Below are 57671 nucleotides of genomic sequence, written 5' to 3'. Positions count from 1 at the left end.
ATGGAAGAACTCCTCCGTAAACGATATAACGTGAAGGTTCGGATGCCTTTGATGAAAGGACTGAATAACGATCCGGATACGATTCATCGAACAATCGAGTTCTTGATGCCTCACAAAGAAAAGCGGAATTTTCAAGGAATAGACCTGCTCCCATACCACAAGTTGGGTGTAAACAAATACGATCAGCTTGACCGTATCTATCCAATTACTGAGGATTTGAGCATGTCTGAAGAGGATCTTGATTTGATAGAAGAACAAATCTCCAACTATGATTTTCCAGTTAAGGTTATTCGACATTAGGAGGGAGCATGAATGCAGCGAATTATACAAGAATCTGTTCCGGGAAAACAAGTCACTCTTGCCCATGTTCTAGCTTCTCCAATGGTAGATATCTGTGAACGATTAGGGGTCGAAGCAGGAGATGCTGTTGGCTTGATGACATTTACACCATCAGAAACTGCAATTATTGCTGCAGATGTTGCTACAAAAGCTTCAGCTGTTGATATAGGGTTTCTCGATCGATTCACTGGTTCATTAGTCATAACTGGAGATGTAGCCAGTGTTGAAGCAGCGATTAGAGAAGTAAACAGTGTACTAAGTGACATGTTGAACTTCACTGTCGTGCCGGTTACAAAAACATGAAGAGAAGAATCATGATTGTTGGTGCGCAAAGTAGTGGAAAATCCTCAATTGCCAACTGGCTGAATGGAACAACTGAACCGCTAAAAAAAAGGCAGGATGCGATTTATGGAAGCTGCACAATTGATGTACCTGCTCAATATTTAGAAAATGTATCAATGTACCGCTACATTTTAACACTTGCTCAAACCGCTGGGTGTGTACTTTTCTTAGTGCATAGTCAAGCACAGGAAAGTCTGTACCCGCCCAATTTTGCCGCCTCCTTCAATTGTCCTGTAATTGGACTGGTTATTGGAAGACAAGAGCACGGAACGATGTCAAAAGCTTTAAGCTTTTTGGAAAAAGCCGGTGTAGAAGAAACAGTGGTTCTTGATAATTTATCTTCAGAAGACTTTGCAGCTTTTAGAAAAACGTTATTGAAGTATTTAAAGTAGAAAGGAGTGGAGTCGATCATGTACTTTATCACTGAATCAGAGCTGCGCATGAGTTATCGACGCACTCATTTCACTGAATATGAAGTAGCACAGAAAACAAGGCTGACTCCTGAAGCCAGGCAATTTCTGCTTGATAGAAATATCCGAATTTCCGACGCTCAAAAAGAACAGCTAGAAGCAAGAAAAACGGAAAAAGCTTGTTTTAAAGGCAATAATATCTCTTCTTTTTTGAAACCAAGGCTTGAAAAAGTTTTGGCATCATTCCTCCTTATTGTTAGTTTTCTTACAGATGAGGATATATATATTGCGGAGCAGGTTATGCTATTGGAAAGCTATTTGGCGGATATAGAAAAGGAAGGCTCTCAATCTGAGTTGCCTGAGCTTCTGTCAGATTGCTCTCTGAGTGCAGATGAGAAGCACAATATATCTGCTTTTCATGTTCAATTACCGAAGGGTAGGACGATAGCTTTGTTGCAATTTCTAATTGCTGAGTTAAATCTGCTTAAAGCAGAACTAACAACAAAGAATGATGAGAAAGAAACAGCAGAAACGGAACAGCGGGCTTTCGCTGTAGAGCGAATTGATATTGGATGTCGTATTTTAGAAGGATTGATTCATAGAGCGATAGGTGGGGAAAAATGACAGTACAGGAAAAGCAAAAGGTATTTAGTTATTGCGATAAATTGATTGCAGCATTTGAGGAAGTAATTGAGCATCCTCAAAAAAGTAAATCAAAATGTTACTACACCGGTGTTGATTTGGGTACATCCTGTATCGTGATTTCGGTACTTGATGAGCAGAAAAAACCTGTTGCAGGCGCTTATCAATATGCAGATGTAGTGAAAGACGGCATGATTGTTGATTACCTAGGAGCGATTCGTATTGTTTCCGAGCTGAAGCAGGAGTTAGAGCAACAGCTTCAAACAGAACTGACTTATTGTGCTGCAGCTCTGCCGCCAGGTACACAGTCGTTGGATCATGGTGTTATCCGACATGTAGTTGAGGCAGCTGGTTTTGAAATCACAGCGTTGCTGGATGAACCGACAGCGGCGAATGAAGTGCTGAACATTCAAAACGGGGCAATTGTTGATATAGGTGGAGGTACTACCGGTATCACGATACTGAAAGATGGACATGTTCTTGAAGTGTTAGACGAACCAACAGGAGGAACACATTTTTCACTGGTTGTTGCAGGAGCCTATCAGCTGCCGTTTGAAGAAGCTGATGTTTTCAAGAGAAACAAAGCCAATCACATTGAGCTGCTGCCAATTTTGAAGCCGGTAATTGAGAAAGTGTCAACAATTGTCATTGATTCAATCCGGCAACATGATGTTGATGAAATTTATCTGGTCGGTGGTACTTGCTGCTTGACGGGCATTGAGGAAATTATTGAAGCTAAAACAGGAATTTCAACATACAAGCCTGAAAATCCTATGTTTGTAACACCTTTGGGGATTGCACTAAGCTGCAAACAGCAGACATTAGTCTAAGAAAGCAGGGAACGGCAATGGATTTTAGAATAATTCAATCACCTTCATCAGGTGCTTTAGAGATAATCAGCAGAAGAATGGGCATGAGCAGCGCTGCCGGAAAAGATATTTTGGCAGGCTGTGACGCCATTGGTTTGATACAAGGCAAGCTGATTGACATGGTGTATGTGGCAGACTTAGCTGAAAAAGCAGCTGGAATCACAGCTGTGGATATTAGAGGGAGCTGCCCACAGAATATGGTTTTATTAGCATTGATTGGCGATACCGCATCAGTAGAAACAGCGGTCAATGATATTAAATTGAAAATGAAAAAAAGCAGAGGCAGTGATTAAGATGTTGGCAGCGAAATTAGTAGATAATGTTTGGGCAACAAGGAAAATTGAATCACTAAATGGCTTAAAATTCATGCTGGCTGAAGTAATCGATGCGGAAGCCCAAGGGCAGAGACTGATTGTTGTTGATTTGATTGGAGCAGGTATTGGAGATAGAGTAATCATTTGTCAAGGATCTTCTGCCGGCAGAATTTTTGAAGATAATGTACTGCCAATCGATGCAGCTGTTATCGGTATCATTGATGAAGATTGCCGATTTTAATTGTAAAGAGGTGATATTTTTTGAAAAAGCTTATTTCCATGGCTGATATGGAGCAGTTGTTAGCAGAACAAGAAGAGGAATGTGTGGTAGCTCCGGATACAATTATTACACCTGCAGCTATTGATTTTGCTGAGGAAAAGGGCATTCGTTTAATTGAACAGCCTGAAAAGTCCAATCAGACAATCGCTCAGTTGGATTCGGATGAAGCGGTTAACAGTATTCTGCAACTACTAGGGAATAAAGATATTTTACAGGCATTAATTACTTCTCTGAAGGATGATCCTTATGAGGCTCATCAAGACGAATCCGGAGTAAAAATTATTTATGGAAAAACAGTTAGAATGTCTTCCTCCCAAAAAGACAATAAGCAACTATGCGGGCAGGTTTTAGTTAAAAAGGATACCTTGGAAGCAGGACTGCTGGCGATACAAGATACTGATTTTTGCATCAAAACAAAATCTGAGGAAGTAAACCTTGTCTTAGAAGGAGAATTGATTGTGAAAATCAATGAAAGAGCTTATAAAGCAGAGAAAGGCGATATCGTCTCTATTCCTGCCGGCATACAACTGGAACGTTCAGCAATAGGAACAGCAAAAATATTCTATGTTCGTTCTTAAGGCTTATCAAAATATCGAGGGCTTAAGCTTGCGATATAGAATGAAGCAGAGGAACTAAAAGAAAGGGGGCTCACTTAGTGCAGGCAATTGGATTAATTGAAACAAAGGGCTTGATTCCCGCTATAGAATCTGCGGATGTCATGTTAAAAACATCGCAGGTTGAGTTGATTGAAAAAGCACTTGTTGGCGGAGGTTTGGTAACCATTATTGTATCCGGTGATGTTGGGGCAGTCAAAGCGGCTGTCGATGCCGGTGAAGCAGCTGTGTTGGCATTCGGGCAAGAAGCGCTAATCTCAAGGCACGTAATTGCACGACCACATACAGAAGTCAGTTCAGTACTTTTTCCTGAAAAATCAGTTCAAGAAAAATATAGGGCTGAAAACGAAAACGAAGCTTTGCAAATTGTAACACATGAGATAGAGGATGTAGCAACCCCTGATAGAGTAAGTGTGGAAGATGAGGTTATTCAAGAAGCTTATTCTGATGATGGGTTGGTCAAACTCTCTATAGAGGAGCTGCGGAACTTGGCAGAAAAGGATACTAGTGTAAATATGTCTGCTAAATCCATCAAGAAAGCGAATCGAGCAACCTTGATTAAACGTCTGAAAGAAGGACGTAAGAATCAAATGAACAAAGAGCAATAGGTTTGATAGGAACCACTGGCATCAAGGAAGGAGGAATAAAGTACTTGGAAAATTATGATTATGATTTAGAATCGATTCAAGAAGCTAGAACGTTGGCTAGGAAAGGTAAGAAGGCTCAAACGGAGCTGGCACATTTCACTGCCAATCAAATTGATACAATCATCCGTAAGATGGTTGAGACTGCCCAAGAGAACGCAGTACTACTAGCAAAAATGGCAGTTGAGGAGACTGGATTCGGAAAGGTCGAAGACAAGATATTCAAAAATCATCATGCCTCTACTGAGCTTTATCAGTTCATCAAAGATATGAAAACTGTCGGGGTCATCAAGGATGATCCGGAAAGAAAAATTATTGAAATAGCAGAGCCTATGGGATTGCTGATGGGAATTATTCCTTCAACTAATCCAACCTCAACAGTTATTTATAAGGCAATTATTTCAATTAAAGCAAGAAATGGGATTGTGATTTCGCCACATCCGTCTGCGTTGAAAGCAACAATGAAAGCTGCTCAACTAATGAATGATGCAGCAGTTTCTGCTGGGGCACCGGATAATATTGTAACGTGCATTTCAAAACCTTCAATGCAGGCAACAAATGAGCTGATGCGCAGCGAAGAGGTAGCGTTGATTATTGCTACAGGAGGCGCCGCAATGGTTAAGGCTGCATATAGTGTCGGAAAGCCGGCGCTAGGTGTTGGGCCGGGGAATGTACCTAGCTATATTGAAAAAACGGCGGATATTAAACAAGCAGTAGCAGATATTATCGCAAGTAAGACCTTTGATAATGGTACCATTTGTGCTTCCGAACAAGCAGTAATTGTCGAAGAAGAGCTGGAATCACAAGTTGTTTCAGAGTTTCAACGGCAAGGTGGCTACTTCATGACAGAGGAAGAAACAGCAAAAGTTTCTCAAAAGTTGTTTGTGAAGGGACATGCGATGAATGCTCGGCTTGTCGGGCGTTCCCCTAAGGTTATTGCTGAGGCAGCAGGTATATCAATTCCTGATGGCACGAAAGTGCTTTTGGGTAGACAAAACGGAGTCGGAGAAGGCTATCCGCTTTCTTATGAAAAGCTAACAACTGTACTTGGCTTTTACACAGTCAAGGATTGGGAAGAAGCTTGTGAAACAAGTATTGCACTTTTGAATAATGGCGGTGTCGGACATAGCTTTGCCATTCATACACAGGATAGAGAATTATTAATGAAGTTTGCTGAAAAACCAGTTTTCCGAATCCTCGTTAATACCGGCTCCACACAAGGAGGAGTTGGTGCAAGCACAGCAATTTCTCCGGCATTTACATTAGGCTGCGGTACATGGGGTGGCAGTGCGACATCTGACAATGTTACGCCTGAGCATTTGATAAATATTAAGCGAATGGCATGTGGCATTAAACCTATAAATAATCCTTATGCAGAAAATCAGTATTCTACAGTGCAAACGACTCAACGTACAAATGCTCAGAGTGCTGATATGGAGTCTCTTATTAAGGAGCTCGTGTCATTCTTTAAGGAAAGCGGTGAATAACCAAGTTGAAAAATCAGAAAGAACTATTACAGTTATTCATTAATATCCTGCAAACAGAGAAGACATCAGAAGATATTGGTGTTCCACTAGGTATTTCTAATCGTCATATTCATTTAGCACAAAATGAGATTGACCAATTGTTTGGTACAGGATATCAGCTGACTAAGCTAAAAGAGCTTTCTCAGCCAGGTCAATATGCTTGCAAGGAAACCGTAATGATTTGCGGTCCTAAAGGTGTTATTGAAAAAGTTCGTGTATTGGGACCTGCTCGCTCAGCTTCTCAGGTGGAGGTAATGACAGGAGATTGTTTCAAGCTGGGGCTAAAGGTTCCGGTCAGGCAATCCGGAGAAATCATTGGTACACCGGGAATTACAATTGTTGGCTCAGCCGGCAGTGCAACATTGAAAGAAGGCGTGATTGTCGCACAGCGGCATATCCATATGTCACCGGAAGATGCACACTTTTATCAAGTGGCAGATGGTGAACGTGTCATGATTAAATTGACTGGCGAACGCGGCGGAGTCTTTGACAACGTAGTGATTCGAGTCAGTAAGGATTTTCGTCTGGAGTGTCATCTAGACGTTGAAGAAGCGAATGCTATGGGATTAAATTCTAAATCCAAAGTATATATTATTAAAAACAATCAGGAGGAAATGTAATGAAATCAGAAGCTTTAGGACTTATCGAGACAAAAGGTTTAGTAGGATCAATTGAGGCAGCAGATGCAATGGTTAAAGCAGCAAATGTTGTGTTGATTGGAAAAGAATTTGTAGGCGGCGGGCTCGTAACTGTAATGGTTCGTGGTGATGTAGGTGCCGTTAAAGCAGCAACAGATGCCGGAGCTGCAGCTGCTCAAAGAATTGGGGAGTTGGTATCAGTACACGTTATTCCACGTCCACATGGTGAAGTGGAAAACATCTTACCGACACCTAAGGGCTAGGCAAACAGAATAAAAAATCAAAAGACTGGAACAAAGCATCTTCCAGTCTTTTGAGCTATTCGAAAAAAGAACTGTAGTGAGAAGCGGTTGTAGAAATGTGTTTGAATTTCAAATAATTATATAGTATGTTATATGTATGCGGAAACGTTTACAAAATGAACATTCTTAAAATGAAAAATAACTACAAAGGCAGAGCTTCTGTTCAATCTATTTATTTTCGATGAAAAGATAGATTTCTTCGTATATTACTATATGAGTGCGTTGTTGCGAAGCGAAAAGATGCTTGCTGATGTATTTCGTACGTTGATAGCTGGAATTTTACTCTATGTTTTGCTGATACTTTTTATTCCAAACATATCTGGGTGTATCTATCGAGGTATGTCGAAATCTTTGAACTATCTAATGCGTTCAAAAGTTATAGTTGTAAAAATAAATTTTCAAGATAAATAATTAATCAAGAATTACTTAAGGTGGTGTCACCTATGAATACGAAAGAAAATCCACTGCAAAAATTGGTTGATACTCGTTTATTTAGCCGTTATAGCAGTGTTGTTCCCATTTCCAGTATCTCCTTGATTCTTATTGATACACAAGGACAGATTCTTATGGAGTTCAACCCGGTTCCAGATTTCTGCAAGATTGTTTGTCATAAATTACCAAATAGAGTTTGTGATCATTGTTTAGATTGCTTGCAGAATAAAAAACAGCATCGCTACGTATGCGAATATGGACTGGAAAATGTCTATATGCCAGTAGTTATAGATAAAGAGATTCTTGGCTATATTGTTGGTATACAGGCTTTTTCGACTGAAACAGAGTATAAAAAATATTTGTTCGATATGTCAAAGTTGAATAAGGAAACAGGGGCTTCTTCAGAAGTGATTGCTAAAGCATTGGCAGCATTGGCCACAGTCGATGAAAAAGAAATCCGAATATATGAACAAATTTGCGGCCATGTGGCAAATAGCATTGCTTTGGATGTAAAGGAAAAGGTGTTGAACGAAAATCCGGATGTTGAACGGCTTTCCATTGAAAAAGAGCTGCTGGAAAGAAAAATTGTCGATTTGGAGACTAAAAATAATTCTCTAGTCATTAATCCGCATTTTTTATTTAATACGTTGAATTCTATTGCCCGAACGGCCTATTTTGAACACTCACACACAACTGAAGAATTAATCTATTGCTTGTCTGATCTTTTGAGGTATACGCTGAAGCAGGAGAACCAGCTGCATACAATCGAAGCAGAGATTGATTATATAGAAAAGTATCTTTATATTCAGCAGGTAAGATTTAAGGATCGTTTGAAATACGAGCTGACGATTCCGGAAGAACTTCGATTCGAAAGAATTTTAAACATGACACTTCAACCAATTGTAGAGAATGCACTAATCCATGGAATTACGCCAAAAAGAGATGGGGGAACCATTCGTATTTGTGCCGAGGTCATTGAAGGAGACATCTTAATCAAGGTAGAAGACGATGGGAATGGCTTTCCTCAGGAAGTGTTGAGGGCAATCAGAGAAGGAGAAGAAGATAAAATGAGCCTTGGTTTCAGAAGCACCGATAGTCGCTTAAAGCAGCATTTTGGTGAATCCTATGGCTTGGAAATTCCTAAATCAGATTATGGCGGTAGTATCGTTACCATCAGAATACCAAAAAGTAATTAAGGAGTGAAAATATGGGCGCAATCTTAATTGTAGAGGATGAGATGCTGGAAAGGGATTTTCTTAAAGCGATTGTGATGGAGGAAGTCAGTGCGAATCATGTTGTTTTGTCTTGCTCAACTGGAGGCGAAGCGGTGGCCCTGGCGAAGCAGCATTGTCCGGAGATTCTTTTTCTCGATATTTTGATTCCTGAAAAGGATGGATTGAGTGTATTGGAAGAAATACGTACATTTCTTCCGGATTCAAAAGCTGTGATCTTATCTGCATTTTCAGATTTTTCTTATGCTCAGAAAGCAATTGATTTGAACGTGTCAAAATATATGCTGAAGCCTGTGAAGCCAAGAGAAATTACAGCTATCTTGCATCGTTTAATGGGAGAGATTGCTGACAGTAAAAAACAGGCAGTGCCGGAAGCGGAACGTGAAATTGTTGCAATCACTGAAATTCAGGGATTCATCAAGGAAGCTCTTCATTTTATTCAGGAGAATTATAAGGAAAAGATTACTTTACAAAAGGTTTCAGCTCATGTATATATGAATCCCCAATATTTCAGTAGAGTATTTAAACGGGAGGTCGGACTTTCTTATACAGATTATGTAAATAATCTGCGCATCGATTATGCGTGTAAGCTGTTAGAAACATCCGATTATCCGTCATACCGTATTTCAAGTGAATGCGGATTTAATGATCCATCCTATTTTAACCGTGTTTTTTATCGGCAGATGAGTACAACACCAAATAAATATCGAAAAAATGCTCATATCGGTACAGGAAGTTAATCCACAGACGAGAACATAGCTCAATAGAGAAGTGTTCTCGTCTTTATTTGTTTATCTGGCTTTTTCAAGGTGCCATTTCTTAGGAAGGTACTTGTTAATCGTATTTATTCCTTCTTCATTAATGTTGTATTCAATTTGCAACTGATTATTTTCGTCTAAATCATAAGATATTTCATCAATCAAACCATTTTCTTTTAGAGAAAGCATATGCTCTACAAAATTTGGTTGTGTAAACTGTCTTTCAGTACCATATTCTTCTTTAAGACCTTCCATCACTGAATCTACTGTTGAAACGCCGGTAACAGCGATGTAATGTAATACACGTGAACGAATGGGTAATAGCATTGTTTTAGCCCTCCTTTTTCTTGATGAAGTCCAACGGGTTAACCGATACAATAATGGCTCCGGAAGTAATAATGACAGCACCTAGAATCATCATCGGGCTTAGGCTGGTTTTCAAGAATATAGCTGAGAAAATCACTCCCCATAAAACATAAGTACTATTTAGTGACATACCTGTCGCCACACCAACCTTACTGTTTGCAACATACCATGCAAGAAATGAAGAAGCGGCAAATAGTGCCCCTGCTGCAATAATCAGCATAATAGAAGGAGAGGAAAGAACTTCCTTAAATAAATCCAATGCATTGAAGAGTGGCAGAACCACAATAATAAAGACAATACCGGAAACGGCCTGGCGAATATTGATGGCAATATTTGAATCAATCATTGACATACCAAATGCTGAGAAGACGCCTTCCATTCCCCAACCAATTGCTGCAATAAATGCACAGATAATTCCGAAAGTAAAGTCTGATCCTACAGAACCTCCGCCATCCATGGAGATTAGAATGGCACCTGCGATACAAATAAGCATACCGATTCCAACTCGCTTAGAAATTTTCTGTTTAAGAAAAATCCGTGCAAAGATAGCCCCGAACATCGGAAAAAGAGCTGAGATAGGAATAGCAGCTGCACCGGCTGAAGCAATCCCTATAAGATAAGCACCGTTGGCGATTGGTCCACCAAATAATGCGCCCAGAATAACCATTAAACCTGGAACAATTGCCAAACTGCGGCCAATTTCCTTTAAGCGTCCTTTGGCAATGTTGAAAATTAGTAACCAAATTGCTGCAATCGTATCGTTGATAGCTGAAGCAACAAAGGGGGCTGCAAATACGCTAATGACTCCTGCCAGCGGATCCAGTGTCATTGCATAAGCGGAAATGGTACTGTACAGTCCAAAGGTGACTGCCGAGAGGATACCACTTGTGATTCCTTGTCTGGTAAAACTGGCATCCAATTTTTGTTTCTGTGATACTAGCGAGCTTGATTCACGTTTGACTCCGTCTTCCATAAATACACCTCTATCTGAATAGTATTCGGTAGTCTGGGAAGAGAATCCTCTTTTCGGAAAGCGGATACATTCCTTTCATACCATTATAAGTCCTTTATGAGCCAATTATAAGCGAAAAGTAGAAAGTTAAATTACACAATCAAAGGATTCTTCTTGTAAAAAAATTTGATGTTTCAACATGAATAGGATTATTTTTACTTTTAGGAACTATTTAGCAGCATGTGTTTTAAAAATATCAAACAATTCTTGAAAAAAACACTGGGATAGATAGAAAAGTTATTTTTTATCATGGCAAATTTATGCTATACTAACACTAGATTTTTGAACGATACATCGCTTTTAAACATATGTAGGTAATGACATAATGCTTCTTGCAAGTTATGGTAAATCATGATAGTGTAAGTGTCTATGTGTTATTTTGAATAGAAGATGCCCTAATATGGCAGCAATAGAAGCGTTCATAGATAATTTATTGATTAGGAGGACGACAACATGTCCATGTTTTTAGATCAGGTAGTCATTGATGTTAAGGCCGGAAGCGGCGGCGACGGAATGGTTGCATTTAGAAGAGAGAAATATGTACCCGATGGCGGACCGGCCGGTGGAGACGGCGGAAATGGCGGAGATGTGATTCTGATGGTTGAAGAAGGGCTTCGAACATTGATGGATTTCCGATTCAATCGTCATTTCAAGGCAACACCCGGAGAAAATGGAATGAGCAAGGGAATGCACGGAAGAGGCTCAGAAAGTTTAATTGTCAAGGTTCCACCAGGTACAACCGTTCGTGATGCTGAAACAGGTGCATTACTTGGTGATTTAGTGGATAACGGACAAACACTAACTGTCGCTAAAGGTGGTCGCGGTGGTCGCGGTAACACGCGCTTTGCTTCTGCTAGAAATCCGGCACCGGAAATCGCTGAGAACGGCGAACCGGGACAGGAAAGAAAAATTGAGCTTGAGTTAAAGGTATTGGCGGATGTAGGCTTGGTAGGTTTCCCATCAGTGGGTAAATCAACACTACTTTCAGTTATCTCTGCAGCACGCCCTAAAATCGGCGCCTACCATTTCACAACATTAGTTCCTAATTTGGGTATGGTCACAACTACCGATGGCCGCAGCTTTGCTGCAGCTGACTTGCCGGGACTAATTGAAGGGGCCTCTCAAGGCGTTGGTTTAGGTACACAGTTTTTACGTCATATTGAAAGAACACGAGTAATTCTTCATGTCATTGATATGAGCGGAATGGAAGGCAGAGACCCTTACGAGGATTATCTGGCAATTAATAAGGAGTTGGCTTCTCATAATCTTCGTTTGATGGAAAGACCACAGATTATTGTCGCAAACAAAATGGATATGCCTGAAGCAGAAGAGAACTTGAAGAAGTTCCGTAAAGAAATTGCTAAAGAGCAGACAGATGAGTTTGCGGACCCAATGCCGATTTTTCCAATTTCAGGGATTACCAAAAAAGGGTTAGAGCCGTTGCTGAATGCAACAGCAGACCTTCTTGATGTGACACCTGAATTCCCTCTTTATGCTGAGGAAGTGGAAGAAGAAGTGGTTCGCTATGGCTTTAATCCTGAGGGACCTGAATTTACGATTGATCGTGATTCTGATGCAGCTTGGGTGCTTTCAGGTGAGAGCCTGGAACGTTTATTCCAGATGACGAACTTTGACCATGATGAGACGGTCATGCGTTTTGCAAGACAATTGCGTGGAATGGGTGTAGATGAAGCCCTTCGTGCACGTGGTGCGAAAGATGGAGACATTGTTCGTATTGGCGGTTTTGAATTTGAATTCGTAGAATAATATATAGTAAGAGGCAGCTGCTATCCTGAAAATGGATACTCTGCCTCTTTTTTCTGGTTCTACGTCAAATTGTGTTGGTAGGACAAAAAACTGAATAAAATGATAGAGCTTGGAACAAAAGAACAGAGAAAACCTCTGATTTTGTTTCAAGTTCTTTTTTAGAGAAAAGGGAAACAGCGCGAATGATTTGGGCAGCTGGCCGGAAGCGACTTGGCAAAAAGCGCCAATTCCATTCCTAAATCGAGTCAAAGCAGCTGTAAGGAAATAGAAACACAGCTGCTAATTCCCGATTTGCCTATAGAGCTGCGGAAATATTCGCTTGTTTTTCTTTTTCATGTTGTGAAAAAATAAGACCTTGAATAATATAAATACGCGAACGGAAATGATAGAAATTGCGATAACCATAGGCAACACGCTTGATTACCTTAATCTTGTTGTTTAGTCCTTCTGTCACCCCATTGGAGAAAGAATAACGAAAAGCATTAGTGATTCCTTGTCTGTGTTTTTTGAAAAAGGTCAGTTTCTTTTTGAACCAAATAGGAAGCCTGACATCTAATGTATCGAGTTCCTCAAAGAAACGCGAGGCATCACGATGAGTAAAGGCGTATTTGAGAAACTGAATGGTGTCATAAGCGATGTGTAACACAGAATCATAACTAAGCAGTTCATCGACAATATCTGTCTGAGTCAATGGGCGCTTAAATAATGGATGATATGGACGGGACTGACTATCCAGTTTAGATGAATCCTTAAGAAGTAACTTCCAATATCGTTTCAGTCGTCGGTAGTGTTTCTGTTTTTGAGGAGAGGAATGCCGGAAGGCATTCATGTCCATGACTAGATACTTTACTTTTTTTCGTGCTTCTTGAGTGTAACGCATAAAGTGTCGAACCAATTGTGGTAACCGTCGGTCCTCAAGGACTTCAAGTATTTTGTTGGTTTCCCCGTTAACACAAATGAAACTCATCGCTCCCTGACAGCTTTTCATTGACTTGAATTCATCGATACATAGAATTTCCGGAAGAAACTGCCAATTAGAGCGATAAGAAGCAGAGAGTTCTTCCATTAAGCGAAGAACGGTTATATCTGAAACAAAATGATTTTGAGCAATCTGCTTTCTAGAGATATTTTTCTTTAAATCAAGTATGATTTGGAGGCAGAGCTGTTTTGATAAGTGATGATGCTCCTCAATCAGCTCAGTATGTGCATGAAAGGTTTTCCCACATTCGTGACAAAGAAACCGTGAGCGATTCAGCTCCAAAAAGTCAGACGTTCGTTAAATACAGGGAGCTGTGCTTGAGTCAGATGATGGCCGTTCTTGATAATTTGACCTTGATTTTTTAGGCCACATCTTTCGCGATGTGTGGGTCTATATGTAAGTGTGGCTTTGATGACCTGAGCCTGAACTCCTTTCATCTGTCTGTATTCAAGCCATTCCTCTCCAAAGGAGAGGTGTTTATCTGTTAGTCCAAGTAATTTTCTGGTATTCTTATCCATAGGGAACAACCTTTCTGATGATTTGGTTTTTAGTCGATTTCATTTTATCAGTTAGTTGTTCCTTTTTTGTGTTTGAACACTCAAAAAAGTGTTAGTGAGTTTTCCTTTAGGAATTTCCACCAACACAAAATATTATAGACCCTTTTTTCTCAAGTTGTTTCCTATTGTCTATTTTGCTATAGTGGATGTAACAAGTGGAAGAGGAGGAATGGAAATGGTTATTTGTCAAAGCTGCGGTATGGATATTGAAATGGATAAAGATAAAGGAACGAACACAGATGGGACACTTTCTTCAGAGTATTGCCTTTACTGCTTTAAAGAGGGAAGTTTTACCAATAATCTAACAATTGATCAGTATGTGGAAATTGGTTTGGACTATTCTCCTGAATATAAGGCAGCGACTTCTGAGAAGGAAAAAGTACAGATAAAAGAACAGGCTAAAGCTTACTTAGCAACTCTAAAACGGTGGAAAAAAGCGAATTAAGCGGAGACTCTTGCTGATATGTCTATGTTAGTGATAACTCCATGTACAATATAGGCATAACGAAGAGAAACATAAAAATAATGGACTAACTAATCGCAGAAATCTCTGATGATGTTGACACGAATGTGCAGCATTGTCAGAGATTTTTTTATTCAGCATTGAGATAAGGAAGACGTAGGACAATCTGCTGAAATGAATGACGCTTTTTGAAGATGAAAATATCTTCATCTTTATTTCATGTTTTTAAGCTTGATTTATGTTGTGTTTTTTATACTCCAAGGTGTACAGGAGGAGATAGAACATGGTTAAACTAAAAAATTGTTTTCAACGACGCGAGAAAAAATATAAATTGTCTTATGAAAAATACGATCAGCTTGTTGGAAAAATGAAGCACTATATGCAGGAGGATGAGTATGGACTTCATACAATCATTTCAGTGTATTTTGATACAGATGATTATGAAATGATTCGTCATTCAATTAACAAACCGGTTTTCAAAGAAAAATTTCGCTTGCGAAGCTATGGGGTGCCAATAGAGGATACAAATGTCTTTATGGAAATTAAGAAGAAGGTCAAGGGAGTCGTTTATAAGCGGCGTGTGACGTTACCCTACAATCAGGCCCGTGAGTTTTTTGAAACACGGAAAAACGGCTTCAATTTCAATAGCTCAAAGGATATGCAGATTAAACAGGAAATTGATTGGCTGGTTTTGAGAAAAAAATTAGAACCAAAGGTAATGATTGCCTATGATCGTCGCGCTTTTCTATATCCACAAGACGAAGATTTTCGAGTGACCTTCGATTTCAATATTCGTTATCGAACAGAGAAACTTGATATTGCAGCTGGTGCAGAAGGAGAAAGAGTGGCTCCCGAAATTGATGTCCTGATGGAAGTCAAGGCGCTAGGAGCTTACCCATTATGGTTTTCTGAGATTTTAGGTGAGTTGCAGATTTATCCTGCATCCTTCTCAAAATATGCTCAGACTTACCAGCGTTACCTATTTACTAAGGAGGAATTTAGTCATGTTGTCTAGTTTGTTTACTGAAAGTGCCGTAGAGTTGGATTTGGTGAGCTTGTTCGTATGCATCATCACCTCACTTGCACTAGGATTATTAGTTGCTTGTGTCCATATGTACAGAAGCACCTATTCCAAAAATTTCATTATCACCCTGGTAATTTTGCCGATTTTAGTTCAGCTGGTGATTATGCTGGTTAATGGAAATCTTGGTACAGGTGTTGCTATCATGGGAGCTTTTAGCTTAATCCGCTTTCGTTCTGTTGCCGGAGGCGCACGGGAAATCACTAGTGTTTTCTGGTCAATGGGAATAGGCTTGGCGACAGGAATGGGATTCATCACTTATGTCATTCTGTTTTCAGTAGTGATTGCTCTCGCCTTAGTTCTTCTAAATGCCAGTCATTTTGGTGAAAAGAATAAAGTTGCTGAGCGGGAAATCAAAATTACGATTCCGGAGGATCTTGACTATCCAGGACTATTTGACGATTTATTTAAGGAATTTACTTATAACCATAATTTAGATTCTGTAAAAACAACAAATATGGGGAGCTTGTATGAATTACGCTACCATGTAACATTAAAAGATGCACAAAAGGAAAAAGCATTGATGGATGCCTTACGAGTTAGAAATGGAAATCTGACCATTGTTTCAGGGAAAGTTTCAACGAATAAAGATGAATTGTAGGTGACTATCATGAAAAGAATAGCAATTAAACTATCATTGATTACCGGAGCGTTACTTTTATTTGCCGGTTGTCAAAAAACAGATGAAAATACAAGCAGTAATGACGCAGCAAGTCAGACCACACAAACTTCTTTGTCTTCCCAAAACTCGGATCAGTCAGAAAGCTCAAGTGAGTTGACAGCTGTTAATACAGCCACAATCAGCGAAACAAAATATGGTTCATATGATGAGGAAGATTTCGACGACAGCTATGATGAAGCCAGTGCTACAAGTATTAAGTTGAGCGGCACAACTAGTGAAATTTCTGGTTCAGGTGCTTCTGAAAGTGGTCAGGTAGTAACAATAAGTGCGGCAGGAACTTATATTTTATCTGGTAACTATGAGGGACAAATAAAAGTTGCTGCCGGACAGGGAACCGTGAAGCTGGTGCTAAACGGTGTAACAATTACCAACAGTGATTCAGCAGCAATCTATGTAGAGCAAGCAGAAAAAGTGATTACTACTTTAGCTGAAGGAACTGAAAATACATTAACTGACGGCACTGACTATGTTTATGCCAGTGCAGATGAAACGGATCCAAATGCTGCATTTTTCAGTAAAGATGATTTGACGATTAATGGATCAGGCAAGTTAACCGTCAACGGCAATTACAATAATGGAATTCAAAGTAAGGACGATTTGGTCATTATCAATGGTACGATTCAGGTTAATGCAAAGAACAACGGCATTAAAGGAAAAGACTCTGTTTCAATTGCCGGCGGTACCTTTACGATTAAGACAACTGAAGGAGATGGCATCCAGTCTGATAATGCAACGGATACTGCCAAAGGTTGGATTGGTATCGACGGAGGAACATTCACACTGACTACTGGAACAGATGGTATTCAGGCGGAAACAAGCATGTCTATTGCAACAGCTGTGATGACCATTCAGACTGCTCAAGGGAGCTCTGATACCGCTATTGATTCTACGGCAAGCTATAAAGGCTTGAAATCCTCTGGAGCGATTACTATTGATGATGGAAGTTATGAATTGAATACTGCTGATGACAGCATACATGGAAATGGTGCTGTGACAATTAACGGTGGAGAGTTCACTATGAATAGTGGCGATGATGGTATTCATGCTGATACTGATTTAGTGATTAACAATGGAAAAATTACAGTAGCAGAGTCCTATGAAGGATTAGAAGGATCAACTGTGACCATTAATGATGGCACAATAGAAGTTCATGCTTCAGATGACGGAATTAACGCGGCAGGTGGCAGTGATGGTGAATCCGGTACATTTGGCGGCGATAATTTCGGTGGTGGTCCGGAGGCAGCAGATAGCAGCAAGTATTTGGAAATTAATGGTGGAACGATTTATGTTGAAGCAGAAGGTGATGGTGTAGACAGTAATGGTGATATTCGGATGAACGGAGGCAGCTTGCTTGTTAATGGTCCAGTCAATGGAGGAAATGGTGCGCTAGATTATGAGGGAACCTTTTCGATGGACGGCGGTACTCTTGTAGCGAGTGGTAGTAATGGTATGGCCATGGGTGTCAGCGACAGCTCCGCGCAAGCAACAGTCGGTATCTACTTTGATTCTACGCAGGCAGCAAATACAACTATCAATCTTAAAGACAGCAGCGGGAAAACACTTGTGACCTTCCAACCAACAAAGGAATTCCAGCATTTAGTTGTCAGCACACCTGAACTAACCTCTGGTGAAGCACTAACCTTGTCATCTGGCGGGACCAGCTCAGGAACTTCTCTATTTGGTTTGTATCAGGATGGAACTTATGAAGGCGGTACTGATTTAGGCACATTGACCTTAAGTGGGCAGATGACCTCTGTTTCTCAGGATGGTTCTGCAGCGTCCGGCAATCAAATGGGTGGCGGTCCTGGTGGAGGCGGCAGATAGTCAATATCAAACTGGTCGAAGGTACCTAGGAATAAAAATGATTTTCGTTTCCCAAACCGGACATTTACTGATAGAATAAGGTGAATAAACCAAACGAGGTGGTAAAAATGTCTAAACGTGTAATCATTATGAATTTTGATGTAGAAAGTCAAGCCTATCAAGCATTCTCTGAAATCAAGAAACTGCATATGGAAAGACAGCTCAAAGGAGAACAGATGGCTGTAGTGACACATACAAATGAAGGTACTCATCAGTTTAAAATCAATGATTTTTTAGATTTTACCGGAAGTGACCACACGTCAAAGGATAGCTTGATTGGCATGGTCATCGGTATTTTAGGAGGGCCGCTAGGTATTTTGCTTGGCTGGTTTGCCGGCAGCTTAATCGGTGCAACGCAAGATGCAAAAGAAATTCAAGGTGCACAATCTACCTTTCAATTTATGACGGAGAAAATTTCCGTTGGACAAACCGGCTTGATGCTTATTGCGGAGGAAGAGGATAACCGTCCGTTGAATCATTTGGTTATGAATGAACTAGGCGGAGAAATCACACGCTTGGAATATGAAGAGGTTGCCAAAGAGATTGAAAAAGCCAAGGCTGTTGAGAAAAAGGTACAGGAAGCCGCGAATGATGCTTGGTTGGGTGAAGATAAAAAGAAACCCGACGCCAGTTGATTCTTAGTCATGTCCTGTAAATAATCGAGTAAAACGCAGATGTTTTTCCATAGTAATCAATGCATCAGAAATAGCTAGCATTAGCAGTAGAGTAACTATACGACTTTAATTGATGTAAAAAACGATTTTTAATCAATGACCAATTGAACGGATGGGACAATTTGTATTTTAGAGTTGTCTCATCCGTTTATATTTTATAGTATACATAAAGAAAAATGAGAACGAAGGTGACAGGAATGTTAAAGATACTTTTAGTAGAAGATGATGAAGTTTTGTCAGATAGTATTCAGGAAATCCTTGCTGAAATCGGGGAGGTAGAGCAGGTTTACGATGGGGAAGAAGCACTTTATGAAGGAGAACGTGAGGTTTATGATTTGATCGTTCTTGACTTAATGCTGCCAAGTCTTTCCGGTGAAGAGGTTTTGACCCAATTAAGAGAAAAGAAAATTTATACGCCTGTCCTTATCTTAACAGCTAAAGATGGCTTGGAGGATAAGGTGAACGGGTTTAAAAATGGCGGTGATGATTATCTCACGAAACCATTCCATAGAGAAGAGCTGCTAATGAGAGTTCAAGCACTAATTCGTCGTTCATTGGGCTTAAATCCAAAAAATGAGCTGACGATTGGAGAATTGTGTATCGAAATTGATAATCGACAGGTTCATTACAAAGATCAGGAAATACAGCTGCAAGGAAAAGAGTTCGATTTGCTTCTCTATCTTGTTCAAAATAAGGGGCGAATCATCACCAAGGATCAGTTGTTTGATCGAATTTGGGGATTTCAGTCAGATACGACTCTGACTGTAGTAGAGGTCTATATGAGTAATCTACGCAAGCATTTGAAGCCCTTTGAGTTGGATAAGTGGATTAAAACGTTACGAAATGTCGGTTACCTGTTTCAACCGGAGGAAGGGCAGGACGCATGAAGAGAAAGCGAAATAAAAACCAGCGAATCCGGTATTTTATTGTAAATATGATTTCGTTTGCGAGTATTTTTTTAATCTTGGGTATCATAGTATTTCAACTACTGCAAACATCTATTTATCAAAGTGTAGATACAGAGCTAAATCATCTCGCTGAAAACAGTTCTTTTTTGGAAGGACAAATCCGTATGCTTCAATTGGATCGGACAGGTCAATTTCCTAGAAATAATAATGTTTTTGATTCTGAAAAGGGCACAAAAACACCACCAAACAATTTTCAACAACAAGTGATTCTGTGGAACGCTGAAGGAGAAATCTTAAATGAGGACAGCCTAGGCTCGCGCTACAATGATTTGCAGAATATTTCCTTTTCAACGGATCAATTAGATACGATAATCAATATTGAGGTGACAGACAGCAATGATCGCAAGCTGCAATTTCGCTCAATAATGGTTCCGATGATGGATGAGAATACTGAAAATGTTGCCTATGTTCAGATACTGACAAATACAGACCCTATAAAGGGAACCGTTGAAAGAGTAAAACAGATACTAATAGCCTGTATGGTCATTTTTGGTGTACTATCCATTATTTTGAGCTATTTCCTTTCGAAATGGTCGATGAAACCAATCATGGTTTCATGGCGTAAACAACAGGAGTTTGTAGAGAATGCTTCTCATGAGCTCCGGACACCGTTGACGATTATTCAAGCGCAACTGGAAAAGCTGTTTACCAAACCTAACCATACCATTCTCGAAGAATCTGAAACCATTGCAACCTCGTTAACTGAGGTACAGCGCTTGGGCCAGCTGACTAATGACTTGCTTCTATTGGCTCGTTCTGACTCTAATGCTATTGTTCTTGAGAAAGAGCCAATTGCTATCAACCAATTTCTTGCGTCCGTGATAGCCCCGTATCAAGAGCTTGCGCAAGCGGAAAACAAGGCATTCGTTCTTGAACTTCAAAAAGATGGGCAAGTGGATATTGATCGGCAAAAAATCCAGCAGCTTCTAGTCATTCTATTGGACAATGCATTGAAATATACAAATGAAGAAGATCAAATAGCAGTGACATCAACAATCGAAAAAAATGAATGGATTATTCAAGTGGTCGACCACGGAATTGGAATAGAGGACGAACAGAAGAAAGAAATTTTCGATCGTTTTTATCGAGGGGATCAATCGCGCAATAGAAAGACCGGTGGTTATGGGATAGGTCTGGCAATTGCTAAATGGATTGTAGAAGTCCATCATGGAAAAATGACTGTATCTGACAGTGAACCGAAGGGAACAACCTTTACAGTCAGTCTGCCGCTTAAATAACAAATTTTTATTTGCTAATACGGCTAATTTCTTCTAAAATAGAGGAAGAAATCTAATGGAAAGTAAGGAAATCAATGGAAATACAATTTTTAGGTACAGGTGCCGGCGTACCGGCAAGACATCGAAATGTAAGCAGTATTGCGTTGAAACTGCTGGATGAAATTAATGCAGTTTGGTTATTTGATTGCGGCGAAGGGACACAGCTGCAAATTTTAAAAAGTAATATTCGACCAAGAAAAATTGAAAAAATTTTTATCACACATCTTCATGGCGATCATATTTTTGGATTACCGGGATTACTGAGCAGTCGTTCTTTTCAAGGTGGCGATGAGCAGCTTGACCTTTATGGTCCTGTCGGAATCAAACAATATGTAGAAACTTCATTAGCGGTTTCAAAAACACGACTTTCTTACCCTATTGTTTACCATGAAATAAAAGAGGGCGGTAAGGTTTTTGGGGATGCGCATTTTTCTGTGGAATGTCTGCCATTAGATCATGGAGTCTTGAGCTTTGGGTATCGAATAGTTGAAGCAGACCATGAAGGAGAGCTTCAGGTTGAGAAACTGAAGGAGCTTGGTATTCCTTCCGGACCGATTTATGGAAAACTAAAACGTGGGGAAACGGTAGAGCTTGCCGATGGCCAAATCGTTAATGGTAAAGATTTTGTCGGTCAGAAGAAAAAAGGAAGAATCGTTACTATTTTAGGCGACACACGTAAAACGAGTAATAGTGTGGTGCTGGCAAAGAATGCGGATGTCCTTGTCCATGAAAGTACGTATAATAAAGAAGAAGCAAAAATGGCCAGAGCACATTTCCATTCAACCAGTCATCATGCTGCTGAGGTTGCTGTCGAAGCGATGGTCAAACAGCTGTTGCTAACCCATATTAGTGCGAGATATTTGACAAAAGATGTGATTAAATTGGAAAATGAAGCAAAAGAGCTTTTTCCTTTCGTAAAAGCTGTGAAAGATATGGATATTATTGATATTCCATTTAATGAATCAGAAAATTAGGGGGAGCAGATATGAGATTTTTGCAGGATTTAAATGATAAGGTCGTCGTGGTTACTGGGGGTTCAGCCGGCTTAGGCGAGAAGATTTGTTATGAAGCGGCACGTCAAGGCGCAATTGTTGTTGTTTGTGCCCGACGAATCAATCTTATCGGAAAAGTGAAGGAACAATGTGAAGCACTGAGCGGCAAAGAGGCACATTCTTTCCAGCTGGATATCGCTGATCCTGAAAATGTGGAGCATGTCATTGAACGAATTAATAACGAAGTGGGCACTGTGGATGTTTTGGTAAATAATGCCGGCTTTGGTGTTTTTGATGATTTTTTGGATGCTGATATGGCAGTTGCTCGGAATATGTTTAATGTAAATGTATTAGGAATGATGGTCTTTACTCAAAAAATTGCTATTCAAATGGCTGAACATGGTCAGGGTCACATTATCAATGTTGCTTCAATGGCAGCAAAAATGGCTACACCTAAAACATCTATTTACTCGGCAACTAAATTTGCGGTTCTAGGATTTTCCAATGCGCTTCGCTTAGAGCTGAAACCATTGGGTATTGCTGTAACAACAGTTAATCCGGGACCAATCGCAACAAACTTTTTTGACCAAGCTGATCCAACTGGAGATTATCTTGAGTCATTAGGCTTCATCGTTCTTGAACCGGAAAAACTTGCAAGAGAAATTGTTCAGGCGATGGGCACAACAAAACGTGAGATTAATCGCCCTCGAATTATGGAAGGCGCAGCTCGCTTTTATACGTTGCTTCCTCATCTAGGTGACTTTTTAGCTGGAGGAATCTTTAATAAAAAATAAGTCTGGGAGGCGCTAATAATGAAAAATCAGTGGCGTGTAATTGTGGGATTGCTGCTTGTTTTGGTTATTGTTGTATTTGCTGTTTTGAACAGCCAGAACGTTCCGGTTAATTTCGGGTTTGCTAAAATATCCGGACCATTAATCTTGATAATTCTTGGTTCTGCCATTATCGGAGCACTTGTGGGTGTAATCACCTCTGTTACAACTATTTTAGATCAAAAAAAGAGAATTAAAGATTTAATCAAGGACAAAGATATGTATAAGGATGAAACAGATCGTCTTGTTCAGGAAGCCGTTGAACAAACAGAACGCAGTAACGAAAATAGATTGGCTGAGCTGCAGCAAAAGTACGATCAGCTTCTTGAAAAGAATACAGAGATTTCTTTAGAGAAGCAGAGTGATTTGATTGAATAATTAGAATGTAGGTAACTACTTGCCGAGAAAAGGGTGATGTACTTGTTGCATCGCTCTTTTTTGCTGATTTGACACGTTGTAAGCGGTACTATAGACTGATAATGAAAAGAGTTGAATTTGAAGAATGAGGGTGAAATTATGTCAAAAGCAGTGTGGATGTTTTCATTTAAATTGAAAAAGGATGTTTCTGAAGAAGAATTTATTGCTGCCACAAAAAAACTTCATGATGAGGTTGTTTCTAAGCAAAAGGGCTTTATTTCTTGGCGTCAGCTTCTTGATGAAGATGTATGGATTGATTTAGTAACGTGGGAAACGATGGAGGATGCGAAAAAGGCGATGACTGCCGGAAGCAACAACAGCACAGCCAAAGCATTTTACTCGCTGTTAAATATGAGCAGCTGCAAAACGAAAGTATTACCTGTTGCGGCTGAATATTAAAGAGGCAGTGATCAAGCTACCGCTTATTTGACGAATATTCTGCTATTTCAGCTAGTATGGCAGTGAGTTAACGCAGAGAATCATAGAATAGACGAAATAAATGAATAACTAGAAAAAATTTTTGTTAATCAAAAGGAGCAATTGAATGAAGAGGGGTATTGCAGCAGTTAGTGTATTGCTGATGGTGCTTTTTCTCCACACAGGCTGTAGTTCCAGCATGACTGAGGAAATAGAGGTAAGCAAAAATAAGATTGCTTCCTTCTATAAAGCCGTTGGAGCAAAAGAACTTGTCCATACAGAGCTCACCTACAAAGCCGGAGAAATATCTGAAGATGAGCTGAACGAATACATGGACTATTTGAAGGAAGAGGAGGAGTTTATCCTCGCGAATTCGCCGGTAACTGAACAAGACCAAACGACTGTGAAGCTGGAAAAAAAGTTGGAGGATTTAGTTGTTACTGTGATGATCGTTTATCAAACGGATATGACAGGTGAGGTTACAATGATTTACTCTTCTGATGAGTATAAAAAATAGAATAATATACTTGTACATTATTCTGAAATCAACGAGTGGATGAAGTCATCCACTCGTTTTCTATCCAACTAAAGGATTACTTGTCTGAGGTAAATCAATGGATGAATGTACGATGATTATCTGGTACAGTCTGAAAAATTAAAATTGGCTTATCTTTAGTTTTTACCTTTGTTTTGTTATAATTACTTGGTTAGGAGTGACGATGTGAAAAAATCTAAATACATATGGAAATATCCAGATAATCCAACATTTTCTGATGAATTTCAAACATTATTAAATGAAAAAGATATCAGCCCTCTCATCGGTAAGCTTTTGTGGCAGCGGGGGATTCAGACCGCAGAACAACTTGACTTGTTTCTCACACCCACATTGGAAGCCCTGCATGATCCACAGCTGATTCATGATATGGCGAAGGCTGTAGAACGTATTCAACGAGCAGTCGAACAAGGAGAGCGAATCCTTGTTTATGGTGACTATGATGCTGATGGTATTACTAGTACAACAGTGATGAAAGAAGCAATAGAGTTAATTGGCGGAGAAGTAGAATATTTTCTTCCTAATCGTTTTATCCATGGCTATGGACCGAATCTTTCTGTCTTCAAAGAGAAAATTGACGAGGGGATTCAACTAATTGTAACAGTTGATAATGGTGTAGCAGGTCACGAAGCAGTCGCCTATGCACAAGAGCAGCAGGTAGATGTAATCATTACAGATCACCACGAATTACCTCAGGAATTACCTAAAGCTTTTGCCATTATCCATCCTAAGCATCCGGAAGGGACATACCCGTTTTCTGAACTTGCAGGAGTAGGTGTGGCATTCAAAGTGGCTACAGCTCTTTTAGGAGAAGTTCCGGTAGAATTTTTGGATTTAGTTGCCATTGGAACGATTGCCGACTTAGTATCCTTGACTGGAGAAAACCGCACATTGGTTCAGCTTGGATTAAAAATGATTCAGACGGGTGACCGTATAGGACTGGACGCATTGGTTCAATCTGCCGGCTTAAAAAAGGATGGACTTTCAGAGGAAAATGTCGGTTTTGCAATTGGACCAAGACTGAATGCTTTAGGACGATTGGGTGAAGCAGCACCAGGTGTTGAGCTGATGACCACCTTTGATGAGGAACAGGCGATGGAAATTGCAGCGTTTATTGAAGAGACGAATAATGAACGCAAGAATATTGTTGATACAATCACCACTGAGGCTTTTGCTATGCTGAATCCTGATGCATCCATTCATGTATTGGCGCAAAAAGGGTGGCACGAGGGAGTCTTAGGAATTGTAGCCGGGCGAATTATGCAGGAAACAGGTAAGCCTGCCATTGTTTTAACCATCGATGAAGCTGGAGAGTCTGCCAAGGGCTCAGGAAGAAGTGTTTCTGCATTGAATTTGTATGATGCGTTGAACGAAGTGCGAGATTTGTTCACTCATTTTGGTGGACATCATATGGCAGCCGGAATGACTCTGCCTGTGGAGAATATCGAAAAGGTTCGAGAGCATTTAGACACGTATGTTGAGCGAAATCAATTAGACCTTTCACAAGGACAGGAGCTGATTATTGATGAGGTCTTAACCATTGAGGAGACCACTATTCCATTTATCAATCAGCTAAAATTGCTTGCTCCTTTTGGAACAGATAATCCAATGCCTAGTTTTGCATACAAGCAGGTGCAAGCTGTTCAGGTTCGACAGATTGGTGCAGCACAAAATCACCTAAAATTACAGCTGACAGATGGCTCCGCTAATTTAGATGTTATCGCTTTTCAGATGGGGAAAGAAGCCAAAGAGTTTTCAGATATTCCCTGCAACATTGCCGGTAAATTATCCATCAATGAGTGGAACGGGAATAAAAAACCGCAATTGATGGCGGAGGATTATGCAATCGAAGAACTGCAGCTGTTTGATCTTCGTGGGAAATCAAATCAACAACAGGAAATTCCTCAGGAAAATACCCTGTTTGTCTATTTTCAAAAAGAAAGTTTCAAATGGATAGAGAAAGAGCAGGCAAAAGGGATTCACTTTACATCAATGGAACAGTTTTCTATTGAAACACAAGGCACATCTATCGAACAGCTTGTATTTGTCGATTGTCCTGATGACATTATTGAGATGAAGCAGCTGGTTGCTCAAACAGAGGTCAGCCGAATTTATATCATGGGGCTGTCAACTGACGAAGCTTACCTGAATGGAATGGGCACAAGGGAACAGTATTCAAAGCTCTATGCCTTGATTCGCAAACAGGAAAGCATTGACATCCGTTATAAGCTGAAAACTGTCGCTCAGTATCTAAATATTCAAGAAAAGCTATTAATTTTTATGATTCAGGTGTTTTTTGATTTAGGATTTGTTACAATAGAAGACGGTGTTTTAAGAAATGTAAATAACCCTGAAAATCATCCGCTGACAGAGAGCGCAGTATATCAAAAGCGTTTGAAAAGGATAAAGGTCGAAGAATTTTTATTATATAGTGACCGTAAAGTCTTACTGCAGTGGCTGTTGAATGAGGAGGAAAAGTAACATGAATTTGAAAGATTATATTGCCAGCATACCTGATTATCCTGAAAAAGGAATCGTCTTCCGAGATATTTCACCTTTAATGGCAAACGGAGATGCTTACCGTGAAGCAACAAAACAAATTGTTGATTATGCAAAAGAAAAAAGAATTGATATGGTTGTCGGACCGGAAGCGCGTGGCTTTATTGTAGGCTGTCCAGTTGCTTATGAGTTGGGTGTTGGTTTTGCACCAGTTCGTAAGAAAGGAAAACTACCTCGTGAAACAATCGAAGTAACCTATGATTTGGAATACGGTACCGATACATTGACGATTCATAAAGATGCGATTTTACCAGGTCAGAGAGTGCTGATTTGTGATGATTTATTGGCTACAGGCGGAACCATCCAAGCAACGACTCAATTAGTTGAAGAGTTAGGTGGCGTAGTGGTTGGCTGTGCCTTCCTTATTGAGTTACTTGATTTACATGGAAGAGACAAGATTTCTAATTATGAAATCGTTACTTTGATGGATTACTAAAAATAAGAGAGTTTGAGACTGAATATAGGGTCTCAAACTCTCTTTTTCTTCTGAAGCAGTCTTCAAACAAAAAGCCGGAAATTCACAAAAATTTGTGAATTTCCGGCTTTTGCTTAAAACGATTGCGATTGTTTAATAAATAAGCAAAGAAGAGAATAGGAAATGCTCACTTGATGCTTAAACGAATCATTATGTTCACAACCTCTTTATTTAAATAGGATTGAAGCAATCAGAGCAAAGCAGCTTTATGCCGACAGGGGGCTGTCAGGGTGATAAAGTATTCCAGCTAATGCATCTAATGCTCAATCAAGCGGATTATTGATATTTCCGATAGACAGTATAGTGTTCTTCCTGTCTTCTTCGTTGCTGGCTATAACGCTTTTCATCCCAAAGCATAAACCATATGATAAATAGTGGGCCGACGATCAGCAATGCAGATTTTAAGCCCAACGTACCTAGAAAAATACCAATAAATAAAACAAAGAATATGAACCCGCCGCGACGTACTGATTTCATTTTCATCACCTCACAAAATGATCGAACATTTGTTCGTAATAGTATTATACGAATATTTGTTCGCTTTGTAAAGTAGAAACTTTCTTTTTTTATATCTAAAGAACAATTGAAGAGAACATTCGTACTGTTTATCGGCTTAACGCTAAATTCTATTTCTGTTAAGAAATGCATTGATAGTATTCAAACTATCTCACGAACTAGAATTTCTTTGCTTTAACTATGAGATATCTCCTAGTGGTAAACATGACAATTCTTATAAACTGTTTTCTAACGAATAATTTTAAGAGTTAGAAACTATAAGGGAATATAAAACACAAGAAATGGGGAATGAATCATGACAGCAATTTTAGTTGCAGGTGGTGCCGGCTATGTCGGTTCACATACAGTAGTTAAGCTATTAGAGAAAAATCAAAAAGTAATTATTGCAGATGATTTCAGTCATTCAAATCTAGCAGTAATTTCGGCAATCCAAGCAATTACAGGGCAATCTGTCAAAAGCTATCGTGCTGACCTCACTCAGCTTGAGGAGGTTAAAAAAATCTTTGATGAAAATGAGATTTCCGGAGTCATTAATCTGGCAGGGTACAAGTCGGTTGGAGAATCGTCACAAATGCCCTTACACTACTATCGGAATAATTTGGAAATAATGCTAAACTTGCTAACTGTTATGGAGGAGTATGATGTTTACCGTCTGGTATTCAGTTCATCGGCAACCGTTTATGGCAATCCGAAAGAGTTACCCGTCAAAGAATCAGCGCAACGAAAGCCTACGAACACCTACGGTAGAACAAAGGTAATGATTGAACAAATTCTTCAGGATTTGGCTGAATCAGATAGTCGATGGAGGTTCATTTCTCTGCGGTTCTTTAATCCGCTTGGGGCACACAAAAGCAGCAATTTAGGAGAAGACCCTAATGGCTTACCTAATAATCTAGCTCCCTATATTACACAGGTAGCTATTGGAAAGCTTCCGAAGCTGCAAATTTATGGACATGACTTTCCTACACCAGATGGAACGAGTGTCAGAGATTATCTTCATATTGACGATTTAGCAGCAGGTCATGTTGCGGCGATGAACAACCTATTGGATTCTCAGGATGAAACATCTCGCTTTGAAGCAATCAACTTAGGTAGCGGAAAGGGATATTCTGTTTTGGAAATTTTACAAGCCTTCGAAGAAGCCATTGGGAAGAAAATACCCTTTGACTATACAGAGAAGCGACTGGGAGATACAGCTGAATCGTTTGCTTCTATTGAAAAAGCAAAGAGAGTTCTTGACTGGGTTCCAACTTACACAATTGAAGAAATGTGTCAGGATACTTGGCACTGGCAATTGAAGCATCCAAACGGCTATGACAATGAGTAGCTACATTTCGTCGTTCAAGTTTGAAAAATGAAGCATGACTTTGGAATGTAATCCAATCTCATGCTTTATTTTCTTCTATTTACATAGTACATTTTAGTTTCAGAAAAGACTTATGTGAAAAATAAAATTGAAAAATACATAAATGCTGCGCCGGCCATAACAAAGAGATGCCAGACTACATGCATAAAGCGAACACCTTTTAAACTATAGAAAAGTGCGCCCAATGTATAAGCAACACCACCTGCGACTAATAGAGATAAACCAGTTAGGCTCAGGCTGTCGTATAATGGCTTTGCAGCAATCAGGCAAAGCCAGCCCATAATGATGTAGATAATTGTGGAGGCATGCTTTACAGTATCCTGCTTATGCAAAGTCACAGATTTATAAACAATGCCGAAAATCGCCATTGCCCAAATCAAGCCAAACAGTGTCCAACCCAACCAGCCATTTACGCTTAACAGACAGTAAGGTGTATAGCTTCCTGCAATCAACAAGAAAATGGAGCTGTGGTCAAATACCTGAAAGACTTTTTTTGCTTTGGTAAAAATCAGACTATGAAACAATGTAGAGGACAGAAAGAGCAGAACCAACATTGAGCCATATAGTGCATAAGAAACAACATGTAGCGCTGATCCCGTGTGAGCTCCCTTAACCAATAGTACAACTAGACCTGCCACACTTAAGCCAAAGCCGATGCCATGGGTCACAGCATTCAAGACTTCATTTAGAATCAAATATTTACGGGAAAATTCAGCTTTTTCCAAGAAATCAACTTCCTTCTATTTTAATTTGATGAAAAATTTTTTTCGGTCTGTTATACTATATCCATAACCTAAACCATGTATATTCATTCTATCATGAATAGAGGTTGTTTTTAAAGAAAGAGTGGTTAATTTATGACAAATGTAAAGATTGTAACAGATTCTTCTTGTACAATGAGAAAAGAAGTACGGGATGATTTGACTATTCATATGATACCCTTATCCGTAATGATTGATGGTGTTGTTTATCCGGATGACGATCATTTGGATGGTGAACGCTTCATGGCGATGATGGATACTGCCAAAGCACTGCCTAAAACCAGCCAACCACCAATTGGAGAGTTCGTTGAGCTTTATGATGAGCTTGGAAAAGACGGTAGTGAGATTATTTCTATCCACATGACTAAAGCGCTCAGCGGTACTGTTGAGGCTGCTAGACAAGCAGGAAATTTAAGTACGAGTAAAGTAACTGTTATTGATAGTGACTTCACGGATCAAGGACTTTCTTTCCAAGTAATTGCTGCGGCGAAGATGGCTAAAGAAGGCGCGAGTGCGGAAGAAATCTTAGCAGAAATTCAAAAAATTAAAGAAAACACAAAACTTTATATTGGTATTTCGACACTAGATAACTTGGTTAAAGGCGGAAGAATCAGTCGAGCGACAGGCTTGCTTTCCAATATATTTAATATGAAAGTTGTTATGGACTTTGACCATACAGAATTGATTCCAGTTGTCAAAGGACGTGGAGCTAAAACATTTAACAAGTGGTTTGATGAACTAAAATCAGAATTGGAAAAAATTTCCAATATTAGACAAATCGGTATTTCTCATGCGGAGGGTCTGGAGCTGGCAAACTACTTTAAGGACGGATTGCAAAAACTGTTTCCTGATATGGATATTCCTGTGTTGCATACGAATCCTGTTATTGCTACACATACCGGAAAAGGTGCATTTGCAATTATGTACTATACAAATTAAGCAGCATGAATGGGGTGGGACTTAATCGAAATGGTTAATGTCCCACCCTTTGAGTTACAAAAAGGAGCGGCAGATTGATTCCGGTGTATAATCATCTCAGGTAATTTTTGGTTTATAGTCCTGGAGCCTTTCAAAGAAAGAGGGATAAAATGAGACAGTTGATTCACAAGAAATGGGTAATGCTTTTACTTCCTTTCGCAACAGCACTATTGACACTATTATTGCTGCTGCTTCTGATTCCTAAGGCACAACCTTATTTTAATACTCAAAATGTAAAAGACACGAACAAAAATAACAAAGAATTAGTTAAATATGTGGCTATTGGCGATTCTCTGACTGAGGGCGTAGGAGATTTAACTAATTCAGGCGGCTTTATTCCTATAGTCGCAAAAGATATTCAAGAAAAGTTTCAGCTAAATGCTGTGGAAATTGAGAACTTTGGAAAGAACGGTGACCGAAGTGATCAGATTTTGAAGCGTATCAAGAAAAGTGAAGACATCCAAAAACAACTTGGTGAAGCAGATATGATTACCTTAACTGTTGGCGGAAATGATTTGATGAAAGTCATCAAAGGTGATGTGTTCAAACTGACTATTGATTCATTTGACAAGCCATTGGCAAGCTATCAAAAGCAGATGACTTCGTTGCTGGATGAAATTCGCAAGTATAATGAAGAAGCACCTGTCTATGTTCTTGGCATCTACAATCCCTTCTATTTATATTTCCCGGAAATCACCGAGATGCAACAGATTGTTACTAATTGGAATGCAGGAACAGAGGCTGTCGTTGATGAGCAGGAGAAGATGTACTTCATACCTATTAATGACCTTCTTTATAAAGGGGTAGATGGTGATGTTGGTATCACCGGCTCTGAAGAAGATGATACAGGTTCGGAAGATGCGGTAACAAACAATGCTATTTATGAAGAAGATCATTTTCATCCTAATAATCTTGGGTATCAGCTTATGGCAAATGCTGTTCGACAAAAAATGATTGAAACAAAGGATGACTGGTTGAAAAAAGGAGCGAATGAGTAGAATGGCAGAAGAAACAGAAAAACAGCAGCCTGAAAAAAAGAGAAAAAGAAACAAACAGCTAAAGAATGACAGTACAGGAAAAAAAATAAATCCATGGAAAATTGCTTTTTTAGCAATAATTGGTGTATTAGCAGGCATTGTTCTATTTATCGGTATTAGAGTCACTCAGGTAAGGGAACCAGATTTTGATTCTTCAAAGGCTGTCCAAAGAAGTGGAAATCCTGTATTGACAATTCAATCCAATAAACAGCAAATCAATGAACTGATTGATTTCTACTTAGAGGATTTCCAAAAAGGGTCTGAGGTTACCTATGATTTTTATTTGGAAAACGAAGCGATGTTGACAGGAAGCTTCAAAATATTGGGACATCCGATTCAGTTCAACCTGTACTTCGATCCCTATGTGATGGACGACGGCAATGTTCAGTTAAAGGCAAAGAGTCTTTCAATCGGAACATTGGGCTTGCCTATCAGAGACATTTTAGCGTCTGTTCAAAGAGATTATAAGCTGCCTGAATGGGTAGAGGTAATGCCGGAAGAAAAATATATTTTACTCCGCTTGGATAAATTCCAGATGCAAAATGGTTTGTTTATTCGTGCAGATAAGATTAATCTGATTGACGATGATATCAGAGTAAGTATTTATCTACCGGAAGAAGCGACAAGTAATAGTTCTGAAACGACTGAAACAAGTTCGTCAGAAAACTAGAGAGGGGATAAAAAATGAAGGAAACAGCAATCTTTGCCGGAGGCTGCTTTTGGTGTATGATACAGCCTTTTGATCAGCAGCCGGGAATATACTCCGTAACCTCCGGTTATACTGGCGGACATGTGCCAAACCCAACCTATGAACAGGTTAAGAGTCACTCTACAGGTCATACTGAAGCAGTAGCGATAGAATTTGATCCCACAATTATCTCTTATGAGCAGCTAGTAGAAATTTATTGGCAGCAAACGGACCCAACAGATGCTTTAGGTCAGTTTGAAGATCGAGGAGACAATTACCGACCGGTTATCTTCTATCAAAATGAACAGCAGAGAATGGTAGCTGCAGCAAGTAAGAAAGCGTTGGAAGACAGTGGTCGATTTAAAGAGCCGATTGTGACTCAAATTGAGCCGGCAGCAGATTTTTATCCTGCCGAAGAGTATCATCAGGATTTCTATAAGAAGGACCCGGAGCGCTATGAAGATGCTCATCAGATTCGAGAAGAATTTCTAAAAGAAAATTGGGAGCGTACATTATAAATGAGAAGAAGCTTTTATCACTACTTGGTTACATTGAAAGGTCCCACTGCAGATGTAGAGACGCAATTTGCAAATGAAGCAGCAAAGGATATTCGTTTTCCTAAGCAGTCGGAAGATTATCATGAGTTATCCAGCTATTTGGAAATGGAGGTTAATTACCTGCCGACAATGGCTGTTTTTGACGATTTGTGGGAGAAATACTTGGAAAACAATCGATAATAATGAAGAAGAGATTTTCTGAATCAGAAGTTAGCTGGAAATTAGTGCATAGGCACTGGTTTTTTGAAAGGTAACTCTGAGCAAGAAGTCTCTTTTTTTTTGATTGCTCCCGCTGAAAGCAGTTTTTAGAAATCAGATGTAATGAGATGTTTTCATTAGTTAATACTTTTCTCAGACCTCTTTTTTCATCTCGTTTTTCATGGTAAACTATAGTGATTGACACCAGTTTTCACAAACAGGTAGAGAGAGGATAAAATACATGAAAAAGCAGCATCGGGTTCCATATTATCAATATATCATTTCAATCATTTGTACAGCAGTGATTGTTGGCGGAGGCAGTTATACATACTTTAATTATAAATACAATTCTTACATTTCCAGTCAGACGCATGAAGTGTCGGAGCTAAAAGAAGTCCATGAACTGTATGACGATATTTTGACAAGCTATGTCGGTAAAGTTGATCGTTCAGAACTGGTGGAAGGGGCACTCAAAGGAATGATGGATTCATTGGATGATCCTCACTCAGCCTATCTGAAGGAAGAAGAATCTTCTGAGCTAAACGATGAAGTATCCGGCAGCTTTGAGGGAATTGGCGCCACTTTGGGAAAGAAAGACAAACAACTGAAGGTCATGGAAGCACCAATAGAAGGTTCACCGGCTGAAAAGGGTGGTCTGAAAGTAAATGATACCATTTTGAAAATTGATGACCAGCCAGTTGAAGAGGAGACACTAACTGAATCCGTGAAGAGAATACGAGGTAAGAAGGGCAGCAAGGTACAGTTGAAAATTGATAGAGAAGGGGAGACCTTTGATGTTGTCTTAACCAGAGATACTATTCCTTTGACAACCGTCAGTGCTTCTCTTGATACAAATCCTAAAATTGGAAATATTCGAATTTCTTCTTTTGGCGGTAAAACCTTTGACGAGCTAAAAACAGCAGTCAAGGAGTTACGAGAAGAAGGGGCAGAGTCTTTCGTGATTGACCTTAGACAAAATCCGGGTGGGTTGCTGGATCAGGTAGAAAAAATGGCCAGTATGTTCTTGAAGGATGGCGATGTGATTGTTCAGTTTGAAGATAAAGATAAAAATATGCTGGAACACACAGCTTCGTCTAAGTTAGATGGTGGATTTAAAGTAACAGAACCAGTAGTGGTCCTTGTAGATGGTGGTAGTGCCAGTGCCTCAGAGATATTTGCGGCGGCATTGAAGGAATCAGCAAACATAGACATTGTAGGAACACAGACTTACGGAAAAGGCACCGTTCAGACAGTCAAAAACATTGGTGAAAAAACTAGTATGAAGCTATCTATTCTGAAATGGCTGACACCTGACGGAAATTGGATTCATGAAGAAGGTCTTGCACCGACTATTCAAGCGGATTATCCGGAATATGCCTACCTGTCACCCATTTCAAGAAGCCATGTATTGCAGAATGGAGAAGATTCAGAAGTAATTACAAACTTGAATAAAATGCTGAAAGCTCTAGATTTTAATGTAGATGAAACCTCTATTTTTGATAGTAAAACACAGCTGGCAATCGAGGCGCTTCAAAGTGATCAGGGATTACCAATTACCGGACAGGTGGATGATCAGACAGCAGCAAAAATCGAAGGTCTTTTAAGAATAAAAATTCAAGAAACCGATCCTGCTTATAACAAAGCAATTGACTTATTGTCCAAGTAAGATAACAGCTCCATTGTTAGTGAATGTTGAAAAAATTTCGTTATATTATTGATGGAAGTAGGGAAAAAAATGGAAAAAAAGAGGAAATATATCGGATATTTTATGTCTTTTATAAAATTACTGATTCCCTCTCTCGTTCTATTATTTATTATAAGGGGATTCATTTTAATCCCGGTACCAATAGATGGCAGCTCAATGGAAAAAAACCTTAGCCAAGGAGACATGGTACTGATGGAAAAATATACATCAATTAAACGCTTTGATGTTGTTGTTTTCCAATTACCAGATGGCGAAATCTACGTGAAGAGGGTCATTGGACTTCCCGGAGATTCGGTTCGCTTTGAAGATGACCAGCTATACATTAATGGGGAGAAGGTTGCTGAACCCTTCCTAAAAAATAACAAGTTGAAGCAGTATGACAATAAACCCTATACAACAAATTTTGATCTTTCCGATTTAATCAATCAGGACAAATTAGATAAGGATAGCTACTTTGTCTTGGGAGATAATCGACGCATGTCTAAGGACAGTCGTTCGTTTGGTGCGGTCGAAAGTAAATATATCATCGGTAAAGCAAGAATTGTATATTATCCATTAAAACATATAAAAATTATTAATTAGATAGGTGAATGAAATGACAATACAATGGTTCCCCGGTCATATGGCCAAAGCACGAAGAGAAGTATCGGAAAAGATAAAGTTTGTAGATATTGTTTTTGAATTAGTTGATGCCAGACTTCCGTTATCATCAAGAAATCCTATGATGGATCAAATTGTTCAGCAAAAACCTCGCTTGGTTCTGTTGAATAAGGGCGATTTAGCTGACTCTGAGCAAAGTAAAAAATGGCAGGAATACTTCCAAAGCAAAGGATTTCACACCCTAATCATTAATTCACAACAAAGCTTGGGAACAAATAAGATTATCACAGAAGCTAAAAAAGCATTGAAGGAAAAAATTGAACGAGATAAACGAAGAGGAATTAAACCCAGAGCGATTCGAGCAATGTGCATCGGTATCCCGAATGTTGGGAAATCAACGCTAATGAATCGTCTTGTTGGGAAAAAAATTGCGCAGACTGGGAATAAACCAGGGGTAACAAAAGGGCAACAGTGGCTTAAATCAGGCAAAGAGCTTGAGCTTTTAGATACTCCTGGTATTTTGTGGCCTAAGTTTGAGGATCCGGAAATCGGAAAAAAACTGGCCTTAACTGGTGCAATTAAGGATCAGCTGCTGCATTTTGATGATTTAGCCATTTACGGTTTGGAATTTTTTGCTCGTTTTTACTCAGAGCGCTTAATGGAACGCTATCAGCTTTCGGAAGAAGAAATTTTTCTCCCTGCCGCTGAATTATTGATGCTCATCAGTAAAAAGCGCGGGTTCAAAGATGATTATGATCGAGCGAGTGAAATGATTGTTCAAGAGATTCGAAGCGGAAAGTTAGGCACATATACATTGGATCGTTGGGAAGAGTTAGGAGCAATTGAGGATGAAGCATGAGTCTATCAAAGAAATTAAGGAAGCGCTAAAGGATATTCATTCACATGATGATGCTCGGTTGTCTACTTGGGCAGCGGATGAGCGTTCAGGTGTTCAACAGGCTTTGAATCAATGGGAACGTAAAATGTTGAAGCTTGAGAAGGAAAAGGCGCTGCTGCAAAAACTTTCTATTTTTGAAAATGAAGCAAAGGCAGAAGGCTATCGACTGATTGCTGGAATTGACGAGGTTGGTCGTGGTCCGTTAGCTGGCCCAGTTGTTGCAGCAGCAGTGATTTTACCGGAGAATTGTGAGCTTCTAGGTGTCAATGACTCAAAACAGCTTTCCTTGAAAAAAAGAGAGGAACTATATGAACAAATTCAAACACATGCGATAGCTATCGGTGTCGGTGTTGTTGACCATCAGGAGATTGATAAGATAAATATTTATCAAGCAAGTAAAAAAGCGATGACTATTGCTGTTGAAGACTTGGAATTTGTACCGGACTATCTGCTAATTGATGCGATGGAGCTTGAGCTGAAGGTTCCTCAGAAAAAATTGATTAAAGGTGATGCTCGTTCTGTCTCAATCGCTGCTGCCAGCATCGTAGCAAAGGTGTGCAGAGACCGATTGATGGAGGATTATGCAAAGTTATTTCCAGGCTATGGTTTTGAGCGAAATGCCGGTTACGGCACAAAAGAGCATCTGGAAGGGATACAACAGAACGGGATTTGTCCGATTCATAGAAAAACGTTTGCCCCTATAAAAAATTTTTGCTAATAATAAAATGAAATCTACCTTCTTTTGCAAATACTACTATTAAGAGAGTATTTGAGAGGAAGGTTTTTTTATGGAACAGGAAATTAGAAATCTGTTGTTTTGCTTAGTAAACTGCCAAGGGATTGGCAACATTGGGATATTGAAGATTTTGCAATTTATTTTAGAGAAGGATTATTTAGATTTCACCAAAGAAGAGCTGATTAGGATTGCTGGAATCAGCACTTATGAAGCACGTTTTATTCATTCGTGGGAGCAGTGGCAGCAATCAAAGGAACAACTGGCTCTTTTTCAAGAACAGCACCAGTTTCTGACGATTCTCGATGAAGAATTTCCTATATATTTGAAGGAAATCTATAATTGTCCAGCAGTTCTCTTTTATCGAGGAGATATCGGGCTTTTAGCAAAAAAATCTGTTTCATTTGTTGGTGCAAGAAATGCTTCCCCCTATGGTTATCAGGTGGTTCGTGAATTTATCCCGCCTTTAGCAGCAGAAGAGGTTGTCATTGTCAGTGGTTTAGCAAAAGGAATAGATAGCTGTTGTCATGAGGAAGCCATCAAAAATAAGGGGAAAACAATAGCAGTCATCGGAACAGGTGTTGACCGCTGCTATCCAACAGAAGCAACCTTTTTACATAAGAAAATTGCTGAAGAGCATCTATTGCTTAGCGAGTATCCTAATGGAACGGCACCAAAAAGACATCATTTTCCAATGAGGAATCGCATTATTGCAGGCTTAAGCAGTGGTACATGTCTGATTGAAGCCGGAAAGAAGAGTGGTTCGTTGATTACAGCACAAGCAGCAATGGAGTATGGCAGAGATGTTTTTGCTGTGCCGGGGAATATTTTTCTTCCTCATTCTGAAGGTGGTCATATTCTGATTTCGCAAGGAGCTGTTTGTGCCTTTTCTCCCCAAGATATTTTGAACCAAATTAAATTTTTTTATTAGTTATCTATATCAATCCTTGACAAACACAAAATGAATAGATATGATGAACTACGATTTGTGAGTTTATACTGTATATATAGAAGGAACAGGAAATTTGAAAGGAGACGCACATTGAATGGCGTATAAATATCTAGTTATTGTGGAATCACCTGCAAAAGCTAAAACCATTGAAAAATATTTAGGTAGAAACTATAAAGTAGTTGCGAGTGTTGGTCATATCCGTGATTTACCAAAAAGTAAAATGGGAATTGATTTTGAAAATAATTATGAACCCCATTATATTTCTATACGAGGAAAAGGCGATATCATCAAAGGATTGAAGGCTGCAGCGAAAAAAGCAGACAAAGTTTATCTCGCAGCCGATCCGGATAGAGAAGGGGAAGCAATTGCTTGGCATCTTTCTCACTTACTGGGTTTAGATATCAATGATAAAAATCGAGTGGTTTTCAATGAAATTACCAAAGAGGCAGTAAAAGCTGCGTTTAAAGAGCCGCGTGCTATCAATCTTGATTTGGTGGATGCACAGCAAGCCCGACGTGTTCTGGATAGAATTGTAGGGTACTCAATTAGTCCAATTTTATGGAGAAAAGTGAAAAAAGGACTGAGTGCCGGACGTGTACAATCAGTTGCACTAAAAATCATTATCGATCGTGAACAGGAAATCAGAAAATTTGTTCCGGAAGAATACTGGAGCATTGACGGAAATTTCCAAAAAGGGAAAAAGAAATTCAAAGCTAATTTCTGGGGACTTGATGGCAAAAAGAAAAAACTGCCAAACCCTGCTGCAGTGAAAGAAGTAACTGATCGGATTGATGGGAAAGAATATGAAGTTGCCAAAGTGGAAAAAAAGGAACGCAAACGCAATCCTGCATTACCCTTCACAACTAGTAGTCTGCAACAGGAAGCAGCAAGAAAGCTGAATTTCCGTACCAGAAAAACCATGATGGTTGCACAGCAGCTTTATGAAGGAATCGCATTAGGAAAACAAGGAACTGTTGGTCTGATTACTTATATGCGTACCGATTCCACAAGACTTGCTGATTCGGCTAAGGCTGAAGCTGCACAATTTATCGAAGAAACTTACGGAAAAGAATACTCTGCACATGGTGGTAGAAAAGCGAAAAACGCTCAAGGAGCACAGGATGCCCATGAAGCGATTCGTCCATCCAGCGTGCTGCGGACTCCTGATGAGCTTAAGCAGTATCTTGATAAGGACCAATTGAAGCTGTATACGTTGATTTGGTCAAGAATGGTTGCCAGTCTTATGACGCCTGCTGTTTTAGATACAATGAAGGTTACGTTGAAACAGAATGGTGTAATCTTCATCGCCAATGGATCGAAAATAAAATTCAAAGGTTTTATGCAGGTCTATGTAGAAGGTCGCGATGACGGGAAAGAAGACAAGGAAAATATTCTTCCAGATATGGCTGAAGGAGACACTGTTCTAGCTGTAGATATTGAACCAAAACAACACTTTACACAACCTCCGGCTCGTTTTAGTGAAGCAACCTTAATCCGTACCTTAGAGGAAAATGGTGTTGGTCGCCCATCAACTTATGCGCCAACCTTAGAAACCATTCAACGTCGTTATTATGTCAAATTAACGAATAAACGCTTTGAGCCAACGGAACTTGGTGAAATCGTCAATGGTTTAATCGTTGAGTTCTTCCCGAGAATTGTTGATGTGCACTTTACAGCATCTATGGAAGGCGACCTTGACCATGTGGAAGAAGGCAAAGAAAAATGGATTGAGGTTATCGATCAGTTCTATCAGCCATTTGAGAAAGAGTTAGCTATTGCTGAAGAGAAAATAGAAAAAATCCAGATTAAGGATGAACCGGCAGGGTTTGATTGCGATATTTGTGGTCATCCAATGGTCATTAAGCTTGGGAAATATGGGAAATTTTATGCTTGCAGCAACTTTCCTGACTGTCGTAATACCAAACCAATTGTTAAGGAAATCGGTGTAACTTGTCCGGTTTGTCACGAAGGACAGGTTATCGAACGTAAGTCTAAGAAGAATCGTATTTTCTACGGCTGTAGTCGTTACCCTGATTGTGAATTTACTTCATGGGATAAACCAATTGGCAGAAACTGTCCGAAATGTAATGAATACCTTGTTGAGAAAAAGGTTAAGGGCGGGAAACAGGTCGTCTGTATCAACGGAGACTACGAAGAAAACGTGCAGAAATAGCACTTCGTTGAGTAGCGGATTTGCGTTTATAAAGAGCCGCTTACAAAATTATGTGCAGTTTGAGAGCTCCAGGATATACGTATAGGAGTACCGATAGCTGCACAAGCATAGCTGAAATGTTCGTACACAATATAAGACACGAGGTTGGGATGTTGACATCCCAACCTTCATACTTTTTGATGAAATGAGGATGGAAATGGTAAAAACAGTAACAGTAATTGGTGCCGGTCTTGCCGGAAGCGAAGCAGCTTGGCAAGTTGCACAAGCTGGAGTTCCCGTGACTCTCTATGAAATGCGCCCAGTGAAAAATACTCCAGCACATCAAACAGAAGAATTTGCTGAATTAGTGTGCTCAAATTCTCTTCGTGGGAATGGATTGACAAACGCTGTAGGTGTACTGAAAGAAGAAATGCGTCAACTGGATTCAATTATTATCGGCTCTGCTGATGAAACAGCGGTTCCTGCGGGTGGCGCTCTTGCAGTAGACCGCGAAAATTTTTCAAAAATGATTACAGAAAAAATCAAAAGCCATCCGTTGATTACTGTGAAGAATGAAGAGATTACAGAAATACCTGAAGGGATTACAATTCTTGCAACTGGACCGTTGACTTCAGAAAGTTTATCTGAAAAGATTAAGGAATTCAATGGCTCTGACGGGTTCTATTTCTATGATGCAGCAGCACCAATCATTGATCGCTCAACAATCGATATGGACAAAGTATATTTGAAATCTCGCTATGACAAAGGAGAAGCAGCTTATCTGAACTGCCCAATGTCTGAGGAAGAGTTCAATAAGTTTCACGAAGCATTAGTCAATGCAGAAGTTGTTCCTTTGAAAACCTTTGAAAAAGAAAAATTCTTTGAAGGCTGCATGCCAATCGAAGTGATGGCAAAACGAGGCATAAAAACAATGCTCTTTGGGCCAATGAAGCCTGTAGGATTGGAAGATCCTAAGACTGGCAAGCGTCCTTATGCAGTTATTCAGTTACGACAAGATAACGCTGCTGCTTCACTTTATAACATTGTTGGCTTCCAAACGCACTTGAAGTGGGGCGAACAAAAGAGAGTCTTCCAAATGATTCCGGGTCTTGAAAATGCCGAGTTTGTTCGTTATGGCGTGATGCATCGTAACAGCTTTATGAATTCTCCGGAATTGTTGCTTCCTACGTATCAATCCAAGCAAAGAGAAGACCTTTTCTTTGCGGGACAGATGACAGGAGTGGAAGGCTATGTTGAAAGTGCCGCCAGCGGATTATTAGCGGGGATTAACGCTGCACGACTTGCCAAGGATGAGGAGCCTGTTGTCTTACCGAGAGAAACTGCAATGGGAAGCATGGCTTACTACATTACACATGCGGAAGGGAAACACTTCCAGCCAATGAATGCCAACTTTGGTCTGTTCCCGGAAATGCCGAAGCGAATTAAAGATAAAAAAGAACGTTATGAAGCAATAGCTCAACGTGCTTTAACATCACAAAAAGAAGTAATTGCTGAATTAAAGCAAAAATAATAGCAAAGCCAAAGGGTATGAATTAAGGAACCCTTTGGCTTTTTTTGAGCAAACAGATCAATTTCAATGATGAAAATTGCCGGGAAAGCATAAAATGATTTTATAGAAAAAACCTGTATTCAGCATAAGATAACTTAAGTATTTTTAAGGAAAATGGTTGAATTGTGAACAAATTTAGAAATATTGATTAAATTCTGACAATTCGTTTGTTTTTTGAAATTCGTTATGCTACAGTTACAGTGTAATTACTGGAGGGGGTTTCATGGCAGAAAAAGATTGGCCGCAGTTGTTTTTCAATTACTTGATTGTTGAACGAGGCTACTCCGAAAAAACCAAAATTGCTTATGAAAATGATTTAAAGCATTTCATGGTATTTTTGAAAGAAACAGGCAACGAAGACTATTTATCTATTGACCATCTGGATGTCCGAACATACCTAGGTGAGCTTTATGACAAAGAGTATAGTCGAAATTCTGTTGGACGGAAAGTCGCAAGTTTGCGTTCTTTTTATCAATATCTTTTGAAAAATGAGCAGATAGAGGAAAATCCTTTTTCCTATGTTCATCTAAAAAAGAAACAGCAGCTATTGCCTCGATTTTTTTATGAAAAAGAGATGACTGCGCTTTTTGACAGCGCTCAGGGAGATAAGCCCTTGGAGCTAAGAAATCAAGCATTACTGGAAATACTATACAGTACAGGCATTCGTTTAAGCGAGTGTGCCAACTTAACGATTGAACGTGTTGATTTTGCTATGAGCACCTTGTTTATTACAGGAAAAGGGAACAAGGATCGATATGTACCTTTCGGATCGTTTGCAGCTGACACATTGGCTAACTATTTAGAGCATGGTCGAAAACCTTTAATGGAAAAATACGGAAAAGAACATCGTTATATTTTTGTCAATCATCGGGGAGACCCAATTACTCCGAGAGGTATTGAATATACGTTAAATCAGCTTATTAAGAAAAGCAGCTTAAATACTGATATTCATCCGCATATGCTTCGGCACACATTTGCAACACATTTGTTGAATAATGGGGCTGATATGCGAACAGTTCAAGAGTTATTAGGACATGCAAATCTATCAACAACACAGATTTATGCCCACGTAACCAGAGAAAGCTTACAAAAGAATTATCGAACATTTCATCCTCGTGCCTAATGAGGATTTCTAGGAGGAACAAACATGGTAGAATCACAATTTCATTCAACAACAATCTGTGCTGTCGAAAAAGACGGAAAATTTGCTATGGCCGGTGACGGTCAGGTAACAATGGGTGAATCAGTTGTTATGAAAGGCAGTGCGAAAAAGGTCCGCAGAATCTACAACGATGAAGTTGTGGTCGGTTTTGCCGGAAGTGTCGCAGATGCATTCACTTTAGAAGAAAAATTTGAAGGTAAACTTAACGAATATAATGGAAATCTAACAAGAGCTGCCGTTGAGCTGGCACAGGAATGGCGAACACAGCAGTCTATGCAAAAGCTTGAGGCGATGCTAATCGTTATGAATAAGAGTGAGATGCTTCTTGTTTCAGGAACAGGAGAGGTTATTACGCCGGATGATGGTATTTTGGCGATCGGTTCAGGCGGTAATTTTGCATTATCGGCTGCCCGTGCAATGAAGCAATATGGTGATAAGGAAATGCCGGCGAAGGAAATCGCTGAGAATGCATTAAATATCGCAGCTGATATTTGCGTCTTTACCAATCATAATATTATCGTAGAAGAATTATAAATGAGGGAATAACTATGAATGAATTAAATAAAACACCAAGAGAAATAGTCAAAGAATTAGATGAGTACATCATTGGACAAACCAGTGCAAAAAAATCTGTTGCTGTTGCCTTGCGAAATCGCTATCGTCGTATGCAGCTGGATGAACAAATGCAACAGGATGTGACACCGAAAAATCTATTAATGATTGGACCAACCGGTGTAGGTAAAACAGAAATTGCCCGACGACTGGCAAGTATTGTCAATGCGCCATTCATAAAAGTAGAAGCCACTAAATTTACAGAGGTAGGTTATGTGGGACGTGATGTCGAATCCATGGTCAGAGACCTTGTTGAGAATGCCATCAAAATCGTAGAGAAACAGCAATACAGCAGTGTTTACACGCAGGCTCTGAAACGTGCCAATGCACGCTTAGTAAAGGCTTTAGTACCAGGGATTAAAAAAGAACAAAAGCAATCAGGAAATCAGTTCGATCAAATGATGCGAATGTTCAATGCTCAGCAGCAAACAGATGAGCCTCAGGAAGAAGTAACTGAGGAAATCAAGGTTAATCGAAAAACTGTTTTGGATCAGCTGGAGCGTGGGTTACTCGATAAACGCGAGATAACGATTGAAATTGATGAACCGAAAAAGACAATGCCAGCAATGAATGCTGGTATGGAGCAAATGGGCATCGATTTAAACGAGACTTTAGGGGCTTTATCTCCTAAGAAAAAGGTTGAGCGCACAGTTTCTGTTAAGGAAGCACAGGAGCTGCTGGTCAGAGAAGAATCTGCCAAAATTGTCAATGATGCAGATATTCATAGCGAAGCAATCAAACTTGCAGAATCGAGCGGTATCATCTTTATTGATGAGTTTGATAAAATTACAACGAAGAATCAGCAGAATTCCGGAGAAGTTTCACGTGAAGGAGTTCAGCGCGATATTTTACCAATTGTTGAAGGCTCTCAGGTTAATACCAAGTATGGTGTGATTCAAACAGACCATATTCTGTTCATTGCTTCTGGGGCATTCCACTTGTCTAAGCCAAGTGACTTGATTCCTGAATTGCAAGGTCGTTTTCCAATACGTGTCGAGCTGGAAGACCTTACAGCTGAAGACTTTGTCCGTATTTTGACTGAGCCAAACAATGCCTTAATCAAACAGTATATTGCATTGATTGGTACTGAAAACGTAAAAGTCACCTTTACCCAAGAAGCAATTGAACGAATCGCAGCAATCGCTTTTGATGTAAACAGAGACACGGACAATATTGGTGCTAGAAGACTTCATACCATCTTAGAACGTCTATTAGAGGAGTTGTTATTTGAAGCACCGGATATGCAAATGGGTGAAATAACGATTACTGAAGCCTATGTGGATGAAAAACTGGACAACATAGCGAAAAATGAAGATTTAAGTCGTTACATCTTATAAAAGAAGAGGAGTACAAAAAATGGAAACATTATTGGATCGAACACGCCAAATCAATCGCCTGCTTCAACAAAAGAACACGTTTGATTTGGAAGCTGATTTGCCCTATGGTAAAATGGCTACAATTCTTGGCGATATCTTAATAAGTAATGCCTACATCATTAGCAGCAATGGGGAGCTGCTGGGCTACAACGAGAAGCTCGATGTCAACAATGCACGTGTGAAGCACATGTTTGAAGAAAAGCAGTTCCCGCAAAGCTACACGGATGCTGTTGCTGTACTGCAAAAAACAGAAGCTAATATTCCTATCAATAGTGATTTAACAGCCTTTCCTGTTGAGTTAAGAGAAGATTATCCTAATGGACTGACAACCGTCATTCCAATTTACGGGGCAGGAGAGCGGCTGGGAACAATCATTCTGGCTAGAATGGAAGAATCATTTGCTGATGAGGATCTGGTTCTTGCAGAATACGGTGGTACGGTAGTTGGTATGCAGATTCTTTATCAGAAATCTCGTAGTATTGAAGCGGAGGTACGCAGTGCAACTGCTGTGCAGATGGCGATTAATACACTCTCTTACAGTGAGTTAAAAGCTGTTCAAGCGATATTTAACGCATTGGAGGGCGACGAAGGTCGTCTAACTGCATCAAGTATTGCTGATGAAATTGGCATTACTCGTTCGGTAATTGTCAACGCACTTCGAAAGCTGGAGTCAGCAGGCATTATTGAATCGCGTTCACTGGGAATGAAGGGGACTTACCTAAAAATTCTAAACAAACAATTTATTAAAGAATTGGATAAAAAGCGGAAGTAGGGACGAACAATGACCGTTATTATTGAAAATGAAGCACTTATCGCAACAATCGCCGAAGAAGGCGCAGAGCTCATCAGTTTAAAGGCAAAAGAGACTGGTTTGGAGTACATTTGGCAAGGAGACCCTAAATTTTGGGGAAGACATGCGCCAGTGCTATTTCCTTTTGTCGGACGTTCAAAAGATGACAGTTATCGTTATCAAGGAAAAACGTATCCAATGGGACAGCACGGATTTGCTCGAGACCAAGTTTTTGAAGTTATTGAAAAAGGACCTGAAATGGTTGCGCTCTCCCTAAAAAGCTCCAAAGAATCAAAAGAAATCTACCCTTTTGATTTTGAATTGGTTCTGACGTATACATTGGAAAATGCTGAAATCATTGTTGGTTACCAAGTGATAAATACAGGATTAGAGGAAATGCTGTTTTCAATCGGTGGACATCCGGCATTCAATATTCCTTTAGAGGAACAATTAGCCTTTACAGATTACTACCTTTCCTTTGAACCTAAAGTTGATCGAATTCAACTGCCGTTAAATGGACCGTTTGTTGACTTAGCCAATAAAACATTAGGGCAAACAAGTGTAGATTACGATTTAACACGTGAGCTTTTTGAGAAGGATGCTCTAATTTATGAGACACCTGGAAAAACAGAGATTGCTTTCAAGACAGATAAAAGTAATCACAGTATCAGCTTAAAATATGACAATATTCCATTTGTCGGTGTTTGGTCACCTTATGGAGTGGAAGCACCATTTGTGTGTATTGAGCCTTGGTGGGGAATTGCTGATAAGGTAGATAGCAACGGTGAATTAGTTGATAAATTTGCTGTCAATCGCTTGAATCCAAAAGAGCTTTTCAATACAAGCTATACAATTTCTGTAAAATAGAGGAAAAAATAGCATTGCCTGAATTGATTTTGAGTCAACTGAAGGCAATGCTTTACTATTTAAGCTAATCTTTTTTCTTATTCAAACCAAAAGGCACTCGGTTCTCGGTGCCATTTTTAATTCGACCAATATTGGCTTTGTGGCGAATGAAGATAAAAACAGTTAAGGCAGCTGCTATTGTGGTTAGCAACCAATCAAACTGCGGTAAAACAGCTGGCCAAACAAATGGCAATATAATCGTGGAAAGTGTAATTAATACTGCGCTGACCATACTCGTAACACTGACCATACTTGAGATAAACAATGTAACAACAAAAATGGTAGCAGAGTATACGAAGAACAGCGGGCTGTATCCTAAAATCATGCCGGCACTGGTTGCGACCGCTTTGCCGCCTTTGAAGTTAGCAAAAATTGGGAATGTATGACCCAAAACTGCCGCTACACCAAAAATCAAAGGATTAACGGGTAGATTGAAAATCATCGGCAGACATGTAGCGAGGGTTCCCTTTAAAATGTCCATCAACAGAACAGCAATCCCGGCTTTTTTTCCTAATACTCGGAAAGTATTGGTTGTTCCCATGCTGTTGCTGCCGAACTGGCGAATGTCTTTATCAAAAAAAATTTTTCCGACCCAAACCCCGGATGGGATTGAGCCTAATAAATAGGCAATGAGTAGCAATGCTGCTATTTTCATATGTTTGCCCCTTTCTTTATTCAAACTAATGTTCATTTTATCATGAAAAAATTTCGGGAACAATCATGAATTTTTCATTGCCAAGTAATACTGGTAATGGCGGTTGAGGAAAATGAGCGCATAAATCCTATCCATATCGAGAAAATGATTTTCTTTTTCATATGCAATTAGAAAGGAAATCATTTTCAAAATCACAAAAAAATGCTATCTTAATATATGTTGATAAGAACCAGTTGAACGTATTTCTATTAAATAAGAAAGTGGGATGATCAAGTATGACATTTCAGAATCCAACAGATGAACAAATTTTTTCTTACCTGAGAGAGGCGAAAAGAATCGCAGTTGTCGGATTAAGTAATAAAGAAGATCGTACAAGCTATCAAATTGCTGTGTTGCTTCAGGAACAAGGTTATGAGATTGTTCCCGTGAATCCTGTGTTGGCAGGTCAGAAAATTTTAGGTGAGCAGGTCTATCCTGATTTGGTCTCAGTCCCGGGAACAATTGATATTGTGGATGTTTTCAGAAGAAGTGAATTTTTACCTGAGGTTGCTGAGGAGTTTCTAAAGACAGATGCAAAAGTTTTTTGGGCACAATTAGGTTTGGAAAACGATCAGGCGGCGGAGCTGTTGAAAAATGCAGGAAGACATGATATCATCATGAATCGTTGCATTAAAATTGAACTTGCAAAAATGTCTTCTTAATTGTTCTGCGTATATTATTAAGAAAGAGCAGCCGAGGCGGAAAGCTCTTTTTTTTTGAGAGCTTTTAGAGTATTATTGTAATGATGCGGCTTGATGCTGTGAGAATCCAAGTATAAGGAGTTTTTTCTTTGGTAAAGAAGGTAAATAATGAGTATAACGATTCATCCATTCAAGTGCTAGAAGGACTTGAGGCTGTTAGAAAACGGCCGGGAATGTATATCGGTTCAACGGATAGCCGTGGACTGCACCATTTGGTTTATGAGATTGTAGATAATGCAGTTGACGAGGCGCTTTCCGGATATGGAGACGAAATCAAAGTAACAATAAACAAGGACAACAGTTTGACTGTAGAAGACTCCGGTCGTGGGATGCCGGTCGGAATGCATGCTTCAGGGATTCCGACTGTTCAGGTAATTTTTACTGTACTTCATGCAGGTGGTAAGTTTGGTCAAGGTGGCTATAAAACATCTGGAGGTCTTCATGGTGTGGGTGCCAGCGTAGTGAATGCCCTATCTGAGTGGCTGGAAGTTCGCATAGTACGTGATGGCACTGAATATATGGAACGGTTCGAAAATGGCGGAAAGCCAGTTGGCACATTGAAGAAGCTGGGCAAGACGAAAAAGAAAAACGGAACATCCGTTACTTTTCTTCCAGATGCCAGTATTTTTTCAACAACGAAATTTTCATATGAAACCTTAGCAGGTCGCTTAAGAGAGTCTGCGTTTCTTCTGCGAGGCGTTAGAATTATTTTAGCGGATTTAAGAGAAGATGAGCCTAAAGAAGAAGTTTTTCACTATGAAGAAGGAATTAAGGAGTTTGTTGAGTATCTAAATGAAGACAAGGATTCATTGACACCTGTCATTTACTTTTCAGGCGAAAAAGACGGGATTGAGGTTGAACTGGCTTATCAGTACAACGATGGATTTTCTGAAAATGTCCTATCATTTGTTAATAACGTAAGAACAAAAGATGGCGGGACCCATGAAGTTGGAATGAAGATATCTATGACCAAAGCATATAATGAGTATGCTCGTAAGGTTGGACTTTTGAAAGAAAAAGATAAAAATTTGGAGGGCAGTGATTTCCGTGAAGGCTTAGCTGCAATCCTTTCTATCAGAGTTCCTGAAAATCTACTTCAATTTGAAGGGCAAACCAAGGAAAAATTGGGAACACCGCTTGCAAGAAACGCGGTAGACACAGCAGTTGGAGAGCAAATGGTCTTTTATCTGCAAGAAAACAGTGATATGAGCCAAATGCTGATCCGTAAGGCAATTAAGGCTAGAGAGGCCAGAGAAGCTGCTCGTAAAGCCAGAGAAGAAAGCCGTAATGGGAAGAAGAAGAAAAAGGGAGAGTCTCTTCTGTCAGGGAAGCTGACACCCGCACAATCGCGAAACCCTAAGAAAAATGAACTGTATCTTGTCGAGGGAGATTCCGCCGGAGGTTCTGCCAAGCAAGGACGGGATAGAAAGTTCCAAGCAATTCTTCCGTTACGTGGTAAAGTCTTGAATACTGAAAAAGCTAAAATGCAGGATATTCTTAAAAATGAAGAAATTAACACAATGATTTATACAATTGGTGCCGGCGTCGGTGCTGAATTTTCAGTAGAGGATTGTAATTATGATAAAGTCATTATCATGACTGATGCGGATACCGATGGGGCACACATTCAGGTCTTGCTGCTGACATTTTTCTATCGCTATATGAAGCAATTGATTAAAGCAGGTAAAGTCTACATTGCTTTACCGCCTCTATATAAAGTTTCCAAGGGATCAGGTAAAAAAGAAGTGCTTGAATATGCCTGGACAGATGAAGAGCTGGAAGCAGCTACGAAAAAAATCGGTAAAGGCTATATGCTGCAACGGTATAAAGGTCTTGGCGAAATGAATGCAGATCAGTTGTGGGAAACAACGATGAACCCGGAGACAAGAACGTTGATTCGTGTCAATATTGATGAAGATGATAAGGCTGAGCGTCGTGTCAGCACATTGATGGGTGATAAGGTTGCTCCTAGACGTGAATGGATTGAGAAACATGTTCAGTTTACGCTAGAAGAAGAGGGCAGCATTCTGGATAAGCAAGACGATGAAACAGCGATTGCCGCTGAACCAACTTCTGAAAATGAAGAACCAGCTACAGAACTAAGTGAGGAAATCACTTTATTTGATATAGAATAGACGAAGGTAGGTTTAAACCATCGTGGTACATGAAATGATGGAGAAACCAGCAAAGATTGAGGGAGCAACACTCCTGAAGTCGCCTTGTATTGTGCCACATCAGCTCTGTTATGACAGTCGCTGTGTGTTACAACAACTAGTTTCCACAAAGAACAAAAGGAGAGCCATTTCCCTTTTAATAAGAATGCTAGGGAAATGGACATCGGACCTCCAAGATGGAGAAATCAGAAAGTTACCTGCCTGATTTCCTCAATAATATAAAGGAGTTGACGGTTTTGGAAATACGTCAGGAAATTCAAGAATTGACCCTTGAAGAAGTAATGGGCGACCGCTTTGGCCGCTATTCCAAATATATCATTCAGGAAAGAGCCTTGCCCGACATTCGGGATGGATTGAAGCCTGTACAGAGAAGAATTCTCTTTTCCATGAATAAGGACGGAAATACCTTTGACAAAGCATTTCGGAAGTCTGCTAAATCTGTAGGGAATATTATGGGTAACTACCATCCCCATGGTGATAGCAGTATCTACGAAGCGATGGTGCGTCTAAGTCAAGATTGGAAGCTTAGAGAAGTATTAATTGAAATGCATGGGAATAACGGAAGTATGGATGGAGATCCGCCTGCAGCCATGCGTTATACTGAAGCTCGATTATCCAAATTGAGTGGGGAAATGCTGCAGGACATTGAAAAGGAAACCGTCGATTTTGTCTGGAACTTTGATGACACCGAAAAGGAACCGACTGTTCTTCCGGCTCGATACCCTAATTTATTGGTTAATGGCTCCACTGGTATTTCGGCTGGGTATGCCACTGAAATCCCACCACATAATCTTGAAGAGGTTATTGATGGAACGATTTACTTAATAGATCATCCTAAAGCTACACTGGATAAATTGATGGAATATATTCCCGGACCTGATTTTCCGACAGGTGGTATTCTTCAAGGGAAAGAAGAAATCAAAAAGGCTTATGAAACAGGTAAGGGAAAAGTCATCCTGCGTTCTCAAACGAGAATTGAGGATTTAAAAGGCGGAAAACAGCAAATTGTTATTTCTGAAATCCCTTATGAAGTCAATAAAGCAGCCTTGGTGAAAAAAATCGATGAAATCCGTTTAAGCAAGAAAATTGACGGTATTGCAGAAGTACGAGATGAAACAGATAGAACAGGTCTGCAAATGGTTGTGGAATTGAAAAAGGATGCAAATGCAGAAGGTATTTTGAATTACCTTTTCAAAAATACAGAACTGCAAATCAACTATAATTTCAATATGGTTGCAATTGATAAGATGACACCGCATCAGGTTGGCTTGTTACGTATTCTTGAAAGTTACGTAACCCATAGGAAAGAAGTCATTACGAATCGAAGCCGTTTTGAGCTGGAAAAAGCGAAAAAACGCCAGCATATCGTTGAAGGTCTAATTAAAGCATTGTCTATTTTGGACAAAGTGATTGTGACGATTCGAGGCAGTAAAGACAAGAAGAACGCAAAAGACAATCTTGTGACTCAGTTTGCATTTTCTGAAGCACAGGCAGAAGCCATTGTTACATTGCAATTATATCGTTTGACCAATACTGATATCACACAGTTGGAATCTGAAGCAAAGGCTTTAGACGAAGAAGTAGCTGAATTGACTAGTATTTTAAATGATGAAAAAAAATTGATGTCTGTCATGAAGAAAGAGCTTCGTGAAGTGAAGAAACAGTATAGCACTCAACGATTGACTCGAATCGAAGATGAGATTCAAGAAATCAAAATTGAAACAGAAGTCCTGGTTGCTCAGGAAGATGTCATTGTTTCTGTTACAAGAGAAGGCTATGTCAAACGAAGCAGTGTTCGTTCTTATACTGCTTCCAAACCTGAAGAGCTGGGAATGAAGGAAGGCGACTTCCCGCTATTTGTCGGGGAAGCGAATACTTTAGATCATTTATTAATGATTACCAATAAGGCGAATGTAATCTATAGACCGATTCACGAGCTGCCTGATTTAAGATGGAAGGACATTGGAGAGCATATTTCTCAGACTATTAGTGGAATGGCTATCGATGAGTCAATCATTGCTGTTTATCCATATAAAGAAATCAACTCTGCAGCAACCTTTGTGCTTATGTCTAAAGAGGGAATGATTAAACAGACGAAAATGACTGATTTTGAACCTTGGCGGACTTATCGCAGTAAAGCAGTTTCCTGTATGAAGCTGAAATCAGAATCAGATGAAATCGTCAATGTTACCTTAACGAGCGATCAAGAGCTATGGGATGTGTTCTTAGTCAGTCATAGAGGGTTTGGTTTGCGTTATTCACTAGATGAGGTACCGGTTGTAGGTGCAAAAGCTGCCGGTGTTAAATCCATGAACCTTAAAGAACATGATTTTGTTGTCAATGGATTATTAGTGTACAAAGAAGGTGACACACCGATTACAATCCTGACGCAACGAGGAAGTATGAAACGCATGCTGGCACAAGAGTTAAATCAGTTAGGTCGTGCAAAACGTGGATTGATGGTTCTAAGAGAATTGAAGAGTAATCCGCATCGAGTAATTTTCATGAATGAAAGCTCAACAGCGAACCAGCTGCTGGTTATCACTCAAAAAGGGACACGGTTGTTAATAGACTCAATGAATGCGCCAATCAATGATAGAAGTTCAAACGGTTCCTTTGTTATTAATGAAAAAGACGAGATCGGTATTGAAGAGGTACATCAGTTAGTCAACCTTGACATAGAAGATGACTCTGTTCTATAAAATTATACAACACACGCACCTGTATTAGTACAGATGCGTGTGTTTTTTTAACAGATAAATAGATGGGAATTTCATTGGAGAAAAATTAAGTGAAAATGTTCACGAAATTAAAACGTTGTAATATCAAGGATAAACGACTCTTTTTTTAAATAATAGCATAAATAAGGAAAAATATAACAAGTAAAGGCTTGCATAAAATAGATTATGTGTTATACTTGTCACATAAAGCTGTTATAGTTAATTAACAGCATATTTTAAGGAGGCACAACATGGAGCAATGGAAAGGCTTTAAAGGCGAAAAATGGCAACATTCAGTTGATACACGTGATTTTATCCAAAGAAACTATACAGAATATACAGGTGATGACAGCTTCTTAGAACCTATCGCGCCAAGTACTGATAAACTATGGACAAAACTACAAGAATTATTTGAAGTGCAGCATGAGAAAAACGGTGTGTACGACATGGACACAAACGTTCCTGCAACAATCACTTCACATGCACCAGGCTACTTGATCGAAGGAGAAGAAAAGATCGTTGGTCTGCAAACTGATGTACCATTGAAACAAGCTTATATGCCGTTCGGCGGAATCAACATGGCGAACAATTCCTTAACTTCAAATGGCTTTGAAGTTGACGATGAAATGACGAAAATTTTTACTGAGTGGAGAAAAACACATAACCAAGGTGTATTCGATGCTTACACTCCAGAAATGAGAGCTGCACGTAAAAATAAAATCATCACTGGTCTTCCAGATGCTTATGGCCGTGGCCGTATCATCGGTGACTACCGTCGTATCGCTCTTTACGGTATTGACCGCTTAATGCAAGAAAAAATGAAAGACCTAAGCAACACAGGAAACAAAGTGATGACAGATGATGTTATCCGTTTAAGAGAAGAAATTTCTGAACAAATCAGAGCAATGGCTGACTTGAAGAAAATGGCTGCTACTTATGGTTGCGATATTTCTAAACCAGCTGCTAATGCACAAGAAGCAATCCAATGGTTATACTTCGGTTACCTTGGTGCAATCAAATCACAAAATGGTGCAGCTATGTCTATCGGACGTATCTCAGCATTCTTGGATATCTACATCCAACGTGACCTTGATAACGGTGCAATCACTGAATTCGAAGCACAAGAAATGATTGACCATTTAATCATGAAACTACGTATGGTTAAATTTGCACGTACGCCTGAATACAACCAATTATTCTCAGGATACCCAATCTGGGCAACATTATCTATTGCCGGTATGGGACTTGACGGACGTTCATTAGTAACTAAGAGTGATTTCCGTATCCTGCATACATTAACAAACATGGGACCATCTCCTGAGCCAAACTTGACTGTATTGTATTCTTCTCATTTACCAGAAGGATTCAGAACATTCGCTTCTAAAATTGCGAAACAAAGTTCTTCAATCCAGTTTGAAAATGATGATTTACTACGTGCTAACTGGGGATCAGACGACTGCGCAATCGCATGTTGTGTATCTGCAACTGTAATGGGTAAAGATATGCAGTTTTTCGGTGCTCGTGCTAACTTGGCTAAAGCTGTTCTTTATGCAATCAACGGTGGTGTTGATGAAAAGACTAAGATGCAAGTTGCTCCTAAATTCCGTCCAATGACTGGCGAAACTTTAGAATATGATGAGTTCATCGACAGATTCAAAGACATCATGGACTGGTTAGCTGAATTGTATGTAAATACACTGAACGTTATCCACTACATGCATGATAAATATGCTTATGAAGCGCCTCAATTGGCATTCATGAACAGTGATTTGCAACGTACATTTGCTACTGGTATTGCCGGTATCTCTCACGCTGCTGACTCTGTAATGGCTATCAAACATGGTAATGTACAAGTTGTTCGTGACGAAGATGGACTAGCAGTGGACTATGTACCACAAAATGAGTTCCCAACTTACGGAAACGACAACGAAGAAGCAGATGCAATGGCTAACTGGATTCTTGAGTACTTCATGACTCAAATCAAACGTCAGCACACTTACCGTAACGCTCGCCCTACAACTTCATTATTGACAATCACGTCTAATGTTGTTTACGGTAAAGCGACTGGTAACACACCAGACGGACGTCGTGCCGGTAAACCTCTTGCTCCAGGAGCAAACCCAAGCTACCGCGACGGTAAATTCCTAGGTGAGAAGAATGGTCTTTTAGCATCATTGAACTCAACTGCAAGATTAGAATACACATGTGCACTTGATGGTATTTCTAATACACAAACAATTAATCCAAGCGGTTTAGGTAAAGACGATTCTACAAGAATCGACAACCTGCGTAATGTTATGGACGGATACTTCGATAACGGTGGTTACCACTTGAACGTTAACGTATTCACAAACGAATTACTGTTAGACGCTCAAAAGAACCCTGAAAAATATCCTAACCTGACAATCCGTGTATCTGGATATGCCGTGAAATTCCGTGACTTGACTCCTGAGCAACAAGCAGACGTTATTTCAAGAACTTCACATGACAAACTGTAATTAACGATTTAGACCAATAACTGAAGTCCGGGACAATTTTATAACTAATTTTGTTCCGGGCTTTTCTAATTAAAAGAGGTAGGGGATGGCATTATTAAGAATGTTCAGAGCCTGTTTCTTAAGAAATGAGAGAAAAGATTATGACTGAAGCAGTAAAGGGTAGAATCCATTCTACAGAAAATTTTGGTACCGTTGATGGACCTGGTGTACGATTTATTGTATTTACACAAGGCTGTCGTATGAGATGTCAATTTTGCCATAACCCGGATACATGGAAAATTGGTTCCGGCGGAAAAGAAGTGACCACCGATGAGGTACTTGCGGAAGCAATGAAATATCGCTCTTATTGGGGAGACAAAGGCGGAATTACTGTAAGTGGGGGAGAACCATTACTGCAGATGGATTTTCTGATCGAATTATTTAAGAAAGCCAAAGAACAAGGGATTAACACCACTTTAGATACTTGTGGGAAACCTTTTACAAGAGAAGAGCCATTTTTCAGCCAATTTCAAGAGCTGATGAAGTATACGGATCTTATTCTGTTTGATATCAAGCATATCGATAACAAGCAGCATAAATTGTTGACTTCATTGGGTAATGAGAACATTTTGGAAATGGCAGAATACCTATCTGAAATCAATCAGCCAGTTTGGATTCGTCATGTGCTTGTGCCTCAACGCAGTGATTATGATGAATACTTGATTCGCTTGGATGACTACATCAAGACATTGAACAATGTAGATAAAGTGGAGGTCCTTCCTTACCATACAATGGGTAAATACAAGTGGGATGATTTAGGTTTAGATTATCCTCTTGATGGAATTGAACCACCTACAGAAGATAGAGTAACAAATGCGAAGAATCTTCTTCACGTGAATGATTACAAAGGCTATTTGAATCGATAAATAAACAGTCAAGCTGCAGCATATGGATAATCATGTGCTGCAGCTTTTTTGGGATTTTCTTCTATCGCTTTCAAGAATTATATATCTTTTTTTTATCAGTTTTTTTTTACATATTGATAAAATGTTGAGAATTTCTGTTTATATGATTGTGGTACACTGAATCGGAATCATCTCTGAAAAAACGGTGTTCCAGGAGCAACTACTTCGGAAACAAGCTGAAACATACCGAAAATACGAAGAATGCTATTTTCGTATGTTCCTTCTTGTTTCTCGTAGCTGATCGCTCCTGTCACAACCTCTTCAACAAGGAGTGTTTATCAATATGACAGAATTAAATAGTAAAATGAGTGTCGCCAGCACTACTGCAGCACAGATGAGTCAGGCGGCAAATACTTTGAGTGCGATTCAAGCACCTAGTGTAGCCGCTGGGCAAACAACCGTTACCGGCAATACGAATGCACAACAGACAATTAAACAAACAGCAGAAGCCCTGACCACTATCGTTGCTGCTTTCAATGCAGATATTGGCAAAATTACAACAGTCGCCAGCGAGTTTGCTCGAGTGGATGCAGAACGGGCGGAAGCCTTCAACGCATTTGATGCAGTCAACCCGTTAGGACGGTGGATTCCCTAATGACAGAAAATATAGCCGACAAAGAACAGGAGCTGAATGGACAGCTCCGATTAATTAATGAACAACAAGAAGAAAACTATACCTCTTTTAGAAAACTTGATGAATCAGAACGTTTTATTCAAGATGCCTACGCAATGGAACAGCATTTTCTAACTGATTTGTCGGAAGTTTTCCACACTTCTGATTCAGCTCAATTCTTGCATGACAGTGAGCAAGAACATCGTGAGTGTAAACATCGAAGCTTCACACAGTTGGAGGAACAATTTGAGGCGCTGCAGCAGGAAAAACTGACCTTAGTTGAAAAGGAAAACGACTTGCTGGATGAAAGAAGTGTATTGTTTCAAAGGGAGGATGCAGCTGATGAGTATTGATATGTATCTTTCCGAGGTCAGAAGTCAGACCAACAGTGCGGTACAATTAGCGAATGCTTATAGCCAGGCCATTGGTGCTCTCGCTGATAGCTGCCATGCGTTCATGCGTGCACCGCTATCTGGCAATACCTATGATTCAGCTA

At 39.6% G+C, this 57671-nt stretch carries 60 protein-coding genes and 1 pseudogene (2 of these 61 running past the window's edge); 55 read left to right on the top strand and 6 right to left on the bottom strand.

All coding sequences use genetic code 11. From position 1 onward, the window contains the following. From cutD to IW510_RS06130, 14 genes are all read left to right on the top strand, one after another. Nucleotides 1-300, top strand: the 3' portion of a protein-coding gene (gene cutD, locus IW510_RS06195; RefSeq protein WP_202057877.1) for a choline TMA-lyase-activating enzyme. It extends 651 nt beyond the left edge of the window; only the last 300 of its 951 coding nucleotides appear in the window; its start codon lies beyond the left edge, outside the window; its stop codon occupies nucleotides 298-300. 12 nt (nucleotides 301-312) lie between these two features. Next, nucleotides 313-642, top strand: coding sequence for a BMC domain-containing protein (locus IW510_RS06190; RefSeq protein ID WP_202057872.1), 330 nt, complete (start codon nucleotides 313-315; stop codon nucleotides 640-642). Between the two features lie 11 nt (nucleotides 643-653). Then, on the top strand, nucleotides 654-1073 hold the full coding sequence (locus IW510_RS06185) for a EutP/PduV family microcompartment system protein (protein ID WP_202057867.1): 420 nt from the start codon (nucleotides 654-656) through the stop codon (nucleotides 1071-1073). Nucleotides 1074-1091: 18 nt separating this feature from the next. Continuing rightward, complete coding sequence (locus tag IW510_RS06180) at nucleotides 1092-1715, top strand: hypothetical protein (RefSeq protein WP_202057865.1); 624 nt, start codon at nucleotides 1092-1094, stop codon at nucleotides 1713-1715. Then, complete coding sequence (gene eutJ, locus IW510_RS06175) at nucleotides 1712-2563, top strand: ethanolamine utilization protein EutJ (RefSeq protein WP_202057863.1); 852 nt, start codon at nucleotides 1712-1714, stop codon at nucleotides 2561-2563. Before IW510_RS06180 ends, eutJ begins: the two co-directional genes overlap by 4 nt. A 17-nt stretch (nucleotides 2564-2580) precedes the next feature. Next, the gene (locus IW510_RS06170) at nucleotides 2581-2895 is read left to right on the top strand and encodes a BMC domain-containing protein (protein ID WP_202057862.1); all 315 of its coding nucleotides are present in this window, start codon (nucleotides 2581-2583) and stop codon (nucleotides 2893-2895) included. 1 nt (nucleotide 2896) lies between these two features. Next, nucleotides 2897-3157: a EutN/CcmL family microcompartment protein gene (locus tag IW510_RS06165; protein WP_202057860.1), complete on the top strand. Its 261-nt coding sequence runs from the start codon at nucleotides 2897-2899 to the stop codon at nucleotides 3155-3157. A 20-nt stretch (nucleotides 3158-3177) separates the two neighbouring features. Next, nucleotides 3178-3774, top strand: a complete 597-nt coding sequence (locus tag IW510_RS06160) for a hypothetical protein (protein WP_202057859.1) — start codon at nucleotides 3178-3180, stop codon at nucleotides 3772-3774. A gap of 77 nt (nucleotides 3775-3851) precedes the next feature. Next, nucleotides 3852-4418 (top strand): BMC domain-containing protein, encoded by a 567-nt coding sequence (locus IW510_RS21545; RefSeq protein WP_202057857.1) that lies wholly within the window; start codon nucleotides 3852-3854, stop codon nucleotides 4416-4418. A 44-nt stretch (nucleotides 4419-4462) separates the two neighbouring features. Further along, nucleotides 4463-5941, top strand: coding sequence for an acetaldehyde dehydrogenase (acetylating) (locus IW510_RS06150; RefSeq protein WP_202057855.1), 1479 nt, complete (start codon nucleotides 4463-4465; stop codon nucleotides 5939-5941). Between the two features lie 5 nt (nucleotides 5942-5946). Continuing rightward, nucleotides 5947-6600, top strand: coding sequence for a phosphate propanoyltransferase (locus IW510_RS06145; RefSeq protein ID WP_202057854.1), 654 nt, complete (start codon nucleotides 5947-5949; stop codon nucleotides 6598-6600). Further along, a complete protein-coding gene (eutM, locus tag IW510_RS06140) occupies nucleotides 6600-6881 on the top strand; it encodes an ethanolamine utilization microcompartment protein EutM (RefSeq protein ID WP_086347653.1) in 282 nt (93 codons plus the stop codon). The genes IW510_RS06145 and eutM overlap by 1 nt, the downstream gene beginning before the upstream one ends. Nucleotides 6882-7363: 482 nt before the next feature. After that, a complete protein-coding gene (locus IW510_RS06135) occupies nucleotides 7364-8548 on the top strand; it encodes a histidine kinase (RefSeq protein WP_202057853.1) in 1185 nt (394 codons plus the stop codon). 11 nt (nucleotides 8549-8559) lie between these two features. Further along, nucleotides 8560-9324, top strand: coding sequence for a response regulator transcription factor (locus IW510_RS06130; RefSeq protein WP_202057852.1), 765 nt, complete (start codon nucleotides 8560-8562; stop codon nucleotides 9322-9324). Nucleotides 9325-9375: 51 nt separating this feature from the next. Here IW510_RS06130 and IW510_RS06125 read toward each other — a convergent pair whose 3' ends face one another. Both IW510_RS06125 and IW510_RS06120 read right to left on the bottom strand, forming a co-directional pair. Continuing rightward, complete coding sequence (locus tag IW510_RS06125; RefSeq protein WP_202057851.1) at nucleotides 9376-9669, bottom strand: hypothetical protein; 294 nt, start codon at nucleotides 9667-9669, stop codon at nucleotides 9376-9378. 4 nt (nucleotides 9670-9673) lie between these two features. Beyond that, the gene (locus IW510_RS06120; protein ID WP_202057849.1) at nucleotides 9674-10681 is read right to left on the bottom strand and encodes a DMT family transporter; all 1008 of its coding nucleotides are present in this window, start codon (nucleotides 10679-10681) and stop codon (nucleotides 9674-9676) included. Nucleotides 10682-11173: 492 nt separating this feature from the next. On the opposite strand from IW510_RS06120, the gene obgE reads away from it, so the two are divergent. Then, nucleotides 11174-12487 carry a GTPase ObgE gene (gene obgE / locus IW510_RS06115; RefSeq protein ID WP_330932579.1) on the top strand — a complete coding sequence of 438 codons (1314 nt, stop codon included), beginning with the start codon at nucleotides 11174-11176 and terminating at the stop codon, nucleotides 12485-12487. 295 nt (nucleotides 12488-12782) lie between these two features. Here the strand turns inward: obgE and IW510_RS06110 are convergent. Then, nucleotides 12783-13984 (bottom strand): annotated as a pseudogene (locus tag IW510_RS06110) (transposase). Nucleotides 13985-14198: 214 nt separating this feature from the next. Here IW510_RS06110 and IW510_RS06105 point away from each other — a divergent pair. The 14 genes from IW510_RS06105 (at nucleotide 14199) to IW510_RS06040 (ending at nucleotide 27235) form a co-directional block, all read left to right on the top strand. Next, entirely contained in the window at nucleotides 14199-14468 is a 270-nt protein-coding gene (locus IW510_RS06105; protein ID WP_202057848.1) for a zinc ribbon domain-containing protein, read from the top strand. Nucleotides 14469-14769: 301 nt separating this feature from the next. Further along, complete coding sequence (locus tag IW510_RS06100) at nucleotides 14770-15501, top strand: polyphosphate polymerase domain-containing protein (protein ID WP_202057846.1); 732 nt, start codon at nucleotides 14770-14772, stop codon at nucleotides 15499-15501. Beyond that, entirely contained in the window at nucleotides 15491-16168 is a 678-nt protein-coding gene (locus IW510_RS06095; RefSeq protein WP_202057844.1) for a DUF4956 domain-containing protein, read from the top strand. Before IW510_RS06100 ends, IW510_RS06095 begins: the two co-directional genes overlap by 11 nt. A gap of 9 nt (nucleotides 16169-16177) precedes the next feature. Further along, a complete protein-coding gene (locus IW510_RS06090) occupies nucleotides 16178-18073 on the top strand; it encodes a carbohydrate-binding domain-containing protein (protein ID WP_202057842.1) in 1896 nt (631 codons plus the stop codon). Nucleotides 18074-18180: 107 nt separating this feature from the next. Continuing rightward, complete coding sequence (locus tag IW510_RS06085) at nucleotides 18181-18747, top strand: DUF1269 domain-containing protein (protein WP_202057840.1); 567 nt, start codon at nucleotides 18181-18183, stop codon at nucleotides 18745-18747. 236 nt (nucleotides 18748-18983) lie between these two features. Further along, nucleotides 18984-19673, top strand: coding sequence for a response regulator transcription factor (locus IW510_RS06080; RefSeq protein WP_202057838.1), 690 nt, complete (start codon nucleotides 18984-18986; stop codon nucleotides 19671-19673). Then, nucleotides 19670-20992, top strand: coding sequence for a sensor histidine kinase (locus IW510_RS06075; protein ID WP_202057837.1), 1323 nt, complete (start codon nucleotides 19670-19672; stop codon nucleotides 20990-20992). Before IW510_RS06080 ends, IW510_RS06075 begins: the two co-directional genes overlap by 4 nt. 74 nt (nucleotides 20993-21066) lie before the next feature. Next, nucleotides 21067-22005, top strand: a complete 939-nt coding sequence (gene rnz / locus IW510_RS06070) for a ribonuclease Z (RefSeq protein ID WP_202057836.1) — start codon at nucleotides 21067-21069, stop codon at nucleotides 22003-22005. A gap of 11 nt (nucleotides 22006-22016) precedes the next feature. Beyond that, nucleotides 22017-22817, top strand: a complete 801-nt coding sequence (locus IW510_RS06065; RefSeq protein WP_202057835.1) for an SDR family NAD(P)-dependent oxidoreductase — start codon at nucleotides 22017-22019, stop codon at nucleotides 22815-22817. Nucleotides 22818-22835: 18 nt separating this feature from the next. After that, nucleotides 22836-23231 (top strand): LapA family protein, encoded by a 396-nt coding sequence (locus IW510_RS06060; protein ID WP_202057834.1) that lies wholly within the window; start codon nucleotides 22836-22838, stop codon nucleotides 23229-23231. A 138-nt stretch (nucleotides 23232-23369) separates the two neighbouring features. After that, complete coding sequence (locus tag IW510_RS06055; RefSeq protein WP_202057833.1) at nucleotides 23370-23669, top strand: antibiotic biosynthesis monooxygenase family protein; 300 nt, start codon at nucleotides 23370-23372, stop codon at nucleotides 23667-23669. Nucleotides 23670-23814: 145 nt separating this feature from the next. Beyond that, on the top strand, nucleotides 23815-24204 hold the full coding sequence (locus IW510_RS06050) for a hypothetical protein (RefSeq protein ID WP_202057831.1): 390 nt from the start codon (nucleotides 23815-23817) through the stop codon (nucleotides 24202-24204). 204 nt (nucleotides 24205-24408) lie between these two features. After that, complete coding sequence (recJ, locus tag IW510_RS06045) at nucleotides 24409-26721, top strand: single-stranded-DNA-specific exonuclease RecJ (RefSeq protein WP_202057829.1); 2313 nt, start codon at nucleotides 24409-24411, stop codon at nucleotides 26719-26721. A gap of 1 nt (nucleotide 26722) precedes the next feature. Beyond that, nucleotides 26723-27235 (top strand): adenine phosphoribosyltransferase, encoded by a 513-nt coding sequence (locus IW510_RS06040; protein ID WP_202057828.1) that lies wholly within the window; start codon nucleotides 26723-26725, stop codon nucleotides 27233-27235. A 315-nt stretch (nucleotides 27236-27550) separates the two neighbouring features. Here IW510_RS06040 and IW510_RS06035 read toward each other — a convergent pair whose 3' ends face one another. Next, nucleotides 27551-27751 carry a hypothetical protein gene (locus tag IW510_RS06035; protein WP_202057826.1) on the bottom strand — a complete coding sequence of 67 codons (201 nt, stop codon included), beginning with the start codon at nucleotides 27749-27751 and terminating at the stop codon, nucleotides 27551-27553. Between the two features lie 334 nt (nucleotides 27752-28085). On the opposite strand from IW510_RS06035, the gene galE reads away from it, so the two are divergent. Continuing rightward, nucleotides 28086-29117, top strand: coding sequence for a UDP-glucose 4-epimerase GalE (galE, locus tag IW510_RS06030; RefSeq protein WP_202057825.1), 1032 nt, complete (start codon nucleotides 28086-28088; stop codon nucleotides 29115-29117). 110 nt (nucleotides 29118-29227) lie between these two features. Here the strand turns inward: galE and trhA are convergent, their stop codons facing one another. After that, a complete protein-coding gene (gene trhA / locus IW510_RS06025; protein WP_202057823.1) occupies nucleotides 29228-29881 on the bottom strand; it encodes a PAQR family membrane homeostasis protein TrhA in 654 nt (217 codons plus the stop codon). Nucleotides 29882-30013: 132 nt separating this feature from the next. Here trhA and IW510_RS06020 point away from each other — a divergent pair, with 132 nt between their 5' ends. The 17 genes from IW510_RS06020 (at nucleotide 30014) to IW510_RS05940 (ending at nucleotide 46792) form a co-directional block, all read left to right on the top strand. Further along, nucleotides 30014-30856 carry a DegV family protein gene (locus IW510_RS06020; protein ID WP_202057821.1) on the top strand — a complete coding sequence of 281 codons (843 nt, stop codon included), beginning with the start codon at nucleotides 30014-30016 and terminating at the stop codon, nucleotides 30854-30856. 149 nt (nucleotides 30857-31005) lie between these two features. Further along, nucleotides 31006-31893: an SGNH/GDSL hydrolase family protein gene (locus IW510_RS06015; RefSeq protein ID WP_202057819.1), complete on the top strand. Its 888-nt coding sequence runs from the start codon at nucleotides 31006-31008 to the stop codon at nucleotides 31891-31893. Nucleotide 31894: 1 nt separating this feature from the next. After that, entirely contained in the window at nucleotides 31895-32602 is a 708-nt protein-coding gene (locus tag IW510_RS06010) for a YpmS family protein (protein WP_202057818.1), read from the top strand. Nucleotides 32603-32616: 14 nt separating this feature from the next. Continuing rightward, complete coding sequence (msrA, locus tag IW510_RS06005; RefSeq protein ID WP_202057816.1) at nucleotides 32617-33138, top strand: peptide-methionine (S)-S-oxide reductase MsrA; 522 nt, start codon at nucleotides 32617-32619, stop codon at nucleotides 33136-33138. After that, the gene (locus IW510_RS06000) at nucleotides 33139-33357 is read left to right on the top strand and encodes a YozE family protein (RefSeq protein WP_202057814.1); all 219 of its coding nucleotides are present in this window, start codon (nucleotides 33139-33141) and stop codon (nucleotides 33355-33357) included. It begins immediately after the preceding gene. 259 nt (nucleotides 33358-33616) lie between these two features. After that, on the top strand, nucleotides 33617-35041 hold the full coding sequence (locus IW510_RS05995; protein ID WP_202057813.1) for a S41 family peptidase: 1425 nt from the start codon (nucleotides 33617-33619) through the stop codon (nucleotides 35039-35041). 69 nt (nucleotides 35042-35110) lie between these two features. Then, entirely contained in the window at nucleotides 35111-35662 is a 552-nt protein-coding gene (lepB, locus tag IW510_RS05990) for a signal peptidase I (RefSeq protein ID WP_202057811.1), read from the top strand. 13 nt (nucleotides 35663-35675) lie between these two features. Further along, complete coding sequence (ylqF, locus tag IW510_RS05985) at nucleotides 35676-36539, top strand: ribosome biogenesis GTPase YlqF (protein WP_202057809.1); 864 nt, start codon at nucleotides 35676-35678, stop codon at nucleotides 36537-36539. Continuing rightward, nucleotides 36529-37296, top strand: coding sequence for a ribonuclease HII (locus IW510_RS05980; protein ID WP_202057808.1), 768 nt, complete (start codon nucleotides 36529-36531; stop codon nucleotides 37294-37296). Before ylqF ends, IW510_RS05980 begins: the two co-directional genes overlap by 11 nt. Nucleotides 37297-37366: 70 nt before the next feature. Beyond that, entirely contained in the window at nucleotides 37367-38242 is an 876-nt protein-coding gene (gene dprA / locus IW510_RS05975) for a DNA-processing protein DprA (protein ID WP_202057807.1), read from the top strand. A gap of 115 nt (nucleotides 38243-38357) precedes the next feature. Then, a complete protein-coding gene (topA, locus tag IW510_RS05970) occupies nucleotides 38358-40436 on the top strand; it encodes a type I DNA topoisomerase (protein ID WP_202057803.1) in 2079 nt (692 codons plus the stop codon). Nucleotides 40437-40632: 196 nt separating this feature from the next. After that, nucleotides 40633-41946, top strand: coding sequence for an FADH(2)-oxidizing methylenetetrahydrofolate--tRNA-(uracil(54)-C(5))-methyltransferase TrmFO (gene trmFO / locus IW510_RS05965; RefSeq protein WP_202057802.1), 1314 nt, complete (start codon nucleotides 40633-40635; stop codon nucleotides 41944-41946). A 262-nt stretch (nucleotides 41947-42208) separates the two neighbouring features. Then, nucleotides 42209-43108, top strand: a complete 900-nt coding sequence (gene xerC, locus IW510_RS05960; protein ID WP_202057800.1) for a tyrosine recombinase XerC — start codon at nucleotides 42209-42211, stop codon at nucleotides 43106-43108. Nucleotides 43109-43132: 24 nt separating this feature from the next. Beyond that, complete coding sequence (hslV, locus tag IW510_RS05955; RefSeq protein WP_202057798.1) at nucleotides 43133-43681, top strand: ATP-dependent protease subunit HslV; 549 nt, start codon at nucleotides 43133-43135, stop codon at nucleotides 43679-43681. 14 nt (nucleotides 43682-43695) lie between these two features. After that, the gene (gene hslU, locus IW510_RS05950) at nucleotides 43696-45096 is read left to right on the top strand and encodes an ATP-dependent protease ATPase subunit HslU (protein WP_202057796.1); all 1401 of its coding nucleotides are present in this window, start codon (nucleotides 43696-43698) and stop codon (nucleotides 45094-45096) included. A 19-nt stretch (nucleotides 45097-45115) separates the two neighbouring features. Then, a complete protein-coding gene (codY, locus tag IW510_RS05945) occupies nucleotides 45116-45907 on the top strand; it encodes a GTP-sensing pleiotropic transcriptional regulator CodY (RefSeq protein WP_202057794.1) in 792 nt (263 codons plus the stop codon). A 9-nt stretch (nucleotides 45908-45916) separates the two neighbouring features. After that, nucleotides 45917-46792, top strand: a complete 876-nt coding sequence (locus tag IW510_RS05940; protein WP_202057793.1) for an aldose 1-epimerase family protein — start codon at nucleotides 45917-45919, stop codon at nucleotides 46790-46792. A gap of 64 nt (nucleotides 46793-46856) precedes the next feature. On the opposite strand, the gene plsY is transcribed toward IW510_RS05940, so the two are convergent. After that, nucleotides 46857-47486 (bottom strand): glycerol-3-phosphate 1-O-acyltransferase PlsY, encoded by a 630-nt coding sequence (gene plsY / locus IW510_RS05935; protein WP_202057791.1) that lies wholly within the window; start codon nucleotides 47484-47486, stop codon nucleotides 46857-46859. Nucleotides 47487-47761: 275 nt separating this feature from the next. On the opposite strand from plsY, the gene IW510_RS05930 reads away from it, so the two are divergent. The 8 genes from IW510_RS05930 to IW510_RS05895 form a co-directional block, all read left to right on the top strand. Further along, entirely contained in the window at nucleotides 47762-48187 is a 426-nt protein-coding gene (locus IW510_RS05930) for a CoA-binding protein (RefSeq protein ID WP_202057790.1), read from the top strand. Nucleotides 48188-48315: 128 nt separating this feature from the next. Continuing rightward, the gene (gene parE / locus IW510_RS05925) at nucleotides 48316-50361 is read left to right on the top strand and encodes a DNA topoisomerase IV subunit B (protein WP_202057788.1); all 2046 of its coding nucleotides are present in this window, start codon (nucleotides 48316-48318) and stop codon (nucleotides 50359-50361) included. Nucleotides 50362-50636: 275 nt separating this feature from the next. Next, nucleotides 50637-53102, top strand: a complete 2466-nt coding sequence (gene parC, locus IW510_RS05920) for a DNA topoisomerase IV subunit A (RefSeq protein WP_202057922.1) — start codon at nucleotides 50637-50639, stop codon at nucleotides 53100-53102. 269 nt (nucleotides 53103-53371) lie between these two features. Further along, nucleotides 53372-55618: a formate C-acetyltransferase gene (pflB, locus tag IW510_RS05915; RefSeq protein WP_202057787.1), complete on the top strand. Its 2247-nt coding sequence runs from the start codon at nucleotides 53372-53374 to the stop codon at nucleotides 55616-55618. Nucleotides 55619-55758: 140 nt separating this feature from the next. Next, nucleotides 55759-56523, top strand: a complete 765-nt coding sequence (gene pflA, locus IW510_RS05910) for a pyruvate formate-lyase-activating protein (protein WP_202057785.1) — start codon at nucleotides 55759-55761, stop codon at nucleotides 56521-56523. 322 nt (nucleotides 56524-56845) lie between these two features. After that, a complete protein-coding gene (locus tag IW510_RS05905) occupies nucleotides 56846-57157 on the top strand; it encodes a TIGR04197 family type VII secretion effector (protein WP_202057287.1) in 312 nt (103 codons plus the stop codon). After that, nucleotides 57157-57528: a DUF3958 family protein gene (locus IW510_RS05900; protein WP_202057779.1), complete on the top strand. Its 372-nt coding sequence runs from the start codon at nucleotides 57157-57159 to the stop codon at nucleotides 57526-57528. The genes IW510_RS05905 and IW510_RS05900 overlap by 1 nt, the downstream gene beginning before the upstream one ends. Further along, nucleotides 57518-57671 carry the start of a T7SS effector LXG polymorphic toxin gene (locus IW510_RS05895; protein ID WP_202057777.1) on the top strand. Its footprint extends 764 nt past the window's final position, so only the first 154 of its 918 coding nucleotides appear in the window; it begins with the start codon at nucleotides 57518-57520; its stop codon lies off the right edge, out of view. Before IW510_RS05900 ends, IW510_RS05895 begins: the two co-directional genes overlap by 11 nt.

Origin of the sequence: Enterococcus sp. BWR-S5 (assembly GCF_016745255.1) — a bacterium.
Lineage (GTDB): Bacteria > Bacillota > Bacilli > Lactobacillales > Enterococcaceae > Enterococcus_L.
This window is presented reverse-complemented; position numbering and strand designations above follow the sequence as displayed.

What these genes read in the sequence shown, in the direction of transcription:
- IW510_RS06190 (WP_202057872.1), top strand. Translation starts at nt 313, where the DNA reads ATGCAGCGAATTATACAAGAATCTGTTCCGGGAAAACAAGTCACTCTT.
- IW510_RS06185 (WP_202057867.1), top strand. Translation starts at nt 654, where the DNA reads ATGATTGTTGGTGCGCAAAGTAGTGGAAAATCCTCAATTGCCAACTGG.
- IW510_RS06180 (WP_202057865.1), top strand. Translation starts at nt 1,092, where the DNA reads ATGTACTTTATCACTGAATCAGAGCTGCGCATGAGTTATCGACGCACT.
- eutJ (WP_202057863.1), top strand. Translation starts at nt 1,712, where the DNA reads ATGACAGTACAGGAAAAGCAAAAGGTATTTAGTTATTGCGATAAATTG.
- IW510_RS06170 (WP_202057862.1), top strand. Translation starts at nt 2,581, where the DNA reads ATGGATTTTAGAATAATTCAATCACCTTCATCAGGTGCTTTAGAGATA.
- IW510_RS06165 (WP_202057860.1), top strand. Translation starts at nt 2,897, where the DNA reads ATGTTGGCAGCGAAATTAGTAGATAATGTTTGGGCAACAAGGAAAATT.
- eutM (WP_086347653.1), top strand. Translation starts at nt 6,600, where the DNA reads ATGAAATCAGAAGCTTTAGGACTTATCGAGACAAAAGGTTTAGTAGGA.
- IW510_RS06135 (WP_202057853.1), top strand. Translation starts at nt 7,364, where the DNA reads ATGAATACGAAAGAAAATCCACTGCAAAAATTGGTTGATACTCGTTTA.
- IW510_RS06130 (WP_202057852.1), top strand. Translation starts at nt 8,560, where the DNA reads ATGGGCGCAATCTTAATTGTAGAGGATGAGATGCTGGAAAGGGATTTT.
- IW510_RS06125 (WP_202057851.1), bottom strand. Translation starts at nt 9,669, where the DNA reads ATGCTATTACCCATTCGTTCACGTGTATTACATTACATCGCTGTTACC.
- IW510_RS06120 (WP_202057849.1), bottom strand. Translation starts at nt 10,681, where the DNA reads ATGGAAGACGGAGTCAAACGTGAATCAAGCTCGCTAGTATCACAGAAA.
- obgE (WP_330932579.1), top strand. Translation starts at nt 11,174, where the DNA reads ATGTCCATGTTTTTAGATCAGGTAGTCATTGATGTTAAGGCCGGAAGC.
- IW510_RS06105 (WP_202057848.1), top strand. Translation starts at nt 14,199, where the DNA reads ATGGTTATTTGTCAAAGCTGCGGTATGGATATTGAAATGGATAAAGAT.
- IW510_RS06100 (WP_202057846.1), top strand. Translation starts at nt 14,770, where the DNA reads ATGGTTAAACTAAAAAATTGTTTTCAACGACGCGAGAAAAAATATAAA.
- IW510_RS06095 (WP_202057844.1), top strand. Translation starts at nt 15,491, where the DNA reads ATGTTGTCTAGTTTGTTTACTGAAAGTGCCGTAGAGTTGGATTTGGTG.
- IW510_RS06090 (WP_202057842.1), top strand. Translation starts at nt 16,178, where the DNA reads ATGAAAAGAATAGCAATTAAACTATCATTGATTACCGGAGCGTTACTT.
- IW510_RS06085 (WP_202057840.1), top strand. Translation starts at nt 18,181, where the DNA reads ATGTCTAAACGTGTAATCATTATGAATTTTGATGTAGAAAGTCAAGCC.
- IW510_RS06080 (WP_202057838.1), top strand. Translation starts at nt 18,984, where the DNA reads ATGTTAAAGATACTTTTAGTAGAAGATGATGAAGTTTTGTCAGATAGT.
- IW510_RS06075 (WP_202057837.1), top strand. Translation starts at nt 19,670, where the DNA reads ATGAAGAGAAAGCGAAATAAAAACCAGCGAATCCGGTATTTTATTGTA.
- rnz (WP_202057836.1), top strand. Translation starts at nt 21,067, where the DNA reads ATGGAAATACAATTTTTAGGTACAGGTGCCGGCGTACCGGCAAGACAT.
- IW510_RS06065 (WP_202057835.1), top strand. Translation starts at nt 22,017, where the DNA reads ATGAGATTTTTGCAGGATTTAAATGATAAGGTCGTCGTGGTTACTGGG.
- IW510_RS06060 (WP_202057834.1), top strand. Translation starts at nt 22,836, where the DNA reads ATGAAAAATCAGTGGCGTGTAATTGTGGGATTGCTGCTTGTTTTGGTT.
- IW510_RS06055 (WP_202057833.1), top strand. Translation starts at nt 23,370, where the DNA reads ATGTCAAAAGCAGTGTGGATGTTTTCATTTAAATTGAAAAAGGATGTT.
- IW510_RS06050 (WP_202057831.1), top strand. Translation starts at nt 23,815, where the DNA reads ATGAAGAGGGGTATTGCAGCAGTTAGTGTATTGCTGATGGTGCTTTTT.
- IW510_RS06040 (WP_202057828.1), top strand. Translation starts at nt 26,723, where the DNA reads ATGAATTTGAAAGATTATATTGCCAGCATACCTGATTATCCTGAAAAA.
- IW510_RS06035 (WP_202057826.1), bottom strand. Translation starts at nt 27,751, where the DNA reads ATGAAATCAGTACGTCGCGGCGGGTTCATATTCTTTGTTTTATTTATT.
- galE (WP_202057825.1), top strand. Translation starts at nt 28,086, where the DNA reads ATGACAGCAATTTTAGTTGCAGGTGGTGCCGGCTATGTCGGTTCACAT.
- IW510_RS06020 (WP_202057821.1), top strand. Translation starts at nt 30,014, where the DNA reads ATGACAAATGTAAAGATTGTAACAGATTCTTCTTGTACAATGAGAAAA.
- IW510_RS06015 (WP_202057819.1), top strand. Translation starts at nt 31,006, where the DNA reads ATGAGACAGTTGATTCACAAGAAATGGGTAATGCTTTTACTTCCTTTC.
- IW510_RS06010 (WP_202057818.1), top strand. Translation starts at nt 31,895, where the DNA reads ATGGCAGAAGAAACAGAAAAACAGCAGCCTGAAAAAAAGAGAAAAAGA.
- msrA (WP_202057816.1), top strand. Translation starts at nt 32,617, where the DNA reads ATGAAGGAAACAGCAATCTTTGCCGGAGGCTGCTTTTGGTGTATGATA.
- IW510_RS06000 (WP_202057814.1), top strand. Translation starts at nt 33,139, where the DNA reads ATGAGAAGAAGCTTTTATCACTACTTGGTTACATTGAAAGGTCCCACT.
- IW510_RS05995 (WP_202057813.1), top strand. Translation starts at nt 33,617, where the DNA reads ATGAAAAAGCAGCATCGGGTTCCATATTATCAATATATCATTTCAATC.
- lepB (WP_202057811.1), top strand. Translation starts at nt 35,111, where the DNA reads ATGGAAAAAAAGAGGAAATATATCGGATATTTTATGTCTTTTATAAAA.
- ylqF (WP_202057809.1), top strand. Translation starts at nt 35,676, where the DNA reads ATGACAATACAATGGTTCCCCGGTCATATGGCCAAAGCACGAAGAGAA.
- IW510_RS05980 (WP_202057808.1), top strand. Translation starts at nt 36,529, where the DNA reads ATGAAGCATGAGTCTATCAAAGAAATTAAGGAAGCGCTAAAGGATATT.
- dprA (WP_202057807.1), top strand. Translation starts at nt 37,367, where the DNA reads ATGGAACAGGAAATTAGAAATCTGTTGTTTTGCTTAGTAAACTGCCAA.
- topA (WP_202057803.1), top strand. Translation starts at nt 38,358, where the DNA reads ATGGCGTATAAATATCTAGTTATTGTGGAATCACCTGCAAAAGCTAAA.
- trmFO (WP_202057802.1), top strand. Translation starts at nt 40,633, where the DNA reads ATGGTAAAAACAGTAACAGTAATTGGTGCCGGTCTTGCCGGAAGCGAA.
- xerC (WP_202057800.1), top strand. Translation starts at nt 42,209, where the DNA reads ATGGCAGAAAAAGATTGGCCGCAGTTGTTTTTCAATTACTTGATTGTT.
- hslV (WP_202057798.1), top strand. Translation starts at nt 43,133, where the DNA reads ATGGTAGAATCACAATTTCATTCAACAACAATCTGTGCTGTCGAAAAA.
- hslU (WP_202057796.1), top strand. Translation starts at nt 43,696, where the DNA reads ATGAATGAATTAAATAAAACACCAAGAGAAATAGTCAAAGAATTAGAT.
- codY (WP_202057794.1), top strand. Translation starts at nt 45,116, where the DNA reads ATGGAAACATTATTGGATCGAACACGCCAAATCAATCGCCTGCTTCAA.
- IW510_RS05940 (WP_202057793.1), top strand. Translation starts at nt 45,917, where the DNA reads ATGACCGTTATTATTGAAAATGAAGCACTTATCGCAACAATCGCCGAA.
- plsY (WP_202057791.1), bottom strand. Translation starts at nt 47,486, where the DNA reads ATGAAAATAGCAGCATTGCTACTCATTGCCTATTTATTAGGCTCAATC.
- IW510_RS05930 (WP_202057790.1), top strand. Translation starts at nt 47,762, where the DNA reads ATGACATTTCAGAATCCAACAGATGAACAAATTTTTTCTTACCTGAGA.
- pflB (WP_202057787.1), top strand. Translation starts at nt 53,372, where the DNA reads ATGGAGCAATGGAAAGGCTTTAAAGGCGAAAAATGGCAACATTCAGTT.
- pflA (WP_202057785.1), top strand. Translation starts at nt 55,759, where the DNA reads ATGACTGAAGCAGTAAAGGGTAGAATCCATTCTACAGAAAATTTTGGT.
- IW510_RS05905 (WP_202057287.1), top strand. Translation starts at nt 56,846, where the DNA reads ATGACAGAATTAAATAGTAAAATGAGTGTCGCCAGCACTACTGCAGCA.
- IW510_RS05900 (WP_202057779.1), top strand. Translation starts at nt 57,157, where the DNA reads ATGACAGAAAATATAGCCGACAAAGAACAGGAGCTGAATGGACAGCTC.